We start from the raw sequence: 55,541 nt of genomic DNA, 5'->3' as shown, positions 1-55,541 counted from the left end.
CTCGCCTATATGCTTCTTGGCTGATGGGCTACATGACAGCGCGAAACCGGGTTGAAGAAAAACGTTTCGACGTCCTTCCTTATCCTGATGGACAGGTTTTTCTTGAAGCCGTTCAGGCAGTCTGTCGCGATCAAACTACGGTAACAATTGAGCAGGCTGCAAGTTCGGTGATAAGCGCTCTCGCTCCCATCCACCAAGTCAACGTGAGCCCAATAACTGTGGTCGAGAATAAAAATCGATCACTTCAAATCAGGCAAAGTGCACTTGCAGCGCTCCAGTCGAAGTTAATTGAAGATGGATTGTACTCCGGGCCAGTCAATGGCGAGTGGAGTGAGGCAATGGTAACTGCGGTTACTGAGTTTCAGCTGAGTTCAAAGATCGTAGCTTCGGGTTTGCCAGATCTTGCGACGCTTATTCATGCTTTGGTGTTAGATCGTCCTCATCGCGCCAATCCTTAAACGAGTGCAAGAGAATCAAATATGCTAATGGGAAGTAATTCAGAACAACTAACGCCCTTAGAGGTCTTCCTTGGTGCGGATTGGGTCGTCCAGTCTGTAATGTCCCTATTACTTGTTGCTTCAATATTTTCATGGGGCGTTATAATTTCGCGAACTATTGCAATAGTCATAGAGCGTCAGAAAATTCTGAAGGTCAAGAAAGCTCTCGATGAAGTAAAGAAATTCGATGAGCTTCGAGAGCTTGCCAATAACGGCAATGGCAAGGTTCATACTATCTTGCATGCTCTTGCTCGCGAGTGGAAATGGTCCAACGAGAATACTAGCCGTAGTTACACCGAAATGCGTCAGCGCCTAGTTACGGTGTCCGAGCTCGCGTTGGAACGGCAATATGTTCGGTTGTCGAATAATTCTGGCTGGCTTGCTACAATTGGTAATTCAGCACCCTTTGTTGGCCTATTTGGCACGGTATGGGGCATCATGAACAGCTTCATTGCGATTGGGCAGACACAGGATACTTCCCTAACCACGGTCGCTCCGGGAATGGCCGAAGCGTTGTTCGCGACTGCGATTGGGCTGTTTTGCGCGATACCGGCGTCAATGGGCTACAACCGGATTTTGCAGGCACTCGCGAGGACCGAACATGAGTGGCGCGCAATTGTAGCTCGCGTCGATGTCGCCATTTCTCGTCATTATGCCATCATTCGCCGCCCAGACCAAAAAGAAAGGATAGCGTAAGTGATTGGTAGTGGTGGAGCCGAAATGAGCCTTTGGAGCCGGAGGCGTCCAGAGCTTATTTCGGAAATAAATGTGACACCAATGGTAGACGTGATGCTTGTGCTGCTGATAATCTTTATTGTCACAGGACAAATGGTTCTCACTGGAACTGATGTTGAACTACCAGATTCTGAAGAGAGTAGAATTGTTGCATCGGTGGAGCCAATTGAGGTGACTATCGATTCGCAACAGACAGTATATCTCGGCAAGACGCCTATTGCTTCGGAGGATTTCGCGGATGTTATGCTGCAGCTTTCATTGAATTCGCCAGCACCTCATGAACAGCAAGTTATGGTACGAGCCGACCGAGATTTGCCCTACGGCTCAGTAATACAAGTCGTAGCACAAATTTCAAAGTCTGGTTTCACGAAGGTCGCGTTTCTTTCTAACCCATCATTGACTAGGCCAGCCGGCGAATTGCAGTGATTGATCGCTTTTCCAATTTGGCTTCAGTGTGTCTGCATTTCGGGCTCGTCGCGATGTTGGCTCAGATTACGTTTAATTTTGAGGAAATAGAGCCACCGGAATCTGGCATGGAATTCCAAGTTATCGATATAGAATACGCCATGCCCTCGACTAGTCCAATACTCGCGGGTAATCTACCATTGGCTTCTAAGTCGCCGCAGAAAACGATGGGTGAGCCGCGTGATATCGTGGCAATTCCGGATTCCGTGTTTAAGGGTCAACAAACTGCTGAGACTGCTACGTCAAGCCAGTCAAAAGCAGATGGGTCTAATTTCAGGTTTCTCTCTGATCCGGTTTCTTTACCGGGTCTAGAACTAGAGTTAACGGCGGATACTGGAGCATCGATTGAGGTGCCAACTTCATCTGTCGATCAGGTGCCTGCTCAAAGGTCTGAGCGCTTCCAATCACGGCTAGATGCGGCTGCACTTTCTCGTGCAAGCAGTATTTCAACTGCCTCGCAAGAACGCCCAAGTCGTTTGAATTCTGCGGCTCTTGGCGCGGCCATTGGCCGGGCGACACCCATCGGGTTGCCAAGTTTAACAGTACGCCAAAAGGTTGATCTTGCACAGAAAGTTCGAGAACAGGTCATGCCCTGCTGGAATCCTCCTCCAAGCAATAGCGGTGCGGCTTCAATTGTACGGCTACGTGTTCGTCTTGATCGGCAAGGAGGAATTGTCGGTCAACCAATTCAGAGCGCAGTCGTCGGACAGAATGATGAGAATGCGTCGTACGTAACGTTGCTAATCAATAGCGGCCGCCGTGCCATCATGCTGTGTGCTCCACTCGACCTTCCACCCGAGCTCTATGACGCATGGGCCGAAGTCGAAGTGGAATTTGATCCAAGGAACCTGCGATGAGACCCCTAGCATCCGTTATTTCGTTCTTCGCGATAGTCCTTTGCAGTTCGCCATCAGCGGTGGCGCAGGAGCGGCTTTTTGTAGACATCACCGAGGGAGAAATCAGTGCTCTTACGCTATCCGTGCCAGACACCACTAGCAATGTGGTCGTCGAGCAACAGGGTGCCGTCGACGCAGGCATTGCACTAGCCCGCATATTGAGAGCCGATCTTGCGACTGATCCCTTTTTTCAAATTCTGGCATTGCCCTCCATCCGAGGGGGCGACGATCGGACGCTTTTGCGTCAAGCTTCGATCCGCGGGACGCAGGCGTTAGTAGTGGGTCGGGCGCGGCGTGCCGGAGATGGTTCACTGCTATATGAGTGTGCTTATCATGATGTATTCAGCGGCGAGCGTGAGGTTGCGCGGGAATTCCGCGTGCCTCCGCACCAATGGCGGCGTTTAGCGCATAAGTGCGCCGATTTAGTGGTAGCTCACGCAACAGGGTATAGCGGGCATTTCGATACTCGCTTCGCTTTGATTTCATCGGGTCCTGATGATCCAGCATCGCCCCGCCGCGTAATCGGCATAGACTTTGACGGAGCGAACAAAACTATCTTATCTGATGAACGCGAACTGGTCTCGATGCCTCGACTCAGCCCCGATCATCGCTCGCTTCTTTTTCTGCGCTTTAACCCAGAGCTCCCAGAACTAACCCAGATCGACCTTCGGACTGGAGCAAAGCAAACTCTGAGGCTTCCAGCTGGGCTCCCATCTGCGCCGAGATTTTCGCCTGACGGTCGAAGCCTCCTGTTGGCACTGTCACAAGCTGGGTCTACAGATATCTATGAGTATGAGTTGGCAACCGGTGAAACAACTCGTCTTACTGCCACAACCGGGATCGATACCAGCCCGTCGTATTCACCGGACGGAACAAAAGTCGTGTTTGAATCTGACCGGTCGGGTCAGCCGCAATTATATGTGATGCAGAGGGATGGCCGAGGTCAAAACCGCATCAGTTTCGGGTCTGCTCATGGATCGCCGGCATGGAGTCCGGACGGCCGATTAATCGTATTTGTGAGTTACACGGCAGGATCCGCTCGGATTGGTGTGATGGCACCTGACGGAAGCGGGAGTCGGTTGATTAGCGAAGGGCCGTACGACGAGGATCCAGTTTGGGCGCCAAGTGGGCGAGCTATAGCTTTCCAACGCAGCCCCTCTGAAGGTGGAGCCCCCGCACTGTTCGTCGTCGATGTGAATGGTCGCCTGCTGACCTCTGTGCCACTTACCAGTCCTTCGTCTGAGCCTGACTGGTCCGAGATACTACCATGAAAAAAACCGAAAGTGGAAGTCACCCGCGTTTGTGTATGCCAACATTACGGGGTGCAGGGCTGCTGGCGCTAAGTGCCTGCTTAACGCTGGTGGGCTGCCAGCGTCCTACTCAGTCACTTCCTGCGGCTCCTATCTTTTCTATGCCTCCAAAAGTTTTGCCGATTACAACAGTCGCGGTGTCCGAGCCTTCTGCTGAGACCGAACCACCACTATTCCAGCCCTTTGCAGGATCCAAGATCATTTATTTTCAGAGAGGGAGCGCCCAACTCGACGCGCAGGCACGAATGATCCTTGACCGCCAAGCGGAATGGCTCCTTCTTCATCCTGCTGTCACCGCTACTTTGCGAGGCCATGCCGACCTCTTCGGAGGGCGGGCCCGTCAATTCGCTATAGGGGAAATGCGGGCAACCGCGATGCGTAGCTACCTTGTCGCACGCGGCGTATCGCCCGACCAACTTTCAGTTACATCTTTAGGCAAACAGATGCCGATTACCACTGTGCGCGATGAAGCAAGTCAGCGGCGCAATCGACGTGGTGAGACTATATTTTCCGAAATAAAGCAGAACAATGAAAGGTAGATTTCGATGCAAAGAGTTTTCTTCTTAGGTCTTGGTGCTCTTGCTATATTGGGTAGCGCGCCTGCCAAAGCAGATGCAGGGGATATTCTTATAAAAGCGCGTGGTTCTTACCATCAGCGATTGGATGGCTTCTCGATAAATCTACCCGGCGAAAATGTGCCGGTAGATGCAGACATTGAGAACACGACAGGTGCTGAAGCGGCGATTACGATGTTCTTGACCGATCACCTCGCGGCGGAAGTCTCCATGGGCGGGGCGGGTTATCAAATCAAAGACTCTACTGGTCGAAGGCTGGTTTCAGCGGATCTCCTTGTCTCTACTGTTAGCCTGCAGTATCATTTCACACCTGCCAGTCAAAAAATTAGGCCATACATTGGCCTAGGTATTAATCACCTCAATCTTTACAGTGAAGCCGTGGATCTGGAATTAAAAAATTCTGCGCCGGATCCTTTCGTATCATATAATTCTAAGTTGATCGGAGGTTTTGCACCAGTCGCTCAAGCTGGTTCAGATATTGCTCTGGGCGACCAATTATTCCTGAATTTTGATGTGAAGTACACCAGTCGCAAGACTGAAGTCCGTATTGAACGCGAAATACGTGCCACCGAAGCGCGGCGCCTTAGCTCGGTGATCGTCGGGCTTGGGCTTGGTTTCCGGTTCTGATTATGGAATATAGATTCATTGTTGCGAGGCTTTGGTTCGCATTTGGTGCAGCCGCGCTTTTGTCGCAACCGCTAGCTGCTCAAGACACCTTTCAGACCAATGTAAGGCCTCAAGATCCGGTCGCCGTTATGGAAAAGGGAGGGAACCCTGAGCTGGCACTCGGTAATGAACTGCTACGCCTCAATGACCGTATCGCTGCACTCGAACGGCTGATTGTGCAAATGGTAGCCTTGGGAGAGGAAAATGCGCGTACAATATCTCAACTGAGTAACGAACTCGAGCGTTTCCGGGCAGACGCAGAGCTCCGGCTTGAAGAACTTACAATGCGATCGGCTGATGCATTTGAAGTGAGCCAGACAATCGCGCCCTCGGTGACAACAGAGGTTGTGACGCAGTTTGATGCTAATCTTCCCGTCGATCGTTATGAGCAGGCGATGGGGTTTGTTGAAGCACAGGATTGGATAAGTGCAGAACTCGCACTGAGCACCTTCATTGCCAATAATTCGGAAGACACACGAGTCGCCGAGGCCCGCTATTACCTAGGGCTTTCTTATCTCGGACAGGGTCAGGCTGGGCAGGCCGCGTCAATCTTTCTCGAACTCTTTCAGTCAGGAGCTTCCGGGAATTTTGGTGCAAATAATCTCTTCGCGCTTGCACGCGCACTCCGCGCCCTTGATGACGTGGATGCTGAACAGATCTGTAGCGTTTATTCGGAAATCGAAGCTGTCTATGGAAACACTCTGTCTCCGGCGCGGCGGGAAGAACTACTTGATTTGCAGTTAAATGATTGTGTGCCCTTAAAGTGACTCGAATGGAACCTGCCTGGTCTTGAAAAAGTGATGTGGTCACAATGAGCGCTCCTTGAGTTGGCGCCATTGACGTAATAACGGGGTGAAATGTCATCCGCTGGCAAAGTGACACATATTTATGCGAAGAATACCGACTTACAGTGTTGAGTTGGTAAGTTTCTGCTCACCGTGGCTGCCAATTTGTGAATAGCGTCGGCCAAGCCAACTGCTGCAAGAGCTCTGGCGCGGGTTGAAGACGAGAGCTAATAGACGAGACCTTCCAGCTTCGGTGGCTGCATTTGCGAGGGCACGACCAGCTAAGCAGGTCGACACCTCCGCTGTATATGCTAGGGATCTGGCTCGCTCCTGAGGGTTTGAATCCACGCATCGCCGAGCACGCATCGCCGAGACGGCGAGGTGAACTTTCGCTGCGGCTCTCGCAGAGTATGATGCGGCGGACCGGCTTGCTTTTGAATATGAAAGCGTTGCCGGTGAATAGGTTGGGCCTGCCTGAAGTTTGCAGAAAGAAGCGCGGGGAGTGGGGCAACGCCGAGTGACGTGCTCCCCTGATTGTTACCAGTCAGAGGTAGAGTCTGGCTCCTTCATGATGGTTGTTTGATGGGATGGCAACGTGTCTGGGGGCATGCCCCCAGACACGTTGGCCGGCGATCTCGGCGGGGGTCTTCCCGCCCAGTTTCGAGTGTGGCCTGACCGTGTTGTAATCGTGTCGCCAGGCGGCCAGCACGAACCGGGCATGGGCCAGCGAGGTGAACAGCGTCTCGTTGAGGCATTCGTCGCGCAGGCGGCCATTGAAGCTCTCCACGAAGCCGTTCTGCATTGGCTTTCCCGGTGCGATGTAGTGCCACTCGACCCTGCGCTCCTGCGACCAGCGCAGGATGGCCGACGAGGTCAGTTCGGTGCCATTGTCGCTGACCACCGTATGCGGCTTTCCCCGGATGCCGATAAGGCTGGTCAGTTCCCGCGCTACCCGAGCACCCGACAGCGACGTATCGGCCACCAGCGCCAGGCACTCGCGCGTGTAGTCATCGACCACGCACAGGATACGGAAGCGCCGACCGCAGATCAGGCTGTCGGAGACGAAGTCGAGCGACCAACGCTGGTTCGGGCCGTCCGGCAGCACCATCGGCCTGCGCGTGCCCAAGGCCCTTTTCCGGCCGCCACGGCGACGCACGCGCAGCCCCTCCTCCCGGTAGATGCGCAGCAGCTTCTTGTGGTTGGGCCTGATGCCTTCCCGCGCCAGAAGGTAGCCCAGGCGGCGATAGCCGAACCGGCGGCGTTCCGCCGCCAGCTCGCGCAGCCGTTGCCGCAGCGCCCCGTCATCTGGCCTTGTAGGCTCGTAACGGATTACCCTGCGGCTCACACCAACCAGTGCACACGCCCGACGCTCGCTCACCCCGTGATGCTCCCGGGCATAGGCGACGGCTTCCCGCTTGGCGCCGGGCGTTACCATTTTTTTGATGCCAGATCCTTCAGCACCGCGTTGTCCAACATCGCCTCGGCCAGCAGCTTCTTCAGCCGCGAGTTCTCCTCCTCGAGCGATCGCAGCCGCCGGGCCTCGGACACCTCGAGCCCGCCGAACTTAGACTTCCACTTGTAGAACGTCGCCGAGCTGATCCCGTGGCGGCGGCAGACCTCAGTCGTCGCCATGCCCGCTTCCTGCTCCTTCAAGATCGCAATGATCTGCTCTTCGTTGAACCTGCTTCGCTTCATATCGTCCGACTCCTTGCGTCAGACTCTACCAAAAAGCGGTCACATTTCAGGGGAGCACGTCACGAGCTGCGAGGGAGCGATAAACTTACAGCAAGGCCGATCAAAGGTGCACACAAGAGACCATGAGTATGAGTAAGTGAGAGGCAGTCTTAGCCTACACCTGAATGCTAGACGATCTCTGGAGAGGCAACATGTCTCCAAAAAATTCACGATAGGCTTCCATGTCATAATGCACGGACGCAGCGCAAGATGGGACCTGTTTGCCCGTCCCAAACTCATGCGAGTAGATTTAGAGGTCATCAAAGAGCGCAAATGCCAGTTTAATGGCAATTGGAAGACAGTCTAGGGTACCTACCTTTGGCTTATGTTATGGATAATTTGAGCCGTAGAGCGGGCGTTGCCGCCGCATTGCGTCTACCGCGAGGGGCTCGGTGGAGCAGTCAAAAGAGCGTGGGCGCGCGAGAGAAAATCAACCATGCATTCAAACGCATCATTATCAAGCCTGACGAGTGACCGCCGCTTGTCGTCGGGGTCCTCCCATCGCCTAATGATCCCGTCGTCTGTGAGGTTCTTCACATAACGTAGAGCAGTCGTCAGCGGGACGCCTGCTGCTGCGCTAGTGCTAATTGCCGGTACGTCTCGACCTTCGAGACTCGCAGAGGTTAGGTCGAGCAAGATATCCCACGACGGATCTGAAAACTTTGTGGATTTGAATATATCATTCCGTCGGTGACGCATTTTAATGAGAGATCTGACGAAACCTATCAAATCGTCACGACTGAGAGTTCCGGCACCGAACGCCTTTTCGTCTGCGGTTACCGATCGAGATCCGATGTCAGCGGAGCCTTCGAGCAAGGCTAACATGCGGAAATGGCTATTCATCATCAACCATTTGTTTGAGGCTAGGCGCAAGGAGGTTAAGAGGTCTCTTGGCGCGACAGGCTTCGCTAAAAAGTCCATCGCGCCAGCGCGCATCGCTGCGATTACCGTTTCAACCTTTGGCGTGCCAGTAACTACGATTGGCACAAGCGGGCGGTGCGGCATAAATCTAATGCCAAGTTCAGTTAGCAGCGACATCCCATCAATCGTGGGCATGGCTACATCTATCAGCACGATCCCTATCGTCGGTCGGCGCGCTAGTGTTTGCAAAGCTTCCGCACCGTCGGTTGCTGTGAGGCAAAAATAACCGACTGATGACAGGAATTCGCAAAATTCCTCTCTAGTTTGTTGATCGTCATCTACGATCAGCACGTTGGGCGCGGTTTCACGACTAGACGTCAGAGATGCATGGAGGGAGGCAATCATATAATCAAGGATAAATAAAATACCAATAACAGGCTTTGCACGAATAAATAAAACGCAAAGCGTCTTTGCAGCCGAAAGACTTTATTTACTTTACGCTAAACACAAATGGCTTTGATTTCTTGCAATTTTATGTCTTTGGTTCCTGACGCAAATTCTTAGAGGACAATCATCCATTGAGCGTTGCAAATTGATGCCGATATATAACCAGTGTGGGGGGGGGGCGAATTTGGTCGGCTTGTCGAACAGCGCCAGTGGCTGCGATGGGAAATATGAAATGCTATTTCTCAGTAGGTTGCGTAATTATCGCGCCGCATCCGACAGAGTATCAAAATGGTGCTATTTTCTGTCACGGCCTATGTGCGACCGCCAAAGCGCACGCTTTGCGCCCGCTCTTAGTTGCAGACTTTTCACGATTGTCGTTACTATAATTGATAGGCGTTTTTTGCGGTTTTGCCCGAAAAGTCCCTCGGTAGCCGCGAGCCGCTTGAGGCGGTGGTCGCAACTGCCCGTTGGGCTTATCTAAAAACAATACCCATGAAATCCAGCGATGGTGAGGGTGAGGTTCAGTCTAGGATTTGCTAACAGCAGTTAAAATGGTGTGATCCTTATGATGGCCCACCAGCGAACTGACTTGCTTCGCGCGCTATTCAACCAGATTCAGACAGGAATCGCTACCTCTCAGCATGCTTGGACAGACCTCTTCGCTGCGCGCATTTACAAAAATCTACAATCTGTGAATGTCGCGCGCTGAGAGCCGCCGCCTTCGTTTTGAACGCGCTGAAGCTACTATAACCAAGCTTCACAAGTCAATTGCGTTAGCACGAGGTTCAAGCTTTCCTCGAACTGGAACACCAATTCGAGGCAAGCCCGTTTGAGACAAGATCAGGCCAAATGCCAGCCGCGCTCGTCGGCCCAATTGATCTGGCCGATCGGCCCAAACTCAAGCAGAGGCAGCAGTCCGCGCATCTTGTCAGGCTTCAGGCCATAGAAGCCGTCGAGGATACGGAACAGGCGTGCGTCACCATTCTTGAAGTTGCCGATCTTACCGTAGACCTCCGCTGCAACATCACCGGTGGGTGCGATGATATAGTAGCTGTCACCGTCAACCTCCTTGATCCGGTAGAAGTGAAGCTTGGGGGCCGGCACTGCATGTGTGAGCCATCCGAGAGCGTCGTTGTAGCTCGCCAGTCCAATGACACCACACGTCAAGAGCGTATCGAGACCCGTGCGCTTGCTGGCTGGCAATGACTCGTCGATACGCTCGATCCTAACATTCAGGGTTTCTCGATTGATCTCGATTTCGTTCTGGAGAACGATCTCCGAAGCGCGCTGCGCGTCCGAAGCGACGACAAAGCAGGTGACCAGCCGGTCAGGTCGGCTGATTTCACATTCAAACATTTGATTACGCATTTCTACACTACCTTTCTTGTTGGTGATGCAGTCTGCGTAGACGTGACCCGGTCGGGAGTCGGGTGGGCAATGCTTTGGCGGCGATGGGAAGTGAGTGGCTGCATTTTGTTGACTCAGCCAATCTTGTTTAAGGCTCAAATTTGCGGACAAACGATGAAATCGTGCGATTTATCGAACTCGCTGGTGAAGGGCACAATGCTCTAGAATCGGGAGCTTGCTTGTGGCGGTGATTAGCTTGCTTCTCGAAATCGCTCGATTCCGGTCAACAATTTGCCAACAAGATTTAACCACTCCGATAGAGCGGCGGCATCCAACTCCGAGGAGTATTGCGTGCTTGTATGAGGCCCTCCGCCAGGCACCCTGTCTCCTGACAGGGGCCTGCAAAAGAATTTTTAAATTATTAACATTTCGAGCGGACGCTATTTGTAGCCAGCAAACTCTCGGAGTTTCGCCATTTCTTCATCACTAGTTGCTGCCGAAGTGAGCTTCTGAGATGGGCGGGATGTAGGGGGCGGCACTCCGAGCGCTTCGTAAATAGCCTGCTCATGGTGTGTAGGGGGTAACGGCATCAAGTTCATTAAGTGCGACTGCCAGGTCAAAGCGCGGCCAGATCGGCTCTTTGAAGCCCTTCACGATATGCCGTTCAAGCGTGGCGACACGATCGAGGTCTGCGCCCGTTCGCTGCCGCAAAGTATTGAAACGCGCTTTTGGGTAAGAATTCGGCCAGCGCTCGATCAGGGCCCTAGCGACCGAAGAGGGATTGATTTTCTCACCGCGAATGCGTTTGCACTCGCGCACAAACCATACATCGGCAGTGATTTGGGCCGATTGCACCGGCATCCGATTCAGGTTCGGCGGCAAACCATCACACGATGTTGTCAACACCAGTTGGAACTCGCGTTGCACTCGCTCCCTTTCCAAGAGATCGAGAAACTCTGGAACGAAAATGCCTCGCTTGATAGCCTTGCGGCGCGCAAGTCGTTTTTTCTCCGCGTCTCGTCGCTTTCGTTCTGCTTCCCGGCGATCCAGTTCTGTGAGCGCAGCTACATCATTTATCGAAGTGAAGCCGCCGTGGCTGATCAGTGCTGCGACAAGGCCGTCAAACTCCCGTTGAGCAGTCGGACAAACCGATGGGTTCTTCAAGCCGAAGCTTCCGCCTGCCTGGCCAAAGCGAACGAATGCGCCTCTGATGTCCGATGTTGCTGTCAGCCGTGCTTTGGCGATCTGATCGCAAGCGTCTTTAGCTTGGCAACGCATGCAGCGGCTCTTAACTGTCCCGAATTTCGGATGAAAGATTGGTTGTTGCCCGCCGTGCCTCGCAAATGCCAATGGCTGTCCAAAGCATGGTTTCATAAACAGCGGCATGCGAATTATGTTGCAGTCGGCGTCACGCAACACCGCGTTCATTGAAATCTCGACTTTGTTATCGAGTCTCAGTCCATTCCACGGGTCGGGGCCGGCCCAGTGACGAATTTGCTGCGCTGGGGAAAGTCCGAACAGCTCTCGGAGACGCTTCTCGCTCAATGCAACGCCTCCTGCGCGCTGAACGCACGGTCCAGTTCCGACTTGCGGAAATAGAGGCGGCGCCCCTTACGGACGGCCGGGATGTGGCCTTCGTCCACCAGCCGGTAGACGGTGCGCCGGGAGAGTCCTGTGTAAAGGGCAGCGCCATCAGCGCCGACGATCAAATCTAAGTTCACCTAGGAATCCTTTCAAAATGACGGTTACTATGCCGTCATCCAATGGAGGACGCTTTTCCGCTTGTCAAGATATGACGGCAATGATAACGTCATTTTTATGATCCAGCTTTCCACACGAGAAGTCGAAAAAATCGCCGCGCATGTCTTCAACGTGCCTGACGCTGATAAGCTCGCGCTACGTGCGCGATTGGAGAATCTGCGCAAAAAGGGGTGTCCGCGTGGGTTGGCGACCGGGCGTGGCAAAGTCGCCAAGTTCGACTTCGAACAGCTCGCTGACGTGACGATCGCGCTTGCGCTAATCGATGCTGGCCTGTCGCCTGATTACGCAGTCTCGGCTGTTGAGGACACCGATGGTGTAGTGAGGGAGTGTTTCGGGTTCCTGGCCCATCACCATGTATCACTGGACGAACTGAGGGTGGCGGTGGATGAAGGAGAATGGCCTGTCGGGAGGACGGCCACGGCGTGGTGTTGCATGCACCGGCTCCTTTCGACTCCTCGCGATCTCGGCGTTCGAGTGGCTACTTGGATCGCCTCCGATTGCATCGGTGATCAGCAACCCACGGACCTGCCTTTTTCCGCTGTTCGCATCGACGTTGGAGTGCTGTTCGTAAGGCTCGTGAAGGCAATGTCCCATGTCGCGGGCTTTGATGTGGTTGAGCTTGCAGAGCGTCTTTTGGCCGAAGCGGGATAATATGGCGTCAATTCGTAAGCGTATCTGGTGGAAACCTGACGGCACGCAGGGGGTTGCCTGGCAGGTTGACTACCGGGATGCGGCAGGCAATCGCCGGTCTAAGCAGTTTAAGCGCAAGAAGGACGCTGATGCGTGGGCGGTGAAGGCGCTCGATGAAGTTCAGCGAGGCGTCCATACACCCGATAGCGTGTCGATCACCGTCGCAAAGGCCGCAGATTTGTGGCTTGATAGCGTGCGGGCGAATGGTCGCGAGCCCACCACTATCGCTGCATACGAGCAGCATATCCGTTTGCACATTGTGCCGAGGTGCGGCGCGCATAAGCTCTCCCAGCTCACAGCGCCCAAAGTGCGGACTTTGCTGGACGGTTGGCTAAGTGAACTTTCAAGAGCGATGGCGACTCGTGTCTTTCGGACCTTCAAGGCTATTCTGACTGATGCCCAGGCTCGTGGTTTGTTGGCGAAGAATGTGGCGCTGGCAGTACAAATCCCGAAGGCTCCGCGAGAGAGGGGGCGGGCCTCTCCTCCCACGAAGGCGGAGATCCGTGCGATCTTGAAGGCAGCCGCGGAGTCCGACAACCTCATGGGACGTGCGATCGTCGAACTGCTCATCTTTACCGGCATGCGTGCGTCGGAGCTGCGTGGCCTGGGGTGGCGTGCCGTGGATATGAAGAGGGGCATCGTGCGTGTTGAGCGGCGCGCTGATGCGGATGGCATCCTCGGCCCGCCAAAGTCGGTTTCGGGGTTCCGGATCATCCCACTCCTTGGCCGTGTCGTTGCGACACTGCGCGAGTGGAAGTTGGCTTGCCCTCCCCACGCCGATGGCTTGGTATTTCCAAGTCCGAAGGGGCGAGTGCTGTCGCATGGCGTATTGGCGAAGAACTACCTTAAGCCCATTCTGATCGCTGCGGGGGTTACAAAGCCTGGTGACGGCGAGGATGAAGCGGTCGCCAAATACACAGCGCATGGCTTTCGGCATGCCGCCGCATCGCTTTGGATCGACCAGGACCTCAACGCGAAGCGTGTGCAGACCCTTGTCGGACACGGCTCGATCCAGGTGACGTTCGACATCTATGGGCACCTGTTCGAGGAGCGAGACAAGGACCCATTGGAGGTGAATGCGATCGAAAGGGCGCTCTTCGGCCCTCCGGCGGGCGTGGAACGGCGATAGCGAAGTGTCTGCAAATCATCATTTGTGCCTATAAAAAATAGGCGTAATGCGGCTAGATCACGAAACGACGGGGATATTTGGGGCGATTTGCCTTATTATGCCTACTGATGTGATAGCAGATATGCATGACAGCTCTGGAAGGAGTTTGTTATGCACACCAACCCCGTCAATTTGAGACGTGCTCGCGAGGCCGCAGGGATGAGCCTCGACGATTTAGCGCATAAAGCGCAGGTCGATCGTCAAACGATCTACCGGATTGAAACCCAGCGGCAGAAGAAGCGGCGGATTCGCGTTGTAACGCAGTTGGCGAGCGCACTCGGTCTTAGCAGTGCAGACCTCTGCGGCCCGGACTTGGAATTGGAAATCAAAGAGCGCGCCGAGCCTCGAATAGAGGAGAAGGCGCAGATGAATGTCAGGGTGTCGGAAAGCACCCGCAACTCGTTTGCTCTGCTTGCTTTGCGATATGAGGCGACGCACTCCCAAGTGGTCGAAATCGCCCCGTTTCTTTTTATGTGGGCCGCTGAGCGGAGCTTGCAAATGCGGCAGGAGCGGGTGCAACAATTCCGAGAAGCGCAGCCGATGATGGCTGAGGCCGTGCCCGACTACCTCGGCTACGCCGCCTCCGTGGATGACCGCCTAATCGACGTCGAAGAGCACTCAATCGCGAACAACGACATCTTCGGTCTCGAATTCGAGGATGAGGTGATGGATTTCCAAAAGCACGAGCCGAACTTCTGGTCGGTTCCCTTCGCGATTGTTCTACGCAGCATGCTGTCGGATATGCCCGACGACACCAGATTTGAAGATTGGGAACTCGAAGAAAGTCCTCGCTTCGAGATATGCCGTTCGGATGCACTTGAGTGGCTTGATGGAGATTCCGAGGCAGCAGACGACTTCTTGGGAGGTCGAGTCCCCTTGCGCGACATCCCTAACGACATCCTCAAGGGCGACGGGGCTGCCCGTGCAGAGTGGATCAAGGAGGCAGCTGATCGCCGAAGAACCCGGCTGACGGCAGCAAGAGACGCTTACTTCGCGAGCTTGGACGACGAGACCAAGAAACGCCTCGCCACCATCATGGGGAAAGGAGAACACGCATGAGCCTGGAAGTTACCAAGCACGCGGCCGAACGGTTTGCCCAAAGAGCTTTCACGCTCGGCGACGCTGAGATCATCATGCAACTCGGCACAGAGGTCGAAGACGGGTTTCTTGTTTGCGACCGAGAGTGCCGAAAGGTGGAGGAGCAGTTGCGAGCAATGTTGCGGCGGCTTGATCGGCTGCGTGGAGCCCGGCTTGTGCTCGAAGGCTCGACCGTCATCACGGTTTACCGCACCGGGAAGCGCAAGCAAAAGCGGCTGCTGAAGGCGACTCGGTGATAATGATCGGGAGAGGAGCGGTGTCGCCATGCAGACTCCTCTCCCTCGACTTGCTGCAACACAGGTGCAACAAGACTCGCAAAACTCTAGTGAATTCAACGTCCCTCTACGGACTCTGACTCCGTCAATTGAGGTTCGAATCCTCACGGGGCATCCAGCTTTTTCCTGACAACTGTTGTCTTGCTCGCGACTTGCTGCGCGCCTACTTGCCGATGCATGACAGAAAAAGACCTTACAGACCGCAAGTTCTACCGCGCCGGTGAAGAAAGCCGGTTCGCCGACGAATCCCCCGAACGCACCCCGCAAACGATGCATCCAGCCTACAAGCTGGCGTTCCGCGATACAGAATTCCTGCTGCGCGACGAATTGCGCCCGGTCCGTTTCCAACTGGAATTGCTGAAGCCTGAAATGCTGCTCGACGAAGCGCGGGTTGGTTCGACCATGGTGATGTACGGCTCCGCCCGTATCCCGTCGCCCGAGCAGGCGCAGGCCAAGATCGACGCGGCCAAGGACGGCAGCGAATACGAACAGAAAGTCGCAGCCAATCTCGCTGCGAAGGCGAAGTACTATCACGAAGCCTACAAGCTTGCCCGGCTGGTTTCCGAAAAGGCGATAATCGAAAACGGCAAGCGCCAGTTCGTCGTCACCACCGGCGGTGGCCCTTCGATCATGGAAGCGGGCAACCGCGGTGCCAGCGACGCAGGGGGCGAATCTATCGGCCTCAACATCGTGCTGCCGCATGAGCAGGCTCCCAACGGATATGTGACGCCTTACCTTTCGCTCAATTTCCATTATTTCGCCCTGCGCAAGATGCATTTCCTGCTGCGCGCGCGGGCCGTGGCAGTGTTCCCCGGCGGCTTCGGCACATTTGACGAATTCTTCGAACTGTTGACCCTGATCCAGACCGGTAAGATGAAACCGATCCCGATCCTGCTGTTCGGCAAGGATTTCTGGACCCGCGTGGTCGATTTCGAAGCCATTGCCGAAGAAGGCACGATTGCGAAATCGGACCTCGACCTGTTCCAGTGGTGCGAAACCGCCGAAGAGGCATGGTGCCACATCGCGGATTTCTACCAATTGGAGTGCTAATCCAGACGCCGCACCGCGTGATGCCCCAGCGGACCGTTACCGGCGCCGAAGCCGGGGGCGTTCTCGATTGCGGCGCGGACGAAGTTCCGGCCTAGGCGCACGGCATGTTCAAGCGGCTGACCGTGGCCCAGCAGGGTCGCAATGGCGGCTGAAAGGGTGCAACCTGTGCCGTGGGTGTGCGGGGTATCGATCCGGTGATGATCGAACTGCACTGCGCTGGCGTCTTCGCCCGGCTGATACAGGATATCGATGATCCGCGCGTCGTTTGTATGGCCGCCTTTGGCCAGCACTGCCGCGCCGGTCATATGCGCGAGTTCCTCCGCCGCCTGAGCCATTTGCGATGAATCGGTCAGGTTGCGTTCGAGCAGGTGCGCAAGCTCGGGCAGGTTGGGGGTAACCAGTGTCGCAAGCGGGAACAGTCGCTCGCGCATGATCGCAATCGCTTGCGGATCGATCAGAGCCGCGCCGCTGGTTGCGATCATCACCGGGTCAAGCACGATCGGGGCCTTCACCCCGGTCAGCGCATCGGCGACATGAGTGATGATGTCGGCATCGTGCAGCATCCCGATCTTGATCGCATCGACCCCGATATCCTCGATGCACGAAGCGATCTGCTGCGCCACGACTTCGCCGGACATCGGCGCGATGGCCTGAACGCCGACGGTGTTTTGCGCTGTGACGGTGGTGATCGCCGTCATCGCATAGCCACCCAGCATGGCTATCGTCTTGATGTCGGCCTGAATTCCAGCACCGCCCGATGAATCCGATCCGGCGATGGAGAGGATGCGCGGGGGAGGTTTGGTCATCCCTTGAACTTCCGCTCCGTGCTGGGCGGGAACTTGGCGTGCAGACTTGCTGCGCGTGTCGGCCTGTCCATCAATTCGCCACCGCAATTGGGGCAAGCATCGTCGAGTTCCTCGGCGCATTCGGCGCAATAGGTGCACTCGAAAGAGCAGATGAACGCGCCGGGCGCTTGCGCGGGAAGATCGGTGCCGCAGCGTTCGCAATCGGGGCGCATTTCAAGCATGGTGTCTGTCCTTTCAGGTCGCGCTGCGCACGGCGTCGCAGATACGGTCGACCACTTGTTCCACCTGCTCCGCATCGTCACCTTCCGCCATGACACGGATTACCGGTTCGGTGCCCGAAGGACGGATGACCAAACGCCCATTGCCTTCAAGCTCGCCTTCGGCGTCGGCGATCACCGCGCGCACTGTGGCATCGTCCAGCGGAGCGCCGCCTTCGTAGCGGACATTCTTGAGCAATTGCGGCACGGGGTCGAACTGGTGCAGGATTTCGCTTGCCGGTCGCCCCGAACGCACGAGACTGGCCAGCACTCGCAGCGCCGCCACCGATCCGTCCCCGGTGGTCGCGTGATCAAGCAGAATCATGTGACCCGACTGTTCGCCGCCGACGTTGAAGCCGCCTTCCTTCATCCGTTCGAGCACATAGCGATCACCGACTTTGGTGCGCTCCAGCGTAAGCTCCATGCCGCCAAGATACCGCTCAAGGCCAAGGTTCGACATGACCGTGGCGACCACGCCGCCGCCTTTCAGTGCGCCCTTTTCGTGCATCCGGCTGGCGATCAGCGCCATGATCTGGTCGCCATCGACTTTCTTGCCCTTTTCGTCGACGACGATCAGCCGGTCGGCATCGCCATCGAGCGCGATCCCGATATCCGCACCTTCGGCCACCACCTTGGCCTGCAGTGCCTCGATCGCGGTGGAGCCGACCCCGTCGTTGATATTGGTGCCATTCGGCTCGACACCGAGCGTTATGACCTCCGCGCCAAGCTCCCAGATGGCGGAGGGCGCAACTTGATAGGCTGCCCCATTGGCGCAATCGACCACCACCTTCAGCCCGTCGAAGCTGACTTCGCTCGACACCGATTGCTTGATCGCATGGATATAGCGCCCGCGCGCATCCTCGATCCGGCGGGCGCGGCCGATCCCTTCAGGCATGGCAAGCTGCGGTTTCTGATCGAGCAAAGCCTCGATTTCGGCTTCGGCCTCGTCCGAAAGCTTGAACCCGTCCGGGCCGAACAGCTTGATGCCGTTGTCTGCATACAGGTTGTGGCTGGCCGAAATCATCACGCCGAGGTCCGCGCGCATTTCACGGGTCAGCAGCGCGATTGCAGGCGTGGGCAGCGGCCCTGTCATGATCACGTCCATGCCAACGCTGGTGAAGCCTGCAACCAGCGCGCTTTCCATCATGTAGCCGGAAAGCCGCGTGTCCTTGCCGATCACCACCCGGTGACGGTGGCCACCGCGCACGAAATAATTGCCCGCCGCCTGGCCAACGCGCATCGCGGTTTCGGCGGTTATCACCCCGGCATTGGTGCGACCCCTGATTCCATCCGTGCCGAAGAATTTGCGTGCCATGCCTGCTATTCAAACCCCATGATTGTCTGCGACCATTTGTCAGGCGCTTCTGACGCGGTTATCGCCGGAAGGGAAGGGTGAGAGCGCCCAAAGGGAACCGAATTGTTGGACAATCCATCTTCAGAAGCCGCTCCTGGCGCAAGCTCCGGGTCGATCGAAAGCCGGTTTGAACTGGTCACGATCCGTCTGCCTGTCGTCGCGACCTTCGCCGCGCTGGTGCTCGGACTTGGTGCAGGCGTCGTCCTTTCATCGGCTGATCTGGCTATGTGGTTGCAGGATTCGATCGCCTTGATCGGGACCTTGTGGCTGCGCGCTTTGCAGATGACGATCATTCCGCTGGTAGCGGCCTTGCTGGTGCTGGGCCTTTCACAAATGGTCGAAGCTGCCAGTGCCGGGCGGGCCGCACGGCGTTTCCTGCTGCTGGTGATCGGGGTGGCGATCACCGGGGGATTGTTCACTGCCGTAACCCTGCCCTGGCTGCTCGACGTGTTCCAGATCCCTGCCGATGCGGCGGGTTTCATCGCCGAAAGCGCGGGGGAAGGGCAGGAGGTGCCGGGGATACTGGACTTCCTTAAATCCCTGATTGCGCCCAATATCATCGCGGCTGCGGCGGAAACCAACATGCTGCCGCTGACGATTTTCTTCGCGCTGTTCGCGATTGCGATCACCCGTCTGCCCGAACGTCAGGGCGAAAGCCTACTCGGATTTTTCCATGCCATTGCCAATGCCATGCTGCTGATCATCGGCTGGGTGTTGTGGATCGCGCCGATTGGCGTGGCCGCGCTCGCATTCGGGGTGGGGCTGCGCAGCGGGGGAAGCGCTTTTGCCGTTCTGGGCCACTACATCCTCGTGGTGTCGGCAATGGGGGGCTTCATCTTCCTGCTCGCCTATGCAGTTGCGGTGGTGCTTGGCCGGGTCAGCCTAGCAAAGTTCGCGCGCGCGATCCTGCCCGCACAGGCGGTGGCGGTGTCGACCCAAAGCTCACTTGCCAGCCTCCCGGCCATGCTGGACAGCGCGTCGCGACTGGGCCTGCGTGCGAGCACTTCGGAATTTGTGCTGCCACTGGCCGTCGCAATCTTCCGCGCGACCAGCGTGGCAATGAACCTTGCGGTCGCGCTTTATGTCGCGGCACTGGCCGGGATCGAGGTGCCGTTTGCGCTGATGCTGGTGGGGATCGCCGTGGCGGTGGTGATCAGCATCGGATCGGTGTCGCTTCCCGGATCGATCAGCTTTGTCGTCTCGATCGGGCCGATTGCCTTGGCGATGGGCGTACCGATCGAGCCATTGGTGTTGCTGGTGGCGGTGGAAATGCTGCCCGACATCATGCGCACGCTGGGAAATGTGACGATGAACGTGGCAGTCGCCAGCGCGGTGGATCGCAGCCGGGATCAGGCCTGAGCGTCGCTCACGCCGCGTTCTAGCACCTCGCCCTTGAACAAGGGTTCGCCGAATATGAAACCGACCAGATTGGGCCGCCCGATGTGATCGAACAGCGCTGTCAGCGTCAGCAGGATCGGCACCGATAGCAGCGCGCCCGGCACACCCCATATCCAGGTGAAATAGGACAGCGCGATCAGGATCATTACCGGGCTCATGGTGAAGCGCGCGCCCAGGATCGATGGGGTGATTACATTCGCCTCTACCGTATGAAGCGCGATATAGGCGATGGCCGGGATCAGACCGAGCCATACCGTCTCTGCCGTGCCAAGCCCGAACAACGCCAGCAGCGCCGTCATCGCCAGCGGCCCGACATAGGGAATGAAATTGAGGATCGCGGCAAGCCCGCCCCACATGATTGGGGCATCGACCCCAAGTGCCCACGCACCCAGCGCAACGACCACTCCGACCCCTGCGTTTATGAAGCCGACGGTGATGATGTATGCGGCGACCTTGTCCTGAACCTCGCGCATGGCGCGCGCTGCCTTCACGCTGGAGCCGAAGCTGGCGCGATCGAACAACAGGTGCCGCCGCATCCGCACACGCGCCTCGATCATGAAGAACGCCATCAGGAACATGATCAGCACCTCCACCACCACGCTGGGGGTGGAATAGGCGATTTCTTCCAGCAGGCTCGGGGTTGCCAGCACCACTTCGACAGTGCCGCTGTTGCCCATCAGCTTGGCCATTTCCTCATTCGCCATGGCGAGCCACGCGAATTCCTCTCGCAGATCGGCAAATCGCTGGCCGACAGTGGCTGCAATGGCCGGGATTTCGTCAAACAGGTCCAGCGCAGGTTGCAGGATCAGGGCGAGCGCCAGAAGCAGAATGCCGAGAAAGACCGTCAGCGCGCCAAGCGAGGCAAGGACATTGGGCAGGCCCAGCTGCGCCAGCCGATCGGCCAAAGGAGAAAGCAGGATGGTCAACAGGATCGCGGTGACCAGCGGCAGGAAAACCACTGACCCGATCGACAGCACGAACGGGAGAGCAAGGAACAGTCCGAGGCCGATCAACAGCACCAGCGCCGACATCAGCCGCAATTCCTGCTCCGCCAGAATCAGCCTGCGCTGATTGCGTTGGCGCGCGCTGTCGCTGCGTGGCTGTTCTTCTGGCGCTTCGCTGTTCATGGCAGGATGTCACTCACGGTTTGCGCCTTTATCGCAAGCCTGAGCGGCTTCGCCAAGTGTTCTAGCTCTTGGCAGTCGCTACGCCTCTGCCCGCGGCAACATCGTCCAACTCTTCGAGAATAGCGCTGTGAGCGATGTCGTCATCGACGGAACGCTGCGGAATGGTGCCTTCGGCCAGCATGGTGTTGAGCGTGGCCCGGGCCCGTCCCACCCGGCTCTTGATCGTGCCGATCGCGCAGCCGCAGATTTCCGCCGCTTCCTCATAGGAAAACCCGCCTGCCCCCACGAGCAGCAGGGCCTCTCTGCGTTCCGGCGGCAAGGTCAAAAGGGCGCGGTGCATGTCGGACAGGTGGATCGGTTCTTCCTGTCCGGCGGGCGCTGTCAGGATACGTTCTGCGACCCCTTCGTCATATTCGCCGCGAAAACGGTTGCGGCGCATGTCGGTGAGATAGGCGTTGCGCAGGATGACAAAGGTCCACGCCCGCATCGAGGTGCCTGGTTCAAACCGGTCTTGGGCAGCCCATGCCTTGAGCATGGTTTCCTGCACCAGATCATCAGCCATGTCGGGCCTGCCGCACAAGCCGCGCGCAAAGGCGCGCAGATGGGGAATGACCTCTTCGAGTTCGCGCCTGAAATCAGCCTTCTGATCCGGAGTGCGCTTTGGCGGGTTGTCGGCTTGTCCCATCAGGCCTCACCCCCGCTTCCCGACGCGCCGCATTCGCCATCGGATGCGTCAAGTTGAGCGAGGAGATCCTTGAACGAATTTGGGATCGGTTCGTCGACGACCGTGTCGTAAAGCTGTTTCAGCCCGTCTGCCCACGCAGGCGATTGCGCAGCGTTCTTCGGCTTGCCTTGCCGGTCGCCGTCATCATCGGATTTGCCATTGGCTGCCATGCGCAGAAATTTCCCATCCCAATCGTCGCGCGATCATAGGCCGTTTGAGCAAGCTATGCCAAATCGGATCGCGCGGCGTTGTGATTTGGGAACGATGCGCGCCTTGTTTTGTTCCGTGCTCAGGCCTTACGAACACCATGGCAGCAAGCTTGGGAGAGAAGATCATCAGCGCATCGGGCAGGCCTACTATTGATCATGCAGGCCCTGAAGCAGTTGCCGAGGCCGGTGCGCTTGCGCGTGCGTGGCAGGCGAGATCCCTGCTGGTGCGCTATCCTAGAGCCATTCCCGCCGCGATTTTCCTCGCCATTGCTGCGATCACCGCCTTGAGTGTTTATGCGATCGAAACGAACGCCAAGCAAAGCAGCCGGGCCGATGTGCGCGATTACGCCCAGTCGATCGCTTCCGCCTTGGAACGGCGCGGCAACAATTTCTCCTCCTACCTTCGCGCGGGCGCCGCTCTTTTCGCCAGCATCGATGAAGTAAGCCCTCAGACTTTCAGCCAGTTCGTCGCCGAACTGCGGCTGGATCAGAATTACCGCGGTGCAGAGGGTATCGGCTGGATCGAAGTGATCGAGCCGGGGAGCAGCAACGCCTACCTCGCGCGCGTGAGGGCATCGCAACCCGAATTCCCGGATATTCGCCCGCAAGTAACACAAGCTGGAGAGGTCATCGCCCCCGTCACCTATTTTTCGCCTGACACTTCCCGCAATCGCCGGGCGCTCGGGTTTGACATGTATTCCGAGCCGGTGCGCGCTGCTGCAATGGAAGAAGCGAGGCGGACCGTGATGCCGACGGCGTCTGGTCGCATCGTGCTATCGCAGGAAGGCGCTGGCGAGGCTCCCGGATTTGTGATCTTCATGCCTGTCTACCGTTCTGTGCCTCAATCGCCGACGCAGGATCGAGCCTTGGCAGGATACATTTTCAGCTCGTTCAATGCAGGGCAGTTCCTTGACGAAGCGATCGAGCGTTCGCCGCCGACCGAACTGGGTGTGCGGCTTTACGATACCGAGACCGCCAACAGGCACTTGCTGGTATCGCGGTCGACAGGGGCAGCAGGCACCGACAGGTTCGAGCTGCCAGTGAACATCGCCAACCGCGATCTTGTGTTGGTGATCGACTCTGCAGACGTACGCGGTCTGGCGCCGCTTTCGATGGTTACGCTGATATTCGGGATTTCGCTGGCGAGCCTGCTGATGCTGATCCTGCGCCTGCTGGCCCGTCAGGCTCGCGAGGACGAGGAGCGGATTGCCTTTTTCGAAGAGCAGAATTCGATCCGAAATTCGCTGTCGCAGGAGCTCAATCACCGGGTCAAGAACACGCTTGCCAATGTGCTTTCGATCATGTCGCTCACGCGCCGCAGAGCCAGCGGGCTCGATGATTTCGCCGACAGTCTGGAAGGACGCGTCCGCGCGCTTTCGGCGACACACGACCTCCTGACCGGGACAGATTGGGGTACGACGCCGATCCGTTCGGTAATCGAGGCAGAACTGTCGCACATCGTTTCGGGCGATGCGGCGGAACTGGTGCTGGAAGGCCCCGCAGTGGAACTGGCACCCAATGATGCGCTGTCATTCGGTCTCGCGATCCATGAACTGGCCACGAATGCTGCAAAGTTCGGCGCGCTCAGCGTGGCAGGCGGGATGGTCAGCATCCGCTGGTCGCTTGAGAGTGATTGCCTTGCCAAGGTGGAGTGGAGCGAGAGTGGAGGGCCGCTTGTGCAGGCAGCGCGCCAGAGGGGCTTCGGCACCGATCTGATCGAGAAGATCGTCGCCCACGAACTGAAGCACAAGGTCGAACTGGATTTCAGACCCGAAGGCGTTCGTTGCGTGATCTGCGTACCGGTGCGCAGGCGAAGCGAGTTCCAGATGCGCAAGGTGCCCGCAAAGGGGCATGGGTTCTAGAGCGGTTTGCTCGATCCGAAGAAAAGCGCTTGGCTGATCGCGGCGCGCACCGTCTGTTCCTGAAACGGCTTCGTCACCAGATAAGTCGGCTCGGGCCGGTCCCCGGTGAGCAGGCGTTCTGGATAGGCGGTTATGAAGATCACCGGCACACTGTCGATCGCGAGAATATCATCCACCGCGTCCAGACCTGATGATCCGTCGGCAAGCTGGATGTCGGCAAGCACAAGGCCGGGACGCTTGGCTGCGACCACTTCGAGCGCCTGAGTGTGCGTTGCGGCGGTGCCGCAGATTTCATGGCCGACGGAAGTAACGAGGTCTTCCAGTTGCATGGAAATCAGCGGTTCGTCTTCGATGATCAGCACCGAAGTCGACTGTTCGCGATCAATTTCGCTGACCGCCTCGGCGACGAGCGATTCGACCTGAGCGGTTTCCAGCCCCATGATCTGCCCCGCTTGAGCTGGAGAGAAGTCTTCGAGTGTGGTCAGTAAAAGAGCCTGACGGTTGAGCGGGGTGATCGCTCCCAACCGGTTCTGCGCTCCGGCTTCGTGTTCGCCAGCCTGCGACGACACCGGCTCGATATTGACGTTCGCGCTCGACCATACCGCGTTGAACGCCCGGTAAAGCGGGATGCGGCCACCCTCGAGGGATGCCTTCAGAGCGGGATCGGCCAGCGCCGCTTCAAGCGTGGCGCGGACAAACGCATCACCGGTGCTTTGCGACCCGGTAAGAGCGCGCGCGTAACGCCGCAGGAAAGGAAGATTCGCCGCGATTTGCTGACCCAGTGACATTGTCTTCTCCTGCTTGATTGCGGCCGTGTGGCGTCGGCTTACCTGCATATGGAATATTTTTCAGAAAAATTTGATCCCGGCGGGAACGCCTTTCTCGTGTGCGCATTATCAGTTTGTCACCGCCGAGACCCCCCTCCCGTCCAAGCGGCTGGTGATACGATCCCGAAAGGCCTCCACATCATTGGTGTGGAGGCCTTTTTTATGCCCGTTTCAACAAGGCGAGCAGACCTGCACGTGGCTTTTCCGTCAGCGCGGCAACAAGTTCTGCCGGATCGTAAGGCTTTGCCAATACCGGGCCCAATTGCCGGATGTGTTCGGGAATATCGCCCGGCGATCCGGTCTGAAAGACTATCCTCGTTTGCGCATCTCCCAACGCCTTGACCAGTTCGGCGATTTCCCAGCCGTCATCACTGTCGGCAAGATGCACGTCGAGAACCATCGCATCGAAATTGCCTGCGCGAAGCTTTCCAAGGGTGCACGATGCGGAAGGACAGATGGAAACCTCGGCAAACCCGTGATCGAGCAGCGTTTGCTCGATTGTCAGCCCCAGCACGGCATCGTCTTCGACAACGATGACGCGCCGGGGGCGCTTTGAACGGAAGTGTGCGCCAATGGCCATCATTCAGCCATGCGGCGGGCATCGCATTTTGGCAAGAAAGCTATGGTTTCAGCCAATCGACTTTTCGTAGACTGCGTATTCCCGGTTGATCGTGCTTTCGATGGTGTCGGCAATCGCCACCATTCCCTGATTGTCTTCGAGGATCCAGCCGATCTCCCCGCGAGTTGAATCATACCGGGCAGCCGCATTGTCGCGGATGTAGCTGATCATCATGAAAGCCAGCTGGCTCGCCATGCGCGAGTTCTGGAATTCCTTGAGCACACCCATCAACGGTACGCGCATGTCCGAACCCGAAGGTTTCCTGAGCCAGCGGAGCAGATGGAACCAGCCGAACGGGAAGAGCTTTCCGCCCGTCTTCTTCAGGACGTGGTTGATATCCGGGAAGGTCAGCATGAAGGCAACCGGGCGGCCATCCACCTCGGCAATCATGTTCAGGTCCTCGTGGATGATCGGTTTTAGCTTCACCCCGGTATAAGCCACCTCTGCCGGGGTCAGCGGCACAAAGCCCCAATTGTCCGACCAAGCATCGTTGAGAATGGCGAGGATCTTTGCTGCTTCCTCGTCCCAGTCCTTCTTTCTGACGGGCCGAACATTGATCCGCTTGTTGCGTTCGCCCGATTGCACGATCCGCTGCACCAGCGGCGGGAAGCCCTTCGTAATGTCGAGATCGTAGGTGTAGAGCGTCTTGGCGCGCGTATATCCCGCCGCCTCGATCCAGCCCGCATAGTGTGCAGGGTGATGGCCCATCATGATGACCGGCGAATGGTCATGCCCCTTCACCAGCAGACCCGGCTCCTCCCAGATCGACATCGAGATCGGGCCGACGACGCGGTTCATCCCCTGATCGCGCAGCCAGTTCTCGGCAGTCTCGAGCAATTGGCTGGCAGCAGTATCATCCTGCGCGTCGAAATAGCCGAACATTCCTACGCCGGGGCCAAACCCCTGCTCAGGCGGCATCTGCAAGGCAAGTTCATCAATATGCGCTGAGATACGGCCGACAGGCTTTCCGTCACGATGGGCGATGAACAATTGCGCGCGTGCATGGCCGAAGAACGGGTTCTTTGCCGGATCGACAAGCTCCAATTGCTCGCTGCGCAATTGCGGCACCGAATGCTCCAGCTGAGCCGCGAAGGCTCGCCCCAGATCGACAAACCGTTCGCGCCCGTTCTTGTCGGTGATGGCCTCAATGCTTATCTGTGCGTCTGCCAAGGGATTTGTCCCGTATTGCTTTATGTCAAAGCGTCCTTGCGGCTTGCTGGCCTAAGGCGCAAGCCAGTCGATCACACTTATGAGCAAAGCGGGTTTGCCGTAACCGCTGCAAATGCGGTATTGGCCCTTTGTCGAAACAACCAACATGACCATGCACCAGCCACTTTCCACTTCCCCATCCGCCACGAAGCCGCGCGCGACCCGCGCTGATTTCCAGACTGCGGACGACAAGGACATGCTGCGCGCTGCCCGTGATCTGACCAAGGATCTGGGTGAAGCGCGCGGTGCGATCTACTGGCCGGACATGCTGATATCGGCTGCGTTGGGCTATGGCGGTATTGCTGCCGCGATCCTGACTGAAAATCTGGCGATTGCTATCGCCGCCGGTCTGGTTGCATCGCTCGCGCTGTATCGCGCGCTCATGTTCATTCACGAATTGACGCACATCCACCGCGACGCGTTGCCTGGATTTCGCGCCGGCTGGAACCTGCTGGTCGGCATTCCCATGCTCACGCCTAGCTTCATGTACGAAGGTGTGCACGTGATCCATCACAAGCGCACCCAGTACGGCACGGTGGAAGATCCGGAATACCTGCCGCTGGCACTGATGAAGCCTTGGAGCCTGCCGGTATTCGTCATCATTGCATTGCTGGCCCCTATCGCATTGCTGATCCGGTTTGGTGTGCTGGTTCCGCTTGGCGCGATCATTCCGCCCCTGCGCAAGTTCACGTGGGAGCGATTTTCGGCGCTTTCGATCAACCCCGATTTCCGTCGGAAGCCTCCAACCGGCGACTTTGCCCGCATGGTGTTCTGGCAGGAAGCCGGAGCCAGCGTCTGGGCGATTGCCCTGATCGCCAGCACCTTTGCGCTCGGCTGGCGCCCCTTGCTGATCGCGCTCGCGATCGTGTCCTTCACCGCCCTGCTCAACCAGCTGCGGACACTTGTTGCGCATCTTTGGGAGAACGAGGGCGAGCCGATGACGGTGACCGCGCAATTCCTCGATAGCGTCAACGTGCCGCCGCCGGGCATCGCTGCCGAGATCTGGGCTCCGGTTGGGCTGCGCTATCACGCCTTGCATCACTTGATGCCCTCGATGCCCTATCACGACCTGCCCGAGGCGCACCGCCGGCTGGCGAAGGAACTGGGCGATGGTTCGACCTATGAAGGCGCGAACCACCCGGGCATGTTGACGCTGGTTGCCCGGATTGCCCGCAGCACCATGGTGCCCCGGTAGGCTTCAGTCGGCTGGAAGCAGCTTGTTGCGTTCGGGATCGATCGCCCGCCCGCCGTCTTCATTGCTGCCGCTTTCCATCGTCGCAGGCGCCGATGGTTCGATGCCTGCATCATCGCCGGTTTCGGCCTCGGCGCCTTCAGCCGCTGCGTCTGTCCCTTCGTCTGCTGGGATGACCTCGGTGATGTCGGGAGCCTCGTCCGGCTCGTTCTGACAGGCTACGAGCGCGAGCGAGAACGCGATTGTTGCGAGGGCGGGCGCGACTTTCATGAGCTTGATCCTCTTTTGTGATGCGCCAGCATAGACCGACGCGATCAATCGAGGAAACAGATCATCGCGCAGCGGCGATCCGCCGGCAGGCCGTTGTCCGCCTCCAGCGCCAGTTCGGCAGCGAGGCGGGGGTGCGCATCAAGCGCCGTGACTTCTTCGAAACCGATCCGCGCATAGAAAGGTGCGTTCCACGACACGTCGCGAAATGTCGTGAGCGTCAGCGCCCGGAATCCAGAATTGCGCGCATCTATGATGCTGGCCCGCAGCAGGCCCGCGCCGATCCCGCGCTTCTGAAAGGCGGGATCGACCGACATTTCCCAGATATGCAGTTCCCGCCTGAATGGCTCCGTCGCAATGAAGCCTACGCACTGGTCGTCATGAAGTGCGGTCAGGCAATGGCCTTTGCGGATCAGCCTCGAATGGCGTTCCATCGGGATGACATCACCGTTCGCAAGATAAGCGAGTTCGGGAATAGTCTCAAAAAGGCGCGCTGCCGCCTTTTCGATAGCCGGGAAATGCTCGGCATCCTCGGGCCGCGCAAGGCGGAGCGACCATCCGCTCACTCTTCGGTCCTGATCAGAACCGTCTCACCGACCAGCAAAAACAGGAAGAAAGGTGCCCATGCCGCGAGGAAGGGCGGATATCCGCCAAAGCTGCCCATCGCCAGGGCGGCATTGTCCACCACGAAATAGGCGAACCCCAGTGCCATCCCGATGATCGCACGCACGAACAATTGCCCCGATCGCGCAAGGCCGAAGGCGGCAACCGAACCCAGCAATGGCATGAGCAAGGCCGACAGGGGGCCTGAAATCCGGTGCCACCACTTGGCCCGCATCTCCGAGGTTCTCCGCCCCACCGACTCCAGCGCAGTTATCGTTGCGCCCAGTTCCCAGAAGCTTTGTCCGTCAACGTCGACTGATTGCAAATCGATCTGGTCTGGTGTCAGCCCTTCGCCGACAATCACGGTGTCGAGCGTCTCAACCTCGGTGGCTCCGACATCGAAGCGGCGCGGGTTCTCCAGCTTCCAACCCGGCGCGGCATAGGTGGCGCGGGTTGCCCGGATTTGCTCCGTCACGATGCCGCCCGGCCCGCGAGCGTCCCAAGTGACATTCGTCAGCACGATTCCTTCGCCAGAGCCGGTAAGCGATGACGCTGACAGGATGTTGCGACCGTCCGTCAGGTTGATGTTGGCGCGCACCCCCGAATCTGCTGGAATCGCCCCATATTCCACTGCCTCCCACGCCTTCAGCGTCGCGTTCGCGCGGGTCACGATCCTTTCGTTAAAGCCAAAACTGATGACGGAAATGACTGCCGCCGTCAGCAGCAGCGGTGACAGCACCTGATGGGCGGACAGCCCTGCTGCCTTCATCGCCACCACTTCGCTATTCTGGTTCAGCGTCACTAGCGTGATTAGCGTTGCGAGCAGCACCGAATACGGCAGGAACCGCGATATCAACTGCGGGACACGCAGGCTGGCGTATTTCAGGATCTCAGCCTGTCCATTGCCCTGCGGTTCGAGGATCTTGCCCGTCGAACCGAGCAGGTCGAGCGCGAGAAGCACCAGAACCAGCATCACGAGGACCGCGATGATCCGCACCACGAACATCTTCGCGAGATAGAATGTCAGCGAGCGGGAAGGAAAAAAGTCGAGCTGCACCGTGTGTGCGCCTTTCGTCTATTCGGCAGGAGCCAGCCGAGAGTCTTTTTCGGCTGCCTGATCAGCGGAATGATCGGCCAGAAGCGATGGTGGCTTGCGACGCGCGAACAGCTTGCTCACTTGTTTGGAGAGCTTGGCAAACAGCGTTTCCAGCGCACCAAGCGCCTGGCCACCGGGGACGTGTGCCGTCCGGTAATACATCCATAGAATAAGAGCGGCGAAGAGGAAGAAAGGCCCCCAAAGCGCCACGATCGGATCGATCCGGCCTAACGTGGCGACGTCTTCTCCGTATTGATTGACCTTGTGATAGGCGACCACGAGGATGATCGAGACGAACACCCCCAGCGCGCTGGTGGATCGTTTCGGCGGTATCGCCAGCGCCACCGCGAGCAGTGGCATAAGCAGCATCATGACAACTTCGACCAGGCGATAGTTGAAAGTCGCCTGACTGGCATCGCGCTCCGACTTGGTCGAGCTTTTGTCAGCCCAGCCGATGCTGAGCAATTCCGGGAGGATATATTCCCGGCTGGCGTCCCCGCGAGCGCGAAACTCCTCGATCTTGGGAAGGTCGATCGGCAAGTCATGCCGGCTGAATGACAGCACGCGCGGCGTCTCGCTGCCGGTATCCTGAATGATCGTGCCTTCGGTCAGGCCCAGGATGATCGTGTCGGGATCGTCAGAAGTTGCGAGGAACGCGCCTTCCTGCGCGCTGATGGTGAGTGTCTGTTCGCGATCATTCGACACGCGGGCATAAATCCCGATCAGCCGCCGCCCTTCATCCTCGCTCTGTTCGATGCGCAGGGCCATGCGGTCCGCCAGCGTGGTGAATTCGCCAACCTTGATCGACGCACCAAGCGCGCCCGATCGAAGCTCGTATTCCATCTGTTCGTAGTAATAACGGCTCAGCGGCTGGACGTAGAAGACCAGGGCGACGTTGACCGCGACCAGCACAAGCGTGATCGCATAGGGAACCCTGAGCAGCCGCCAGTATGACAGCCCGACTGCGCGCATGGTGTCGAGTTCGCTGGTGGTCGCGAGCTTGCGAAAGGCGAGCAGCACCCCGAGCAGCAGGCCAAGCGGGATCGCTAGGCTGGCGTATTCGGGGATCAGAGCGCCCAGCATCTTGAAGACGACCCCGATCGGACCGCCCTCGATCGCCACAAAATCGAACAGGCGCAGCATCTTGTCGAGCAGGAGCAGCGATGCCGCGAGCGCGAACACGCCCAGCATTGGCACGATCACCAAGCGGAAGATATAACGGTCAATGCTGGGAATGAAGTTGAACACGTTACGTCAGAAGCCTCTTGATCCCAGCCCCTAGCGCGAATTGTCGGCTGCGTCATGCCCCAACGCGTTATCAGCGCATCTACAGGCCTGTTTTACCAGAACCGACTGCCCGGCCCACCCTTGAAAGGCCCGGCTTCGTATTGGCTGATCCAGCCACCATAGAACCCGCCGGGCTGGGGAGTGATCTGTTCGCCATCGACAAGGCATTGATCGAGCGGATCGGGATAGAAAGCCAGATGATCGCGGATCGGGGCAAAGGAAGGCGTGGGTGACGGGTAACTCCACGCACCTGCAACAATCACCTGATCACCGACAACAATATCGAAATATCGTGCCTGCCCCTTCCATTCGCACAGTGTGCGGCGCGGATTGGCGACCAGATACTCCATCGCGACGTCGGATTGCGGTATGTAATAAGTCGGCGGGTGGCTCGTTTCGAGTGTGCGCCAGGCCTTTCGGGTGTCTGCCAGATCCACCCCCTGGTGTATGACCCGGATGTGCCTTTCGGTCGGTTCGCAGATCGCGGGGCGTGGATAGTCCCAGACGCTTTCCTGTCCGGGTTTGACCGGATCGGGCTGCGGATGGGCGCCGAACAGGCTCAACGGCAGATTATGCCTTTTCGAGAGTGCATTGCAGCGGGTGCTGGTTTTGCCGCGCAAAATCCATCACCTGGTTCACCTTGGTCTCGGCCACTTCGTACGGAAAGATGCCGCAAACGCCGACGCCCTTTTGGTGGACATGCAGCATAACACGGGTCGCCTGTTCGAGATCCATGTTGAAGAACCGTTTGAGCACCATGACGACGAACTCCATCGGCGTGTAGTCGTCGTTCAGCATCAGAACCTTGTACTGGCTCGGCTTCTTTGGCTTTGCGCGAGTCTTGGTCGCGATCCCGACTTCGCCATCGGTGCCCGGCGTCTTGTTGTCATCAGCCGCACGAACGACGGCGATCCCGCAAACGGGGATGTCAACAACACGGGAGGGCAAAGGCGTGGCCATGGGCTTTCCATTATGGGATTCATATGCGGGTTCGCAAGTCGTCTCTCGCGCCCAATGCCTGCAAAGTCGATGCAAAACGTAAAGGGCCGGACAGACCATATTCGGTCTGTCCGGCCCATGCGCTTTCGCGCGCTTTCGTGAACCGGGATTGGGAGAGAGAGGAGAGGCCCGGTCCAGAAACTTGTATCGGCGCTTAGGCGGCCTTCGAGATCTTCTCGGCAGCGACGCTGACGCGGTTCGAAATCGGGGCGAAAGCATCGTTGTAGAGCTTCACCCAAGCTTCGGTGCGCTGCGAGCCGAACGAAACGACGGCGTCGAAGTTGCGACGAGCGATTTCGCCCTGCAGCTGCATGAGTTCAGTCGGCGACTTGACCGAAGCGACCTTCTTGACGTCTTCGGTGACGGTCTCGACGACGGTCTTGCCGGTTTCGACGTTCTCACGGACGAGCTGCTGCGCGCCGGCGAAGAAGATCTTGCCGCTTTCTACGACTGCGTCGAGGTTGGCCTTGTTGAATTCGCCAGCTTCCGAAGCGAATTCGCCAGCCTTGGCGTAGGCGCCCTTCACGCGCTCTTGCACGTCAGCAGCCATTTCCTTGGCCTGGGCAGTGAAATCGGTCTTTTGAGCAGTTGCCATGATGGTGTCCTTGAGTTTGGTAACGGGGCTGTTGTTCGGGGTCGGTGCAGTTGCCTTGGGCGCTGCCTTCTTTGCTGCCACCGGAGCCTTCTTGGGGGCCGGCTTCTTTGCAGCGGGGGTCTTCTTGGCGGCGACCTTCTTGGCCGGTGCCTTCTTTTCGGCTGCGGCAGGCTTCTTTGCCGGAGCGGCAACCGCCTTCTTCACAGCTTTGGCCTTGGCTGCCGGCTTGGGCGCGTCTGCCTCGACCGCTTTGGCGACCTTGGCCGGGCTTGCCGTGGTTTTCTTCACAGCTGCCTCTTCGTAAGCTTTCTCGGCCGCGGCATCGATTTTTGCCACGGTCTTTTCCGATGATGTCTTGGCGTCAGCCATAGGAACCTCGCTTTGTGTTGCACTGCACAAAATAGTGATTGCAACTGCGAAGTCAAGTTTTTTGTGCAGTGCACAAAAATATGCCTAAGGCATTGGTTTATCGGTAAAAGGTGGCGTTTCGGGAAACTCGGAAGGCAATTTTATCGCCTAACGGGTCTTTACATAGCTCCCCGGCGCATCGCCCAGAACGGTGTCTCCTTTGCCGCCCGGCTTGCGCTTGCCACTTGCCGGGACGCGGGTGTCAGACTGGCGCTCAAGCCAGGCCAGCCAATGGGGCCACCAACTGCCGGGGTGCTCTTCTGCTCCGGCGATGTATTCCTTGAGCGATGCGGCTTTACTGTCGCCGACCCAGTATTGGTACTTGTTCGCTGCTGGCGGGTTGACCACACCGGCAATGTGTCCGGAGCCGGCAAGCAGGAAGTCCACCGGCCCTGCAAAATGATCGGTAATGCGCCAGACGCTTTCCGCAGGAGCAATGTGATCCTCGCGCCCGGCCTGAACATAGCTGGGCGTTGTAACCCTTGTCAGATCGATCGGCGTACCGTCCGCCGACAGCGCATCGGGGACGACCAGTTTGTTGTCCCGGTAAAGGTCGCGCAGATAATCATTGTGCCATTTTGCCGGCAGATTGGTGACGTCGCCATTCCAGTGAAGCAGGTCGAACGCGGGATAGTCCTCGCCCAGAAGGTAGTTGTTGACGACATAGTTCCAGATCAGGTCCTTGCCTCGCAGCGCATTGAACGTCGCGGCTAGGTACCTTCCGTCCAGATACCCTTCGGGCGACAACTGACTGATAAGCTCCAGTTGGCCGTCATCGATAAAATGCTTGAGATCGCCGCTGCGTTCGAAGTCCACCTGAGCCGTGAAGAAGGTCGCGCTTTTGACCTTGTGATCTTCGCCGCGCCGGGCGAGCACTGCCAGCGTCGCAGCCAGCGTTGTCCCCGCGACGCAATATCCGATGGTGTGGACCTGCGGGACTTTGAGCCGTGCGCGAACGCAATCGATCGCCTCGATCTGAGCCCGGATGTAATCGTCCCAGACCACATCCTTCATGCTTTCGTCCGCCGATTTCCAGCTGACCACGAACACGGTGATGCCCTGGTCGACAGCCCATTTGATGAAGCTCTTCTTGGGCGTCAGGTCGAGGATATAGAAACGGTTGATCCACGGCGGGAAGATCACCAGTGGCACTTCGTAAACATCGCTGGTCGACGGGCTGTATTGCAACAGCTGGAACAGCGGTGTCTCGTGAACCACCTTGCCGGGCGACGCCGCCAGATTCTCGCCCAGCTTGAAGGCATCAGGATCCGTGTGGGTCAATTGACCGCGCTTCAGATCGTTGATCAGGTGGCGCATGCCCCGCACGAGGTTTTGCCCGCGCGTTTCGACAGTGCGTTTCATCACGACCGGGTTGGTCAGCAGAAAATTGTCCGGGCTCATGGCCTCCGACAATGCGCTGATCGCGAATTGAAGCTGCTTCTTCTTTTCGCTGTCGAGACCGTCCATCGAAGCGGCCGCTTCGCGGAAATACTCCGCCAGCATCAGGTAATTCTGGTGGAGAAGGGCAAATGCGGGATGCTCGCGCCAGGCCGGGTCGGCAAAGCGCCGATCCGAGCGTGGCAGCGCCGGTGCATCTGCGTCTGACGCAGTTTGGCCAGTGACAAAGCGGTCGAATACGCCCTTCCACAGAGCCATCGATTCCTGAGCCAGCCGGGTTTGCGCTTCGATCGGCCCGGTCGGCAATTGCTTCATCATGCTTTGCGAGATCACCAGCCATTGCGCCGGATCGATCAGGCTTTTCCCCTTGGTCGAGTTCTCGGCGGCCTTTTGCGCCTGTCCCGTCACGAATTCGAGCCACATTTGCTGGAGTTCGCCGCTCGCTTTAGCCCAATCGGCGATCTCGCCTGCATCCATGCCCTTTGGAAACGAGCCCGACTGGATAGACGCGCCGCTTGCATCTGAACTTGCAAACGCCTGCCCAAGGAAATCCTGCATGGCCTTGCCCTGCATTCCGAGGAAGTCGGTTATCGGGGCCAGGGTCTCGAAGATGTTATCAGCGCCAGCACCCGGTTTGTCCTTGTCAGCCATTGTAGCGCCTATTCCCTCGTTCGTTGCCTGTCCGACTCATTTAGCAAGCCTGGATCTAACGCAAACGGCTTTTCACATCGACCGTTTATGCCCTACAATACCGCCTCTGTCCGCTACTACATCGGTCGCGAACAAATGGTCAGGGAACCCAATGGACGAACAATTCTACCGCATGAAGCGGCTGCCGCCTTACGTTATCGCAGAAGTGAATGCGATGCGGCACGCGGCGCGCCTGGCGGGCAGGGACATTATCGATCTGGGGATGGGCAACCCCGATCAGCCGCCGCCTCAGCATGTGATCGACAAGCTGTGTGAAGTTGCGGCGAAACCCGATGCGCATGGGTATTCGCAATCGAAGGGTATTCCCGGCCTGCGGCGGGCTCAGGCCAATTATTACGCACGGCGCTTTGGGGTGGAGCTTGATCCGGAATCCGAAGTTGTCGTCACCATGGGCTCGAAAGAGGGGCTGGGCAGTCTGGCCACCGCGATCACAGCGCCCGGAGACGTGGTGCTCGCTCCCAACCCGTCGTACCCGATCCACACGTTTGGGTTCATCATCGCCGGGGCGACAATTCGATCAGTCCCCACGACACCGGACGAGGAATATTGGCGCTCGCTCGAAAGCGCGATGAATTTCACCGTGCCGCGGCCGAGCGTGCTGGTGGTGAGCTATCCGTCCAATCCAACCGCTGAAACCGTCGATCTGGCGTTCTACGAACGGCTGGTCGCATGGGCACGCGAAAACAAGGTTTGGGTCTTGTCCGACCTTGCTTATTCCGAACTGTATTATGACGGCAATCCGACCCCATCGATCATGCAGGTCAAGGGTGCAAAGGATGTCGCCATCGAATTCACCAGCATGAGCAAGACCTATTCCATGGCGGGATGGCGCATGGGATTTGCAGTCGGCAACAAGCAGCTTATCGCGGCGCTCACTAGGGTGAAGTCCTACCTTGATTACGGGGCATTCACCCCTATTCAGGCTGCTGCGTGTGCGGCTCTGAACGGGCCGCAGGACATCGTCGAAACTAACCGCCAATTGTATCGCAAACGGCGCGACGTCATGGTTGAGGCATTCGGGCGTGCCGGTTGGGATATCCCATCGCCGGCAGCTTCCATGTTCGCATGGGCGCCGCTGCCGCCTGCGCTCAAGGACATGGGCAGCCTCGAGTTTTCGAAGCAATTGCTTACCGAAGCACAAGTCGCAGTGGCTCCTGGTGTGGGCTATGGCGAGAAGGGCGAAGGATTTGTTCGGATCGCCATGGTCGAGAATGAACAGCGGCTTCGGCAGGCGGCGCGAAACATCAAGCGGTATCTTTCGTCGCTGGGTGTGAACAGTTCGGCAGCGTAAGAGTGTTTTGAATGCATGGTTGTGCGGGTTCCATTTGCTGGAGAAAAATCGCCCAACTTGCGTTAGTTGATGTGGTTCTTGTTTGAATGGAGGATTCAATGTCTTCCATAGGGTCTCGGCCCCTGACTCAGCGACAACGCTCCGTGATGGAGCGGATCGATCGGCGTGTCCCGATCAAGGTGATCGCGCAGGAGCTTGGTGTTTCCGAGACGCGCATCAACCAGCATATTCGTGCGCTCAAGGACATTTACGAAGCCGATAATCTCGGTGATCTGGTCGAGTGCTATCGCGCTGATATCCGCGCGAAAAAGCAAGCGAGCCCGGAGCCTGAAGCTGAAGCGAATGGCAATTCCGAAGCCGACCTGAAGGGGTTGAGCGAACCTGCATACAGCAAAAGTCAGGTGCCATCTGATCGCGCAAATGCCGATGAAGGCTTCGGAAACGATCCGGGGCAACTCGTCATAAGCGATTCGATGCCCCTGGAATATCAGGCGCCTTGGCTGAATTCTGGCGAGCCACGGGTCGTTCCCCGGGCACTCGATGGTGAAAACGCCGTCTGGTATCGCCTCGCTGCCAATGTCGGGATTGCGTTCGGAGTTTTGGCCGCCGTCGTCCTTACCGTGACAGCCGCTGTCACGATCAGCGAGGCACTGGATGGGCGTGCAGCGATCTCGGTTGACGAACAGGGCTTTTCCTGACGAGTGGGGAAGGGCCTTTGCATAAAGGGTCCCTACCATGTCTGAACGTATGCTCAACGACGCTCACAACCTCAAAAAGCTGATGCGGGAGGCAGAAGCGCTTGCCGACGAATCCATGATCGCATTTGCCCGGCTCAAACAAGCGATGCTGACCGCCCGCCAGAACCCGCTGGTGGATGTGCACACCGGACAGCGTGCGCTGATGCGGCTGAATCAGGCAGAGGCGCAGGCGCTGGCGATGTCCACCAACCTTCTCCGCGTCCATGACGAATTGAGCAAAGTCGCGCGTGAGAAAATGGCTGAAGATGTAAGCCCGACGAATATTCCGGCCGCATCGATAAGCGAGTCGCCAGAGTCATTGCCCGTAGAGACGCTGGTAGCCTGATCGGACGAGTCCATGCTGCAACTGCTCGCTTCTGAATACCGCATGATCGCGCAGGATATTTTCTCGATCATGCTGCTGGCTGCCGCATTCATCTGGGGCGGCGGGCCGGAGCGGGCAGTTGCCGCATCATGGTTCATCATTTTCAAGGTTTCGGCTTTCGTCAGGGAAACCTTTTTCACGCAAACTCTCCAATTGATGGAAGTCGACGTGTTCCTTGCCTCGACCGACATCGCAGCTTGCATCGCGTTTGTCTGGATCGCTCTTTACGCAAACCGGAATTACCCCTTGTGGATCGCTGGCCTGCAGGTTCTCGCCGTTTCGGCCCATCTCGCGCGGGGGCTGGTGGAATCCATTTCGCCGGTTGGTTATGTCGTGATGATTGTCGCACCGGGATGGTTCCAGCTTTTTGCACTCGCTTTCGGACTGGCACGACACGCCTCCCGCAAACGCAAGTACGGCCCGTATCGCGACTGGCGCAAGTCCCAGCCTCCGCCAGGCCTGGCGCCGCCCACCGCTGGTTCCCCGGGGGAACGGATGGTGCTGAAGAGTGCGCAAACCAGCTGGCGGGACAATCTTAAATGATCGAACTTCTCAGCAAGCGCCATGCTCGCAGCGTCGATGCCGGAGCACGCCAGCGTGCCATGATCGACTATCTCAAGGCGATGGTGATCTGCAATCCGCTGTCGATCGAGCGCATTCACGCGGTCTTCTTTGACCGGGACCGATCATTTCTGGGTGATGCCCCTTTGGGCCAGGGTGGCGTCGGAAGCCTCACGCTGCGCATGCGCGAGGTCTTCGGCAAGGCGCTGGCGATGGATGCGCACGGTTTCATCATCGCTCACAATCACCCGTCTGGTAATTGCCGGCCAAGCCAGCATGATATCGATGCAACCGCGCGGCTCAATTCGATTGCCAGATCGCTGGATATCGAATTGTTTGATCATCTGATTTTCACACAACACGCGGTTTATTCGATGCGTGCGGGAGGGCAGTTGTGAACTCTTCGGCCGCATCCGACTTTTCACCCCGGGACGACACGATGATCCCGCGCTTTCGCGAGGCTGGCGACGTCACTCTCGACCTGTTTCACCGCGATGGCCGGGTGGATGATCGCTGGATCGGGTTCCATCCTCGCGAATTCGAGCTGCTGTGGCGGCTGGCCGAACAGCCCGGGGTGCCCGTAACGCGCAAGCAGTTGCTGCGTGACGTCTGGCGTATCGATTTTGAGCCCGACACCAACAGCGTCGCCGTTCACGTCGCGCGCATTCGCAGCAAGCTCGAACCATTCGGCCTTGCGCCAATCCTCGCTACCCATCCCGAAGCGGGGTATTACCTCAACGCTCCTGTCCAGACCGACAGTTTCAAACTGACTGGCAAGTCCTAGTCGCAGCTTGGCAGGAAAGGCTGGCAGAAACGCGGCTGGACAGCTTTGGCGGGTTCGGCCAGTTTCGCACCATCAAGACAGGGAATTGAAGGAACAGCATGTCGCACACCCAGCTTATGCCGGCCAATGATCGCGTTTCAATCGAGCTTGGCGAAGACGGCGTCGCCCAGGTTCGGCTTGTTCGCGCTGACAAGATGAATGCGCTCGATCCGGAAATGTCCGCCGCGATCATCGAGGCGGGCACGATCCTCCAGCGGGCCAAGGGTGTCAGGGTGGTGGTGCTTTCAGGCGAGGGGCGAGCCTTTTGTGCTGGCCTCGACACCGCGAGTTTTTCGCGCGCCCCGGGCGAAGGCGAGCCGACTCTGCCCGAACGCACCCACGGCAACACCAACCGGGCGCAGGAAGCCGCAATGATCTGGCGCAAGCTTCAAGTCCCGGTGATTGCGGCCTTGCACGGCGTGTGCTTTGGTGGCGGATTGCAGATTGCCAGCGGAGCTGACATCCGCGTCGCGCACCCGGAAACGCGCATGGCGATCATGGAGCTGAAATGGGGTCTTGTGCCGGACATGGGCGGCTATGCCCTGTGGCGCGGCCTCGTGCGCGATGATGTGCTGCGCGAACTGGTTTACACCAATCGCGAATTCACCGGCGCCGAGGCGCAATCGCTGGGCCTTGCGACCTTTGTCGACAATGATCCGCTGACCCGCGCGACGGCAATCGCAACCGAAATCGCCAATCGCAATCCGCACGCCATTCGCGCTGCCAAACGGCTGCACGCCGCCATGCAGGAACTGGATACCGATGCGATCCTGCTTGAAGAGAGCGTTGAACAGCACGCGATCATGCGCAGCCCCAACCAGATGGAAGCGGTGATGGCGGGCATGCAGAAACGCGCGCCCAAATTCGAGGATGCGGACTAACGCCCCGCTTGCCGGGTCAGCCGAACACCGCGACACATTGCAGGCCGTCCAGAACCTGACGGCCATTCGTGTCCCACATCCGCAGCCGCTCCGACGAATAGCCAGCATCCGCGTGCTGGCTGGCGTTTTCCGCCAGATACCATCCACCGTCGGATTGGGTGTGCGGATCGAGCACATTGAACGACCAGTTGATCGAACTGATCGGCCCCATCCGCTGCATGATGCGCATGGCACCCGGTGGCATGACATCACCCATCAGCACCAGCTTGCTGACAGGATCGAGATCGTGTTCCTCGGTCAGACGCGCCCAGCGCCGGATCGTGGCTCCATGATCTGCGTCCTTTGACTGTCCGAAACGCAGTTCGAAATTGTTCTGGATGAAGCTGGGTCCTTGCCCTTGCATCGCAGGCGCATTGTCCGACGGTGCGCCCGGCCAGTTCTCCGGGGGATCCGCAGGACGCAGCGCGTTCGCCTCCCGCTCGGCTGCGAACAACCAGAACGCCGTTAGCGCCACGCCTTTCTCGTTCCGGATTTCGCTGCGGATCTGGGTCACATTGCGCCCTTCGCGGACGATTTCGGCGGAAAGCTCGATTTCCTCCCCGATCGGGGCGACAAAGCCGATTTGCGCGGCGCGCAGTGGCGGAAGGTCGGGAAAGGCCCGCTGGGCCATGGTGAAGGCGACAAGCGCCGAAGCCCCGCCATAGAGTGTGCGCCCTTGCATCCAGTCGCTCGCATTGTCGAGGCGGGCGGGACCGGGCTTTCCGGTTACAGGTTCCAACAGGCTGGCAATGGTCATGCCAGCGCATCTGCCCAATCGGATGCGCGCGGTCCAGAGTGACGTTGCGTAAGGTTGTCAGCAGGCGGGCATTTGTGCCCCGCGACCGGCTTGATGCGTTCCAGACGCAAAAGCCACATTGCCTTTCTGTCGCCGAATCGGTAGTGCGCCGCTTCCGCTCTGTTTCAGGGCGGCTCGGCCCGATGGCGGAGTGGTGACGCAGCGGACTGCAAATCCGTACACGCCGGTTCGATTCCGGCTCGGGCCTCCACCTTCCCTTTTCTGGGAAGGCGCCAAAAGATAGAGTGCCGCTTTAGCTCAGTTGGTAGAGCACATCATTCGTAATGATGGGGTCACGTGTTCGAGTCACGTAAGCGGCACCAGCTTCTTTTCCATTGCACCTTGCATCTCGAAATCGCGTTAGTCCTACGGGTAGACTGCCGGGCGCTTGGCCAGTTTGGCGGCGACGCTTTCCATGAATTCCGGCGATCGCAATTGCGCGGCGAAGATCGCGCTTTCGGTGGCCATCACTTCGCTCACCTGCGCGTTTTGGGTGCGCAGCAGCGCCTTGGTGTGGCGCATCGCCTGCGGGGCGGCGCGAGCGATGGTGAGGGCGAGCGCGCGGGCTTCCGCGGCAAAGCCCTCGTCGGCGAAGATGCGCGAGATCAGCCGCATGGCGAGCGATTCCTCCGCTGTCAGCACGCGCCCGGTCATGAACACGTCGCTCGCCGCGGCCATGCCGATGGCCTGCGGCAGCAGCAGCGAGGATGCGGCTTCGGGCACAAGGCCGAGCGAGACGAACGGCGCGGCGAAGGTGGCGGATTGCGCGGCGCAGACCAGATCGCAATGCAGCGTCAGCGTCAGCCCGACGCCGATGGCCGGGCCGTTGACCGCCGCCACCAGCGGCTTCTCGCAATCGCGGATCGCGTGGAGGAACTGGATCACCGGGGGCAGATCGTGATCGGCCGCGCCGCCACCTGCCGCCGCCATCGAGAAGTCCTGAAGATCGTTGCCGCTGGTGAAGTAGTCACCTTCGCCGATGAACATCAGCGCGCGCGCTTCGTCGTCTTCGCGATAGGCGTTCACCGCGTCCGCCATCGCCTGATACATGGCCTGTGTGATGGCGTTCTTCTTCTCCGGGCGCGTGAGGGTGACGGTGGTGACGCGCTCGGAATGGTCGATGCGGATATGGTCGGACATGGGGACGGTGGACTCGTGCTGGTTGACGTTTACGCAAACGTTAGCTTGCGCAAGGGCCGCTTGGCAAGGCTTCCCCAACGGCACCCCGTCATTTGGGTGGCATGCGGATTGCCCCGTCAAGTCGGAACTGGTGCCCGTTGATGTAGGAATTGCGCGCGATTTCCAGGATCAGCGATGCGAACTCCTCCGGCTTGCCGAGGCGTTTGGGGAAGGGGACGCTGGCGTTCAGCTGGTCCCACATCTGCGGATTGCGGTCCTTCATCCCGAGCATCAGCGGCGTTGCGAAAATGCCGGGCATGACCGAATTGACGCGGATGCCCAGGTCCATCAGATCGCGCGCCATCGGCAGGACAAGGCCGTTCACCCCCGACTTGCAGCTGCCATAGATGACCTGTCCGATCTGCCCGTCCTGCGCCGCGACGCTGGCGGTAAGGGTGATTGATCCGCGTTCTCCGTCTTCGTTCAGGGGATCGCTGTTCGCCATACCCAGTGCGGAGATACTCGCGACGCGATAACTCGCGACCAGAATCCCCTGCGCGCCAAATTCGTAATCCTCGGTCGAAAGGCGCTTGTATCCGCCGCTCGCCTTGTCCCAGCCCAGCGTCTTGCCGCGGCGCGAGGCCATGGCGCAGTGGACGGTCACGCGCTCCTGTCCGTTGGCGGCGCGCGCGGCGGCAAAGCCGGCTTCGACGCTGGCTTCGTCCATGATGTCGACATGGTGGAAAGTCCCGCCGATGGCGGCGGCGTGTTCCTCGCCAGCCTCGTCGTTGATGTCGAAGATCGCGACTTTCAGCCCGGCCTCGGCCAGAGCGGTCGCGCTAGCCCGTCCCAGTCCCGATGCGCCGCCGGTAACGACAGCGGCCATACCTTGTTCGAGTTTCATTGCCTCTCCTCAGATCACTTTGAGACCCTGCCTAGGGCCTGTCGCGTGGCATTTCCACCTGTTCGATTTGTGGGCGAAATGCTGGCGGTGCTGGCGCGGCGTGACGGGGATGCTAGGGCAGGGCATGGACTCTTTCCTGTTCTGCCTGATCCTCACCTTCGCCATCGCGCTTGGCGGGAAGGACCAGTTGATCCTCGCGCAGTTCGCCGATGCGATCGGGCGGACATACGCCTTGCTGGCGGCAGCCGCGCTGTGTGCGCTGATCAGCGCGGCGGTGATGGTCTATTCGTCCGGCCTGATCGCCGGGGTGATGCCGCCGCGTGCCGCGCATATGCTCGTCGCCTTCGCGCTGGCGATTGCCGCGTTCGAGCTGTTCTGGCCCAAGCAGGTCAAGCCGATGAAGGAGCCGACCCGTTCGATCATCGCCATCGGCGCAGTGGTGCTGGCGCGCCAGATCGGCGATGCCGCGCGCTTCGTGGTCTTCGCCTTCGCGGTAGAGGCCAATTATCCCGTCACCGCCCTGATCGGGGGGACATTGGGAGGCATCGCGGCGGTAGCGTTGGGGTGGGCTCTGGGACTCGCACGGCTAGAGAAATTGCCGCTGCGCCCGATCCGCATCGCGATGGGACTGTGTTTGATTCTTGCGGCTTTAATGATCGGTTTGAATGCTCGTTACACGTTCCTGTAATCGCTTTGTACGATCACTGCGTATTGGATTTTCTCGGATCAATCCTCCTTCCCATCCATTGGTCTAATGAACATATCAAGGGCGCTGGTTCCGCAGTTTTCGGCGCTCAACCAATTGAAATGGAGGACAAACATGCTTGACCCCAACAACAATTCGACGACCCAGATGGTTGTAGAAATCAACACTCTTCTGGCCGATCACTTCGCGCTGTACGTAAAGACCAAGAATTTTCACTGGCACGTGAAGGGCCCGCGTTTCCGCGACCTGCACCTGTTGTTTGACGAACAGGCGCTGCAAATCCAGGGGCAGATCGACGCGATCGGCGAACGTGCCCGGAAACTGGGCGGGGACACGATCACTTCGGTGGGCATGATTTCGCAGCACACTCAGGTGAAGGATCAGGACAATGCCGCGCTTTCGGCGGAAGACATGATCCGCGAGTTGCGCGATGACAATGCCGCAATGGTCGCCCGACTGAAGAAGATGAAGGATGTCGCAGAAACCGCAGGAGACAACGCCACCGACGGTCTGATCGACGACTGGACCGATATGGCCGAGGAGCGCGTGTGGTTCCTCAATTCCTTGCTCGGATAACCGCATCATACGAAACGCGAAAAAACGCGTTCGCAGGAGAAAGGGCCGTTTCCGCTTTGCGGGAGCGGCCCTTTTGCTATGCGTGCCGGTATGCAGAACGTCACGATCATTCACGGCGGCGACAAGGCCGCAATCGTCCAATGGCTGGCCGGGTGCCTGAAGAAAGCAAGCGCCATCACCATTCCGGGCGGTTCCACCCCGTTTCCGATCCTCGAGGCGCTGATCGCAAGCGATGCCGTCAACTGGGCGGGGCTGCAGGTGTGGCCCAATGATGACCGGATCGTGCCCGAAGATCACGAGGCATCGAACACGGGCAAGATTCGCGCCCTGCTGGAGCCGTTGGGGGCTGATATCATTGCCCTTGCCGAAGACAGTGAGCCTCCGAAGTTCGACCTGACTTGGCTGGGCATGGGGCCGGACGGGCACACCGCTTCGCTGTTTCCCAACACCGATCCGCAAATCGACGATCCGCAGGCGATGCGTCGCCTCACACCCGATCCTTTGCCCGCTCACGCGCCCTTCGACCGGATCACACTGACGCTGCCCGCATTGCTCGAAACACAGGCAATCCTGTTTACGCTGGGCGGTTCGGGCGAAAAGCAGGAAGTGTTCGAGGGGGCGATGCGTGGCGAACACGATCTGCCGGTCGCGCGGTTGCTCAAGGCGGCAGAGGCACGTGGCATTCCGGTGGCATGCTTCGCCTGATCGAACGCCTGCTGCCGCGGGCTCTCCACCGCGCGCTGATGCCGGTTGCGCACCGGGTGCGTCATCGCTGGCGCACATGGCGCGGTGTCCCGATTGCCGGGGTCAGCGTGGTGATCACCAATATTTCCGGCGATGTGCTGTTGCTCCGGCACTCCTATGGCCCTGATGTCTGGGCGCTGCCGGGCGGCGGGTTGAAACCGGGTGAAGATCCTGCAGACTGCGCCCGGCGCGAGATTGCGGAAGAACTTGGCGTGGAGCTGGCCAATCTCCAGCCGCTGAAGGTGTTGGAAGAAGAACTTTCGGGTTCGCCGCACAAGGCGCATCTCTTCACTGGCGTCTGCGACACCCGCCCGGTGCCTGATCAGCGCGAAGTGGTGGAAGCGCGGTTCTTCCCTTCGCACTCGCTTCCCGAACCTCTGGGGGAGGTAACCCGCCGCCGGATTTCTGCATGGAGAATGCGGGGTATAGCCGATCAAAGCAGCGACAGTTGAGCATCATCGCGCGGCGGTTCATCCTCATCGCCGCGCTCCAGATTTGAAAGCGTCAGCCCCATCAGCCGGATCGGCATGGGCAGCGGCAAAGCCTCTTCGAGCAATTCGCGGCTGAGGCGGGCGAAATCCGCCTTGTCCTCGACCCAGTGTGAAACCGATTTCGCACGGGTCATGTTCTGGAAATCGGTGAACTTGACCTTCAGCGTCACCGTACGGCCCCGTGCGCCCGCACTTTCGATCCGCTCCCACACGATCTCGATGATGTTCTCCAGCGTCTCACGCAGGGCCGAACCGCTGGAGATATCCTCGCTGAAGGTGCGTTCCCCGCCAACCGATTTGCGCACACGATGGGCGCGCACGGGCCTGAGGTCGATCCCGCGTGCGGCGCGATAGAGATAGTCCGCAAACGATCCGAAGTTCGCACGCAGAAAAGCGATGTCCTTCGTCGCCAGATCCGCGCCGGTTTCGATCCCCAGCCGCTTCATCTTCTCCTCCGCTTTCGGCCCGACGCCGTGAAATCGCCGGATCGGCAGCCCCGCCACAAATTGCGCGCCTTCGCCCGGGCGGATCACGCACAGGCCATCGGGCTTGTTCTGATCCGAGGCGAGCTTGGCGAGGAACTTGTTGTAGGAAACCCCCGCGCTTGCCGTCAGCTGCGTCTTGGCCTTGATCTCCTGCCGGATCAGCTCGGCAATCCGCGTGGCGCTGCCGATCCCCAGACGATCCTCGGTCACGTCGAGATAGGCTTCGTCGAGGCTCAGCGGCTCGACATGCGGCGTGTGGTGTTCGAACACGCGGCGGATCTGGCGGCTTACCTCCTTGTAGGCGTCAAACCGCGAGCGGACGAAGATCAGGTCCGGGCACAGCCGTTTGGCGGTGACGGACGGCATGGCGCTACGCACGCCGAATTTCCGGGCCTCGTAACTTGCCGCCGCCACGACGCCGCGCCCGCCCGATCCGCCGACGGCCACCGGCTTGCCCCGCAATTCGGGATTGTCGCGCTGTTCGACGCTGGCAAAGAAGGCATCCATATCGACATGGATGATCTTCCTGAGGCCCATCGCGGCCTCTTCCATGTCATCCGAAGGCATGTCCTTTGCCATGCCACCCGAATAGTCCTTTGCGCGCGCCGAAGGAACTGTTGCCGGAACCAACCGCCGCTCCCGCCATTTTGTGCACATGCGAAAAGAACAGTGGTCATCGGGTGAGGCGATTGGCAAAGGGGCCACCATGGCAGCCGCTAACCCCGTCTCCGCGCCCGCCAGACAGCTCGGCGAAACCGAGCTGATCTGGATGATGGCCTTGCTGATGGCACTTCAAGCCTTTGGTATCGATGCGATTCTCCCCGCGCTGGACGAGCTTGCGGTGTCGCTGGCGGTGGAAGGGAACGATCGGCAATTCGTGATCGGCGTCTACCTTCTGACCGCAGGCGTCGGTGCGCTCGTGCCCGGCGCTCTGGCTGACCGGTTCGGGCGCAGGCCGATCCTGCTTGGTTCCATCGCGGTCTACATCGTCCTCTCGCTCGCCAGCGCGCTGGCACCGACATATGACGCACTGATCGCCATCCGTGCCGCGCAGGGCTTTTTCGGAGCGGGCATTGTCGCGCTACCCCCGGCGATCATTCGCGACCGTGTGGGCGGCGACAAGATGGCCCGGATGATGAGCCTGATCTTCGTGATCTTCCTGATGGTGCCGGCCATCGCCCCCAGCATCGGCGAATTGATCCTGATGGTGGCGGATTGGCGCGCGATCTTTGCCGCCATGGCGCTGCAGGGCATTCTGGTGGGCTGTTGGGTCTATTACCGCCTGCCTGAAAGCCTGACCCCGGAAAACCGCCAGGCGATCCTACCGGGCGTGATCGCGCGCAACATGGGCCACGCGCTCAGCAATCCGCGCGTCATCGGCTATGTCATGGGCAGTTCGCTGGTGTTCGGCGCACTGTTCGGCTTCATCAATTCATCGCAGCAATTGATCACCGAGACGTTCGGCGCCGGCGATATTTTCCCCATCGTCTTTGCGATTTGCGCCGGGTCGATGGCGTTTGCGAGCTGGTCCAATTCGCGCATCGTCGAACGGTTTGGCGCGCGCCGGGTCAGCCACACGGCGCTGTTCGCCTTTATCATCGTCGCCAGCCTGCAGGTCTGGTTTGCCTTCGACCCGAAAGAGACGCTGTGGCATTTCGTGCCGTTGATGGCGATCAACATGATGCTGCTCGGCTTCATCGGCAGCAACTTCGGTGCGATCGCCATGAACCCGTTTTTCTCCATCGCCGGTGCGGCCAGCTCGGCGCACGGCTTCGTCCGGATGACGACGGCGGCCTTGCTGGGCGGGGCGATCGGATACGCCTATGACGGAACCGCGCAGCCGCTGGCGCTGGCTCTGCTGGCGAGCGGGCTGATCTGCCTTGCGCTGGTGCTGTTCAGCGAAAAGGGCAGGCTGTTCGGCCCGCCCGACGCGGCGCTGGGCGTGACCAGAATGAAGAATATCTGAGGCTGATCACCGGCCGCGAAGCGACCGAAAGGCCGACCGGCCGCCCGCAGCGACGCGACCTTCAGGTCGCATGAGCGAGGAAATCGCACCCCGGATGGGGTGCGCAAAATCAGCCCTCTTCCAGCCTCCGCCATGCCAGTCCTGCAAATTCGCACAGCAGGGGCCGTGTGTCGCGCGGATCGATGATGTCCTCGACATTGAAGCGTTCGGCACTGCGGAAGGGCGATGTGACCTTGGCCAGCCGCTCGCGGATTTCCTCAAGCAAGGCCGCCGGATCGTCCGAGGCTTCGAGTTCGGATTTGTAGGCTACCTCCAGCCCGCCCGCGATGGGCAGGCTGCCCCAGTCGCCGGAGGGCCAGCAATAGCGGTACTGGTACGCCTCCGCATTGCTCATCGCGCTGCCCGCAATGCCATAGGCGCGGCGCAGGACGATGGAGGCGAGCGGCACGGTGGCGCGGTAGATCGCGTTCATTGCATTGACGCCGTAACGGATCGTCCCCGCCATCTCCGCCTCGCGCCCGATCATGAAGCCGGGGTTGTCGACGAGATGCACGATGGGCAGGCGGAACTGGTCGGCCAGTTTGACGAAGCGTTCGACCTTTTCGCTGGTCTTGGCCTCCCACGATCCGCCCAGATAGCTCGGATCGCTGGCAATGACGCAGACTGGCCAGCCATCGAGCCTGGCGAGGGCGGTAATCGCGGCGCGGCCCCAATGCTTGCCGATCTCGAACACGGTCCCCTGATCGAACACCATCTCCATGCAGCGCCGCATCGAATAGACCTGCTTCGGATCACGCGGGACGAGGGAGAGCAGCGCGTCTTCCTTGCGGGTGGCGGGATCGGTGCAGAGCGAGCGGCGGGCGGGTTGCCCGACATATTCGGGCATGAAGCTGAGGAAATGCCGCGCGCGGGCGAAGGCTTCGGCCTCGCTCGCCACCTCGTCATCGACCACCCCGTTGCGGGTGTGGATTTCCGACCCGCCGAGCCGCTCCTTGGCTTCTTCATGGCTGGCGGCATCGCCCTTGTAGGCATCGCCCAGGCCATCGACCACGGCGGGGCCGGCGGCGAAGATCTGGCTGAGGCCCTTGACCATGATCGAGTAATGGCTGGCGACGGTGCGCGCCGCGCCGAGGCCCGCCGTCGGGCCAAGCGCCAGCGCCACCACCGGCACGGTGTCGAGATTGGTCACCACATCGCCCCAGCCGGGTACGGCGGGGATATAAGTTGCGCCGATCTGTTCGAGCGTTTTCACGCTGCCGCCGCCGCCCGTCCCGTCGATCATGCGGATGATGGGGAGCTTCAGCTCATGCGCCATCCGTTCGGCCTGCACCATCTTGCGCGCAATGCCCGCATCCGCCGCGCCGCCGCGAATGGTGAAATCGTCCGCCGTGGCAACCACCGGGCGACCGTTGATCAGCGCCCTGCCGAAAAGAAAGGGGGCCGGGGTGACGCTTTGAAGGTCGCCATTGGCGTCATACTTGGCGCTGCCCGCGATCTTGCCGATCTCGCGGAAGGAGCCTTCATCGCACAGCGCCGCAAGCCGCGCGCGCGCGTCCATCTTGCCGCGCCCATGCTGCCGCGCCACCTTGTCCGCGCCACCCATCTGCTCGGCCAGCGCTTCGCGGCGGCGCAGTTCTTCGAGTTCCTTGGCCCAGGTCATCCCCATCCCATAAGCAAACCGTCATCCCAGCGAAAGCTGGGATCTAGGGCGATGAAGCACCCAGCGGCCCGAGACCCCAGCTTTCGCTGGGGTGACGAGTTATGCTTCGGAAGCAGGCTCCACCACACAAAGCACCGCCTCAACCTGCACTTGACCGCCAACGCTAGCTTTCAGCCCGGTGACGGTCCCGTCGAAGGGCGCAGTGAGCGCGTGTTCCATCTTCATCGCCTCGAGCACCATCAGCCGCTGGCCCGCGGCAACTGTATCACCCTCGGCCACATCGACCGCGATGACCTTGCCCGGCATGGGGGCGAGGATCGCTCCGTCGGCGGCGGAGGCGTGGCCGGTGCCGTCGTAACGAGGGAGCGATACCTTGAGCATATGCCCACGGATGCTGACGAATTGAGCCTCTGGCTCAAGGCTCTCGCGAAAGCCATGTTCAAAAGACTGGCCCTCGGGCGTCGGATCATATGTGAAGGGCTGTACTTCCCCGTCCACGGCCAAGCGAAATTCACGCTTGTGCGGGCTGTTCATGCGGAAGCCTAGCAAGGGTTCGGCCTTGCGGTCGAAGTTTGTGCTATCTCGAACGAACCAATTGAGCGCATCGCTTAACGAGCGATCGCTGACTACCGGTATCGAGGTGAGTGCTTCCTGCTTACGTGCTATGAGGCCGGTGTCGAGATGCCCTTGCTGAACATCCTCGTCCCGAAGCAAACTGACCAGGAAGGCTAGGTTGGTTTTGACAGGCCAGACCTTTGTCTCAGCCAGATGGTCCGCTAATTGATCGAGTGCAACGCGGCGGCCGCTTTCATGACAGATAATTTTGGCGAGCATCGGATCGTAATGAGGAGAAACCTCGCTGCCATGCTCTGCTCCCGTATCGATACGCGTATCCCAACCGTCCCAGTAAGTCAGATCGAAGTGCTCCAAGCGCCCCGTGCTCGGCAAAAACCCCTTCGCCGGGTCCTCCGCATAGAGCCGCGCTTCGATGGCGTGGCCGTTGATCGAGAGCTCTTCCTGCTTCAGCGGGATCGGTTCTCCGCTCGCTACGCGCAGCTGCCACTCCACCAGATCCACCCCGGTGATCTCCTCGGTCACGGGGTGTTCGACCTGAAGGCGGGTGTTCATCTCCATGAAGAAGATGCGGTCGGCGCGCAGGCCCTCGGACGCATCGGCGATGAATTCGATCGTGCCTGCGCCCTTGTAATCGACCGCCTTGGCCGCGCGCACGGCGGCGGCGCAGATCGCCTCGCGGGTGGCTTCGTCCATGCCGGGTGCGGGGGCTTCCTCGATCACCTTCTGGTGGCGGCGCTGGAGCGAGCAGTCGCGCTCGAACAGGTGGACGACGTTGCCGTGGGCATCGCCGAACACCTGCACCTCGATATGGCGGGGGGAGGTGATCCACTTTTCGAGCAGCACCTCGTCATTGCCGAAGCTCGCCTTGGCCTCGCGGCGGCAGCTCTCCAGCGCGGCGGCGAAGTCGGCGGGGGCATCGACCTTGCGCATCCCCTTGCCGCCGCCACCTGCGACCGCCTTGATCAGCACGGGATAACCGATGGCCTCGGCCTCCTTGGTGAGCCGCTCGACCGATTGGTCCGACCCGTCATAGCCCGGCGTCACCGGCACGCCGGCGGAGCGCATCAACTGCTTGGCGGCGTCCTTGAGGCCCATCGCGCGGATGCTTTCGGGATTCGGCCCGACCCAGATCAGCCCTGCATCAATCACGGCCTGCGCGAAGTCGGCGTTCTCCGACAGGAACCCGTAGCCCGGATGCACCGCATCCGCTCCCGTCTGCTTGGCCGCCGCAATGATCTTCGCGCCGACCAGATAGGACTCAGCCGCAGGCGAAGGGCCGATATGCACTGCCTCGTCAGCCGAGCGCACATGCAGCGCCTTGGCATCGGCATCGGAATAGACCGCGACCGTCGCGATCCCCATGGTGCGCGCGGTGCGCATGATGCGGCAGGCGATCTCGCCGCGATTGGCGATCAGCAGCTTGGCAATCATTGTTCGATTTCCCAATGCGCGTTCACCTGTGCGACAATCGCGTCGCAAGCGGCAGGCGGCTCCATTGTGAAGCTGGTGTTGGCGACTTTCCAGCCGTCATCGGTCTTGATCATGCTGAGTGAATTGATGCCGCAATGGCTCAGCTTTTCCTCGACGGTGAAGTAATACGGCCCCCACACCTGCGCCATGTCGCCATCGACCAGCACCGTTTCGATATGCATGAATTCGTCGACTTTGCGCGTCTGCGTGGCCCAGCGCGCGAGGTGATCGGCGGCCGGCACCACGTCTATGCGTGGGGCCTCGGGGTTCATCCGGCTGTGCACGAATATCATGCCTTCGGGCAGCAAGGTGTTCGCGAGCGCAGTCTTGTCGTCGCTGCGCAGAGCCTCGAAAAAGGCTTCGACGCCGTCCATCACCGCGATCTGGTCGCTGGTGGGAGAATTGGCGAACACGGGCGCGGCGGCAAGGCCGAGCAGCGCGACGGCGGATTTCAGGAGTCCTCTCATGGCCCGTGGATTAGCCACACGCCGTGCGCCTGTCGAGCGCAGTCAGGAGGGGCGGAAATCCTTGATCCCCCATGTGATCGGCCCGTCGGGGTGTTTTTCGCGGTTGATGATCGCCGAAAGGAAGGCCCGCGCGCCATACAGCGCCTTTTCCCAGCGCGGGACATAGGTGCGGCTGTTCCATGCTTCGGTGCCGCGAGCGCGAACCTTGCGCCCGATCGCGCCATAGATCCGCGCGGCGGACAGCACCGCCCAGCGGCTGCGGAACGGCAGGCGTTCGGCCCCGACCCGTGCGGCGGCTTCGTGCTTTTCCACCAGCGCCACCAATCGCGCGGCCATTTCAGCCAGCTCCTTGCGGTGGTGCGGCTTGGTATGCTGGCCGGGCTCGATATCCTGTTCGACCAGCCATTCCATCGGCAGGTAACACCGCCCCGCCGCGTCATCCTCCACGATGTCGCGCGCGATGTTGGACAGCTGGAACGCAAGGCCCAGATCGTTCGCGCGGTCGAGCGTGTCCTGATCCTCTGGATCGACCCCCATCACCACCGCCATCATCACTCCGACGGCCCCCGCGACGTGATAGCAATAGCGCATCATGTCCGCTTCGGTGCGGGGGCGCCAATCTTCGGCGTCAAGCTGGAAGCCCGCGATCACATCCTCCGCCATCGCCGGGGTAAGGCCGCATTCGGATGCCACCACGCCCAACGCGTCGAAAGCGGGATCGCCGGTCGGCTCCCCGGCAAAGGCTTTGGCTGTCAGCTTGCGGATCAACGCCAGCCGCGCGTCGAGATCGGACTGGTCGCCCAGAACACCGCCCAGTTCCTGATTGTCGGCAATATCGTCGCAGCGGCGGCACCAGGCATACAGCAGCCAAGCGCGCTCACGCGTTTCGCTGTCGAACAGTTGCGAGGCGGCGGAAAAGCTCTGCGATCCGTATTTGATCGCCTGATGCGCGTGGTTTACCAGCGCCGCCCGTGTTTCCGCATCTACCGCCATGGTGCGAAGCCTTACAGGTCCTCTGCCTTCATCCGGAAGATCGGAGTGTGCGGTTCATAGGCTTCCATCTGCTCCAGCAGATCGGGCAGGTTGTCCGCCGCGATCAATATGTTCTGGTGCGCCGGGCGGACAAAGCCGACTTCGGCCATCTTGCGGTTGAAGGCGAGCAGGTGATCGTAAAAGCCGAAAGCGTTGAGCACGCCCACGGGATCGGAATGATAGCCCAGCTGCGACCAGCTCATCGCTTCCCATAGCTCGTCCATGGTCCCGACCCCGCCGGGAAGGGTGATGAACCCGTCCGACAGATCGGTGAACTTCTGCTTGCGTTCGTGCATGCCGGACACGGCGACCAGTTCGTCACAGTCGTAATTGGCGACTTCGGACTTGATCAACGCATCGGGAATGATGCCGATGACTTCGCCGCCGGCTTCCTTGGCCCCGCGCGCCACCGCGCCCATCAGTCCCAGCCTGCCGCCGCCATAAACGACGCCGATCCCGCGCGTGGCCAGCTCGCGGCCCACGTCATAGGCAAGCTCGACATAGCGCGGGTCTTCGGGCGTGGCGGAGCCGCAATAGACGGCGATGCGTTTCATCGTACCGGTTCGTGCATTCATGCGGTCGCCTTAGCCGCCAAATCCTCCAGCACAATACCCGCCGTTGCCTTGGCGCTGCCGACCACGCCGGGGATGCCCGCGCCCGGATGGGTGCCCGCGCCGACGAGATAGAAATTCTCGATCACGTCGTCGCGGTTGTGGCCGCGCAGATATGCGCTTTGCCACAGCACCGGTTCGAGACTGAAGGCGCTGCCCATGTGGGCGGAGAGGTCTTGGGCGAAATCCTTGGGCGCGTAGCTGAACTTGGTGACGATCCGATCGTGGATGTCGGGGATCAGCCGCCGCCCGATTTCGTCGAGGATCATCTTTTCCAGCTTCGGCCCGGCTTCGTCCCAGTCGACCGGCATCTTGCCCATATGGGCGACCGGCACCAGCGCGTAGAAGGTGCTTTTGCCCGGAGGTGCCATTGACGGGTCGGTGACGGTGGGGTGGTGCAGATAGATCGCGAAATCCTGAGGGATGACGCCGTTCTTGTAGATGTCGTCGAGCAGTCCCTTGTAGCGGTTGGCGAACAGGATCATGTGATGCGCGATCCCCGGCCAGGTGCCCTCCAGCCCGAAGTGCACGACGAACAGCGACGGGGAAAAGCTCTTGCGCTTCAGACTCTTCGCCATCTTCTGCCCGCGCTGCGAATTCGACAGCAGATCCTTGTAGGTGTGCATGATGTCGCCGTTGGATGCGACCGCGTCAAACGCCTGCTTCCAGCCCGATTTCGTTTCCACCTCGGTCGCGCGGGTGCCCATGGTGTGCACCTGCACCACCGGATCGCCGACGCGCATCGTGCCGCCGATCCGCTCGAAATGGCGCACCATCCCGGCGATCAGGCGATTGGTGCCGCCGCGCGCCCACCAGACGCCGCCGTCCTTTTCCAGCTTGTGGATCAGCGCGTAGATCGACGAGGTGTTCATCGGATTGCCGCCGACCAGCAGCGTGTGGAAGCTCAACGCCTCGCGCAGCTTCTCGCTTTGGACATAGCTCGACACCATCGAATAGACGCTGCGCCACGCCTGTTCCTTGATCAGGGCAGGGGCGGCTTTCAGCATCGATTTGAAATCAAGGAACGGGACGGTCCCCAGCTTCAGATAGCCTTCCTCATAAACCCGTGCCGAATATTCGAGGAAGCGCTGGTAGCCGACCACGTCATCGGGATTGAGCTTGGCGATTTCCGCGTTCAGCTGCGCTTCGTCGTTCGAGTAATCGAAATTGGTGCCGTCGGGCCAGTTGAGGCGATAGAACGGCATGACCTTCATCAGCTCGACATCTTCGGCGATGTCGTGCCCGGTCAGCGCCCACAGCTCCTCAAGGCAAGGCGGATCGGTGATGACGGTGGGGCCGGCGTCGAAAGTGAAGCCGTCCTTTTCCCAAAAATAGGCGCGGCCGCCGGGTTTGTCGCGCGCTTCGACCACGGTGGTCGCGATGCCGTGCGATTGCAGGCGGATCGCCAGCGCCATGCCGCCAAACCCCGCGCCGATGACGCAGGCGCTTTTGCCGGCGTATTTCTCTGCCATCACGGGGTCGATCCCGCGGTCCGTCGGAACTTTCGGGGCAAGGTCAAGCGTGGGATCGGCGGTCATGCCTCATTCTCCGTTTGCAAATCGATGGGCGCATTGGCTTTGAGCGGCGGTCCGCGGTTGAACATCGCGAGGATCGCAGCCGGAATAGATACGGGCGGTTCTCCCCACAGGACGCGGGCCTTGTCCAAAGGGCTGGATCGCGCGGCGTAGAACCTTTCAACCAGACCTTCGCGCAATCTGTAGAACCTTTGGAAAACCTTCACGCGCTTGTGTGGTTCCGCGGCGAAGAACAGGAAACGGCCCAGCAGGCGATAATAGCCGGTCTTGCGCCAGTGGTGGCGGGCACGGGTTTCCATCAGCGCGGCCAGTTGCGGCCCCGTCAGATCGGCTTCGCGTGCGATCAGCAAGGCATTTTCCACCGCGACGCACATGGTG

Annotated in this window: 60 protein-coding genes and 2 tRNA genes (2 of these 62 only partly in view); 29 read left to right on the top strand and 33 right to left on the bottom strand. The window is 59.4% G+C overall.

From position 1 onward, the window contains the following. The 7 genes from L1K66_RS16050 to L1K66_RS16020 all read left to right on the top strand — a co-directional run. Positions 1-458, top strand: partial view of a peptidoglycan-binding domain-containing protein gene (locus L1K66_RS16050; RefSeq protein ID WP_252258816.1) — the 3' portion only. It extends 166 nt beyond the left edge of the window; the window shows 458 of its 624 coding nt (coding positions 167-624); its start codon lies beyond the left edge, outside the window; its stop codon occupies positions 456-458. Positions 459-485: 27 nt separating this feature from the next. Further along, on the top strand, positions 486-1,193 hold the full coding sequence (locus tag L1K66_RS16510) for a MotA/TolQ/ExbB proton channel family protein (protein ID WP_330221240.1): 708 nt from the start codon (positions 486-488) through the stop codon (positions 1,191-1,193). Continuing rightward, positions 1,194-1,658, top strand: coding sequence for an ExbD/TolR family protein (locus tag L1K66_RS16040; protein WP_252258815.1), 465 nt, complete (start codon positions 1,194-1,196; stop codon positions 1,656-1,658). It begins immediately after the preceding gene. Next, complete coding sequence (locus L1K66_RS16035; protein ID WP_252258814.1) at positions 1,655-2,554, top strand: TonB C-terminal domain-containing protein; 900 nt, start codon at positions 1,655-1,657, stop codon at positions 2,552-2,554. The genes L1K66_RS16040 and L1K66_RS16035 overlap by 4 nt, the downstream gene beginning before the upstream one ends. Before the next feature lie 1,306 nt (positions 2,555-3,860). Then, complete coding sequence (locus tag L1K66_RS16030) at positions 3,861-4,442, top strand: OmpA family protein (RefSeq protein ID WP_252258812.1); 582 nt, start codon at positions 3,861-3,863, stop codon at positions 4,440-4,442. A 6-nt stretch (positions 4,443-4,448) separates the two neighbouring features. Continuing rightward, complete coding sequence (locus tag L1K66_RS16025) at positions 4,449-5,105, top strand: OmpW/AlkL family protein (RefSeq protein ID WP_252258810.1); 657 nt, start codon at positions 4,449-4,451, stop codon at positions 5,103-5,105. A gap of 2 nt (positions 5,106-5,107) precedes the next feature. Beyond that, positions 5,108-5,911 carry a tetratricopeptide repeat protein gene (locus tag L1K66_RS16020; RefSeq protein ID WP_252258808.1) on the top strand — a complete coding sequence of 268 codons (804 nt, stop codon included), beginning with the start codon at positions 5,108-5,110 and terminating at the stop codon, positions 5,909-5,911. Between the two features lie 562 nt (positions 5,912-6,473). Here the strand turns inward: L1K66_RS16020 and L1K66_RS16015 are convergent. The 5 genes from L1K66_RS16015 to L1K66_RS15995 all read right to left on the bottom strand — a co-directional run bounded on the left by L1K66_RS16015 (position 6,474) and on the right by L1K66_RS15995 (position 12,039). Continuing rightward, positions 6,474-7,624 (bottom strand): IS3 family transposase gene (locus L1K66_RS16015; RefSeq protein WP_252258086.1). Its coding sequence is split into 2 segments (ribosomal slippage): positions 6,474-7,372 and positions 7,372-7,624, totalling 1,152 coding nucleotides; the frame shifts between segments, so codons are not numbered across the junction. A 414-nt stretch (positions 7,625-8,038) separates the two neighbouring features. After that, complete coding sequence (locus L1K66_RS16010; RefSeq protein ID WP_252258807.1) at positions 8,039-8,875, bottom strand: response regulator; 837 nt, start codon at positions 8,873-8,875, stop codon at positions 8,039-8,041. 936 nt (positions 8,876-9,811) lie between these two features. After that, entirely contained in the window at positions 9,812-10,339 is a 528-nt protein-coding gene (locus tag L1K66_RS16005) for a hypothetical protein (RefSeq protein ID WP_252258805.1), read from the bottom strand. Positions 10,340-10,882: 543 nt separating this feature from the next. Beyond that, positions 10,883-11,863 (bottom strand): hypothetical protein, encoded by a 981-nt coding sequence (locus L1K66_RS16000; RefSeq protein ID WP_252258803.1) that lies wholly within the window; start codon positions 11,861-11,863, stop codon positions 10,883-10,885. Further along, positions 11,860-12,039, bottom strand: coding sequence for a helix-turn-helix domain-containing protein (locus tag L1K66_RS15995; protein ID WP_252258801.1), 180 nt, complete (start codon positions 12,037-12,039; stop codon positions 11,860-11,862). Before L1K66_RS15995 ends, L1K66_RS16000 begins: the two co-directional genes overlap by 4 nt. Before the next feature lie 97 nt (positions 12,040-12,136). Between L1K66_RS15995 and L1K66_RS15990 the strand changes: the two genes are divergently transcribed. The 5 genes from L1K66_RS15990 to L1K66_RS15970 all read left to right on the top strand — a co-directional run bounded on the left by L1K66_RS15990 (position 12,137) and on the right by L1K66_RS15970 (position 16,360). Beyond that, the gene (locus L1K66_RS15990; protein WP_252258800.1) at positions 12,137-12,730 is read left to right on the top strand and encodes a hypothetical protein; all 594 of its coding nucleotides are present in this window, start codon (positions 12,137-12,139) and stop codon (positions 12,728-12,730) included. Position 12,731: 1 nt separating this feature from the next. Next, positions 12,732-13,898: a tyrosine-type recombinase/integrase gene (locus L1K66_RS15985; RefSeq protein WP_252258798.1), complete on the top strand. Its 1,167-nt coding sequence runs from the start codon at positions 12,732-12,734 to the stop codon at positions 13,896-13,898. 150 nt (positions 13,899-14,048) lie between these two features. Next, positions 14,049-14,996, top strand: coding sequence for a helix-turn-helix domain-containing protein (locus tag L1K66_RS15980; RefSeq protein WP_252258796.1), 948 nt, complete (start codon positions 14,049-14,051; stop codon positions 14,994-14,996). Continuing rightward, positions 14,993-15,271, top strand: coding sequence for a hypothetical protein (locus L1K66_RS15975; protein WP_252258795.1), 279 nt, complete (start codon positions 14,993-14,995; stop codon positions 15,269-15,271). Before L1K66_RS15980 ends, L1K66_RS15975 begins: the two co-directional genes overlap by 4 nt. 216 nt (positions 15,272-15,487) lie before the next feature. Beyond that, on the top strand, positions 15,488-16,360 hold the full coding sequence (locus tag L1K66_RS15970; protein ID WP_034955410.1) for an LOG family protein: 873 nt from the start codon (positions 15,488-15,490) through the stop codon (positions 16,358-16,360). Here L1K66_RS15970 and thiD read toward each other — a convergent pair. From thiD to glmM, 3 genes are read right to left on the bottom strand one after another with little or no spacing between them, the layout of a single operon-like run. Then, entirely contained in the window at positions 16,357-17,166 is an 810-nt protein-coding gene (gene thiD / locus L1K66_RS15965; RefSeq protein ID WP_252258794.1) for a bifunctional hydroxymethylpyrimidine kinase/phosphomethylpyrimidine kinase, read from the bottom strand. The genes L1K66_RS15970 and thiD overlap by 4 nt on opposite strands. Next, the gene (locus tag L1K66_RS15960) at positions 17,163-17,387 is read right to left on the bottom strand and encodes a DUF1272 domain-containing protein (protein WP_034955408.1); all 225 of its coding nucleotides are present in this window, start codon (positions 17,385-17,387) and stop codon (positions 17,163-17,165) included. The genes thiD and L1K66_RS15960 overlap by 4 nt, the downstream gene beginning before the upstream one ends. 13 nt (positions 17,388-17,400) lie before the next feature. After that, positions 17,401-18,738, bottom strand: coding sequence for a phosphoglucosamine mutase (glmM, locus tag L1K66_RS15955; protein WP_252258792.1), 1,338 nt, complete (start codon positions 18,736-18,738; stop codon positions 17,401-17,403). A gap of 105 nt (positions 18,739-18,843) precedes the next feature. On the opposite strand from glmM, the gene L1K66_RS15950 reads away from it, so the two are divergent. Then, complete coding sequence (locus L1K66_RS15950) at positions 18,844-20,136, top strand: dicarboxylate/amino acid:cation symporter (RefSeq protein ID WP_252258790.1); 1,293 nt, start codon at positions 18,844-18,846, stop codon at positions 20,134-20,136. Here L1K66_RS15950 and L1K66_RS15945 read toward each other — a convergent pair. From L1K66_RS15945 to L1K66_RS15935, 3 genes are all read right to left on the bottom strand, one after another. Further along, positions 20,127-21,302 carry an AI-2E family transporter gene (locus L1K66_RS15945; RefSeq protein ID WP_252258788.1) on the bottom strand — a complete coding sequence of 392 codons (1,176 nt, stop codon included), beginning with the start codon at positions 21,300-21,302 and terminating at the stop codon, positions 20,127-20,129. The two genes, L1K66_RS15950 and L1K66_RS15945, sit on opposite strands and share 10 nt — an antisense overlap. A gap of 61 nt (positions 21,303-21,363) precedes the next feature. Then, positions 21,364-21,987 carry a sigma-70 family RNA polymerase sigma factor gene (locus tag L1K66_RS15940; protein ID WP_252258787.1) on the bottom strand — a complete coding sequence of 208 codons (624 nt, stop codon included), beginning with the start codon at positions 21,985-21,987 and terminating at the stop codon, positions 21,364-21,366. Further along, positions 21,987-22,196, bottom strand: coding sequence for a NepR family anti-sigma factor (locus L1K66_RS15935; RefSeq protein WP_034955403.1), 210 nt, complete (start codon positions 22,194-22,196; stop codon positions 21,987-21,989). Before L1K66_RS15935 ends, L1K66_RS15940 begins: the two co-directional genes overlap by 1 nt. A gap of 137 nt (positions 22,197-22,333) precedes the next feature. On the opposite strand from L1K66_RS15935, the gene L1K66_RS15930 reads away from it, so the two are divergent. Continuing rightward, positions 22,334-24,097 (top strand): CHASE domain-containing protein, encoded by a 1,764-nt coding sequence (locus L1K66_RS15930; RefSeq protein ID WP_330221239.1) that lies wholly within the window; start codon positions 22,334-22,336, stop codon positions 24,095-24,097. Here L1K66_RS15930 and L1K66_RS15925 read toward each other — a convergent pair. The 3 genes from L1K66_RS15925 to L1K66_RS15915 form a co-directional block, all read right to left on the bottom strand. Further along, positions 24,094-24,885, bottom strand: coding sequence for a response regulator (locus L1K66_RS15925; RefSeq protein WP_252258785.1), 792 nt, complete (start codon positions 24,883-24,885; stop codon positions 24,094-24,096). The genes L1K66_RS15930 and L1K66_RS15925 overlap by 4 nt on opposite strands. Positions 24,886-25,084: 199 nt before the next feature. Further along, complete coding sequence (locus L1K66_RS15920; RefSeq protein ID WP_252258784.1) at positions 25,085-25,507, bottom strand: response regulator; 423 nt, start codon at positions 25,505-25,507, stop codon at positions 25,085-25,087. 45 nt (positions 25,508-25,552) lie between these two features. Then, positions 25,553-26,713, bottom strand: a complete 1,161-nt coding sequence (locus L1K66_RS15915) for an N-acetyltransferase (RefSeq protein ID WP_252258783.1) — start codon at positions 26,711-26,713, stop codon at positions 25,553-25,555. A gap of 145 nt (positions 26,714-26,858) precedes the next feature. On the opposite strand from L1K66_RS15915, the gene L1K66_RS15910 reads away from it, so the two are divergent. Further along, positions 26,859-27,947 (top strand): fatty acid desaturase family protein, encoded by a 1,089-nt coding sequence (locus tag L1K66_RS15910; RefSeq protein ID WP_252260534.1) that lies wholly within the window; start codon positions 26,859-26,861, stop codon positions 27,945-27,947. 3 nt (positions 27,948-27,950) lie between these two features. Here L1K66_RS15910 and L1K66_RS15905 read toward each other — a convergent pair whose 3' ends face one another. The 8 genes from L1K66_RS15905 to L1K66_RS15870 form a co-directional block, all read right to left on the bottom strand. Then, positions 27,951-28,214: a hypothetical protein gene (locus L1K66_RS15905; protein WP_252258782.1), complete on the bottom strand. Its 264-nt coding sequence runs from the start codon at positions 28,212-28,214 to the stop codon at positions 27,951-27,953. Positions 28,215-28,258: 44 nt separating this feature from the next. Then, positions 28,259-28,777, bottom strand: a complete 519-nt coding sequence (locus L1K66_RS15900) for a GNAT family N-acetyltransferase (RefSeq protein WP_252258781.1) — start codon at positions 28,775-28,777, stop codon at positions 28,259-28,261. Next, on the bottom strand, positions 28,774-29,871 hold the full coding sequence (gene lptG / locus L1K66_RS15895) for an LPS export ABC transporter permease LptG (RefSeq protein ID WP_034955397.1): 1,098 nt from the start codon (positions 29,869-29,871) through the stop codon (positions 28,774-28,776). Before lptG ends, L1K66_RS15900 begins: the two co-directional genes overlap by 4 nt. A gap of 18 nt (positions 29,872-29,889) precedes the next feature. After that, the gene (locus L1K66_RS15890) at positions 29,890-31,158 is read right to left on the bottom strand and encodes an LptF/LptG family permease (RefSeq protein WP_252258780.1); all 1,269 of its coding nucleotides are present in this window, start codon (positions 31,156-31,158) and stop codon (positions 29,890-29,892) included. A 92-nt stretch (positions 31,159-31,250) separates the two neighbouring features. Further along, a complete protein-coding gene (locus L1K66_RS15885) occupies positions 31,251-31,760 on the bottom strand; it encodes a DUF427 domain-containing protein (protein WP_252258779.1) in 510 nt (169 codons plus the stop codon). A 7-nt stretch (positions 31,761-31,767) separates the two neighbouring features. Continuing rightward, positions 31,768-32,157, bottom strand: a complete 390-nt coding sequence (gene clpS, locus L1K66_RS15880) for an ATP-dependent Clp protease adapter ClpS (RefSeq protein WP_252258777.1) — start codon at positions 32,155-32,157, stop codon at positions 31,768-31,770. A 193-nt stretch (positions 32,158-32,350) separates the two neighbouring features. Next, entirely contained in the window at positions 32,351-33,160 is an 810-nt protein-coding gene (locus L1K66_RS15875; protein ID WP_252258776.1) for a phasin family protein, read from the bottom strand. A gap of 147 nt (positions 33,161-33,307) precedes the next feature. Further along, a complete protein-coding gene (locus L1K66_RS15870; protein ID WP_252258774.1) occupies positions 33,308-35,248 on the bottom strand; it encodes a PHA/PHB synthase family protein in 1,941 nt (646 codons plus the stop codon). 151 nt (positions 35,249-35,399) lie between these two features. Here L1K66_RS15870 and L1K66_RS15865 point away from each other — a divergent pair, with 151 nt between their 5' ends. The 7 genes from L1K66_RS15865 (at position 35,400) to L1K66_RS15835 (ending at position 39,986) form a co-directional block, all read left to right on the top strand. After that, positions 35,400-36,599, top strand: a complete 1,200-nt coding sequence (locus L1K66_RS15865; RefSeq protein ID WP_034955393.1) for an LL-diaminopimelate aminotransferase — start codon at positions 35,400-35,402, stop codon at positions 36,597-36,599. Positions 36,600-36,745: 146 nt separating this feature from the next. Then, entirely contained in the window at positions 36,746-37,297 is a 552-nt protein-coding gene (locus tag L1K66_RS15860; protein WP_252258772.1) for a hypothetical protein, read from the top strand. Positions 37,298-37,334: 37 nt separating this feature from the next. Beyond that, positions 37,335-37,682 carry a hypothetical protein gene (locus L1K66_RS15855; protein ID WP_252258770.1) on the top strand — a complete coding sequence of 116 codons (348 nt, stop codon included), beginning with the start codon at positions 37,335-37,337 and terminating at the stop codon, positions 37,680-37,682. A gap of 12 nt (positions 37,683-37,694) precedes the next feature. Beyond that, complete coding sequence (locus L1K66_RS15850; RefSeq protein WP_252258769.1) at positions 37,695-38,264, top strand: hypothetical protein; 570 nt, start codon at positions 37,695-37,697, stop codon at positions 38,262-38,264. Next, on the top strand, positions 38,261-38,680 hold the full coding sequence (locus tag L1K66_RS15845; RefSeq protein WP_252258767.1) for a JAB domain-containing protein: 420 nt from the start codon (positions 38,261-38,263) through the stop codon (positions 38,678-38,680). The genes L1K66_RS15850 and L1K66_RS15845 overlap by 4 nt, the downstream gene beginning before the upstream one ends. Beyond that, positions 38,677-39,066: a winged helix-turn-helix domain-containing protein gene (locus tag L1K66_RS15840; protein WP_252258766.1), complete on the top strand. Its 390-nt coding sequence runs from the start codon at positions 38,677-38,679 to the stop codon at positions 39,064-39,066. The genes L1K66_RS15845 and L1K66_RS15840 overlap by 4 nt, the downstream gene beginning before the upstream one ends. A 98-nt stretch (positions 39,067-39,164) precedes the next feature. Continuing rightward, the gene (locus L1K66_RS15835) at positions 39,165-39,986 is read left to right on the top strand and encodes a crotonase/enoyl-CoA hydratase family protein (protein ID WP_252258765.1); all 822 of its coding nucleotides are present in this window, start codon (positions 39,165-39,167) and stop codon (positions 39,984-39,986) included. A gap of 16 nt (positions 39,987-40,002) precedes the next feature. On the opposite strand, the gene L1K66_RS15830 is transcribed toward L1K66_RS15835, so the two are convergent. After that, a complete protein-coding gene (locus L1K66_RS15830) occupies positions 40,003-40,782 on the bottom strand; it encodes an acyl-CoA thioesterase (RefSeq protein WP_252258764.1) in 780 nt (259 codons plus the stop codon). A 176-nt stretch (positions 40,783-40,958) separates the two neighbouring features. On the opposite strand from L1K66_RS15830, the gene L1K66_RS15825 reads away from it, so the two are divergent. Together L1K66_RS15825 and L1K66_RS15820 are read left to right on the top strand one after the other, a co-directional pair. Continuing rightward, a tRNA-Cys gene (locus L1K66_RS15825) sits at positions 40,959-41,032 on the top strand. A 36-nt stretch (positions 41,033-41,068) separates the two neighbouring features. Next, positions 41,069-41,144 (top strand) — tRNA-Thr (locus tag L1K66_RS15820). Positions 41,145-41,187: 43 nt separating this feature from the next. Here the strand turns inward: L1K66_RS15820 and L1K66_RS15815 are convergent. Both L1K66_RS15815 and L1K66_RS15810 read right to left on the bottom strand, forming a co-directional pair. After that, complete coding sequence (locus L1K66_RS15815; RefSeq protein ID WP_252258762.1) at positions 41,188-41,961, bottom strand: enoyl-CoA hydratase-related protein; 774 nt, start codon at positions 41,959-41,961, stop codon at positions 41,188-41,190. Positions 41,962-42,049: 88 nt separating this feature from the next. Further along, positions 42,050-42,844: an SDR family oxidoreductase gene (locus L1K66_RS15810; protein ID WP_034955386.1), complete on the bottom strand. Its 795-nt coding sequence runs from the start codon at positions 42,842-42,844 to the stop codon at positions 42,050-42,052. Positions 42,845-42,968: 124 nt separating this feature from the next. Between L1K66_RS15810 and L1K66_RS15805 the strand changes: the two genes are divergently transcribed. The 4 genes from L1K66_RS15805 to L1K66_RS15790 all read left to right on the top strand — a co-directional run bounded on the left by L1K66_RS15805 (position 42,969) and on the right by L1K66_RS15790 (position 45,322). After that, positions 42,969-43,532, top strand: coding sequence for a TMEM165/GDT1 family protein (locus tag L1K66_RS15805; protein ID WP_252258760.1), 564 nt, complete (start codon positions 42,969-42,971; stop codon positions 43,530-43,532). Positions 43,533-43,664: 132 nt separating this feature from the next. Next, the gene (locus L1K66_RS15800; protein ID WP_252258759.1) at positions 43,665-44,126 is read left to right on the top strand and encodes a Dps family protein; all 462 of its coding nucleotides are present in this window, start codon (positions 43,665-43,667) and stop codon (positions 44,124-44,126) included. Between the two features lie 90 nt (positions 44,127-44,216). Beyond that, positions 44,217-44,831: a 6-phosphogluconolactonase gene (locus L1K66_RS15795; protein WP_252258758.1), complete on the top strand. Its 615-nt coding sequence runs from the start codon at positions 44,217-44,219 to the stop codon at positions 44,829-44,831. Continuing rightward, positions 44,819-45,322 (top strand): NUDIX hydrolase, encoded by a 504-nt coding sequence (locus L1K66_RS15790; protein ID WP_252258756.1) that lies wholly within the window; start codon positions 44,819-44,821, stop codon positions 45,320-45,322. The genes L1K66_RS15795 and L1K66_RS15790 overlap by 13 nt, the downstream gene beginning before the upstream one ends. Here L1K66_RS15790 and dinB read toward each other — a convergent pair. Then, positions 45,304-46,425, bottom strand: a complete 1,122-nt coding sequence (gene dinB / locus L1K66_RS15785; protein WP_252258755.1) for a DNA polymerase IV — start codon at positions 46,423-46,425, stop codon at positions 45,304-45,306. The genes L1K66_RS15790 and dinB overlap by 19 nt on opposite strands. Positions 46,426-46,552: 127 nt before the next feature. Between dinB and L1K66_RS15780 the strand changes: the two genes are divergently transcribed. Then, entirely contained in the window at positions 46,553-47,812 is a 1,260-nt protein-coding gene (locus L1K66_RS15780) for a multidrug effflux MFS transporter (protein WP_252258753.1), read from the top strand. Between the two features lie 109 nt (positions 47,813-47,921). On the opposite strand, the gene L1K66_RS15775 is transcribed toward L1K66_RS15780, so the two are convergent. From L1K66_RS15775 to crtY, 7 genes are all read right to left on the bottom strand, one after another. Next, positions 47,922-49,472, bottom strand: coding sequence for an acyl-CoA carboxylase subunit beta (locus L1K66_RS15775; protein ID WP_252258751.1), 1,551 nt, complete (start codon positions 49,470-49,472; stop codon positions 47,922-47,924). A 99-nt stretch (positions 49,473-49,571) separates the two neighbouring features. Continuing rightward, positions 49,572-51,479 carry an acetyl/propionyl/methylcrotonyl-CoA carboxylase subunit alpha gene (locus L1K66_RS15770; RefSeq protein WP_252258750.1) on the bottom strand — a complete coding sequence of 636 codons (1,908 nt, stop codon included), beginning with the start codon at positions 51,477-51,479 and terminating at the stop codon, positions 49,572-49,574. Next, on the bottom strand, positions 51,476-51,985 hold the full coding sequence (locus L1K66_RS15765; RefSeq protein ID WP_252258749.1) for a nuclear transport factor 2 family protein: 510 nt from the start codon (positions 51,983-51,985) through the stop codon (positions 51,476-51,478). Before L1K66_RS15765 ends, L1K66_RS15770 begins: the two co-directional genes overlap by 4 nt. A 42-nt stretch (positions 51,986-52,027) precedes the next feature. Further along, on the bottom strand, positions 52,028-52,978 hold the full coding sequence (locus tag L1K66_RS15760) for a phytoene/squalene synthase family protein (RefSeq protein ID WP_252258747.1): 951 nt from the start codon (positions 52,976-52,978) through the stop codon (positions 52,028-52,030). Positions 52,979-52,989: 11 nt separating this feature from the next. After that, positions 52,990-53,571: an LOG family protein gene (locus L1K66_RS15755; protein WP_252260533.1), complete on the bottom strand. Its 582-nt coding sequence runs from the start codon at positions 53,569-53,571 to the stop codon at positions 52,990-52,992. A 17-nt stretch (positions 53,572-53,588) separates the two neighbouring features. Next, the gene (locus L1K66_RS15750; RefSeq protein WP_252260532.1) at positions 53,589-55,100 is read right to left on the bottom strand and encodes a phytoene desaturase; all 1,512 of its coding nucleotides are present in this window, start codon (positions 55,098-55,100) and stop codon (positions 53,589-53,591) included. A 62-nt stretch (positions 55,101-55,162) separates the two neighbouring features. After that, positions 55,163-55,541: the final stretch of a lycopene beta-cyclase CrtY gene (gene crtY, locus L1K66_RS15745; RefSeq protein ID WP_252258745.1), read on the bottom strand. The gene runs 854 nt beyond the window's last position; the window shows 379 of its 1,233 coding nt (coding positions 855-1,233); its start codon lies beyond the right edge, outside the window; it ends in the stop codon at positions 55,163-55,165.

The organism is Erythrobacter aurantius (assembly GCF_023823125.1).
GTDB lineage: Bacteria > Pseudomonadota > Alphaproteobacteria > Sphingomonadales > Sphingomonadaceae > Erythrobacter > Erythrobacter aurantius.
The sequence above is the reverse complement of the archived record's forward strand: the minus strand, read 5'-3'. Positions and strand labels throughout refer to the sequence as shown.

Coding starts and splice junctions, on each gene's coding strand:
- L1K66_RS15795 (WP_252258758.1), top strand. CDS start 44,217: ATGCAGAACGTCACGATCATTCACGGCGGCGACAAGGCCGCAATCGTC.
- L1K66_RS15990 (WP_252258800.1), top strand. CDS start 12,137: ATGATCCAGCTTTCCACACGAGAAGTCGAAAAAATCGCCGCGCATGTC.
- L1K66_RS15860 (WP_252258772.1), top strand. CDS start 36,746: ATGGAGCGGATCGATCGGCGTGTCCCGATCAAGGTGATCGCGCAGGAG.
- thiD (WP_252258794.1), bottom strand. CDS start 17,166: ATGACCAAACCTCCCCCGCGCATCCTCTCCATCGCCGGATCGGATTCA.
- L1K66_RS16005 (WP_252258805.1), bottom strand. CDS start 10,339: ATGCGTAATCAAATGTTTGAATGTGAAATCAGCCGACCTGACCGGCTG.
- L1K66_RS15945 (WP_252258788.1), bottom strand. CDS start 21,302: ATGAACAGCGAAGCGCCAGAAGAACAGCCACGCAGCGACAGCGCGCGC.
- L1K66_RS15815 (WP_252258762.1), bottom strand. CDS start 41,961: ATGTCCGACCATATCCGCATCGACCATTCCGAGCGCGTCACCACCGTC.
- L1K66_RS15920 (WP_252258784.1), bottom strand. CDS start 25,507: ATGATGGCCATTGGCGCACACTTCCGTTCAAAGCGCCCCCGGCGCGTC.
- L1K66_RS16025 (WP_252258810.1), top strand. CDS start 4,449: ATGCAAAGAGTTTTCTTCTTAGGTCTTGGTGCTCTTGCTATATTGGGT.
- L1K66_RS15850 (WP_252258769.1), top strand. CDS start 37,695: ATGCTGCAACTGCTCGCTTCTGAATACCGCATGATCGCGCAGGATATT.
- L1K66_RS15940 (WP_252258787.1), bottom strand. CDS start 21,987: ATGGGACAAGCCGACAACCCGCCAAAGCGCACTCCGGATCAGAAGGCT.
- L1K66_RS15930 (WP_330221239.1), top strand. CDS start 22,334: ATGGCAGCAAGCTTGGGAGAGAAGATCATCAGCGCATCGGGCAGGCCT.
- L1K66_RS15855 (WP_252258770.1), top strand. CDS start 37,335: ATGTCTGAACGTATGCTCAACGACGCTCACAACCTCAAAAAGCTGATG.
- L1K66_RS15970 (WP_034955410.1), top strand. CDS start 15,488: ATGACAGAAAAAGACCTTACAGACCGCAAGTTCTACCGCGCCGGTGAA.
- clpS (WP_252258777.1), bottom strand. CDS start 32,157: ATGGCCACGCCTTTGCCCTCCCGTGTTGTTGACATCCCCGTTTGCGGG.
- L1K66_RS16510 (WP_330221240.1), top strand. CDS start 486: ATGGGAAGTAATTCAGAACAACTAACGCCCTTAGAGGTCTTCCTTGGT.
- L1K66_RS15870 (WP_252258774.1), bottom strand. CDS start 35,248: ATGGCTGACAAGGACAAACCGGGTGCTGGCGCTGATAACATCTTCGAG.
- L1K66_RS15835 (WP_252258765.1), top strand. CDS start 39,165: ATGTCGCACACCCAGCTTATGCCGGCCAATGATCGCGTTTCAATCGAG.
- L1K66_RS15845 (WP_252258767.1), top strand. CDS start 38,261: ATGATCGAACTTCTCAGCAAGCGCCATGCTCGCAGCGTCGATGCCGGA.
- L1K66_RS15865 (WP_034955393.1), top strand. CDS start 35,400: ATGGACGAACAATTCTACCGCATGAAGCGGCTGCCGCCTTACGTTATC.
- L1K66_RS16020 (WP_252258808.1), top strand. CDS start 5,108: ATGGAATATAGATTCATTGTTGCGAGGCTTTGGTTCGCATTTGGTGCA.
- L1K66_RS16030 (WP_252258812.1), top strand. CDS start 3,861: ATGAAAAAAACCGAAAGTGGAAGTCACCCGCGTTTGTGTATGCCAACA.
- L1K66_RS15800 (WP_252258759.1), top strand. CDS start 43,665: ATGCTTGACCCCAACAACAATTCGACGACCCAGATGGTTGTAGAAATC.
- L1K66_RS15805 (WP_252258760.1), top strand. CDS start 42,969: ATGGACTCTTTCCTGTTCTGCCTGATCCTCACCTTCGCCATCGCGCTT.
- L1K66_RS15765 (WP_252258749.1), bottom strand. CDS start 51,985: ATGAGAGGACTCCTGAAATCCGCCGTCGCGCTGCTCGGCCTTGCCGCC.
- L1K66_RS15790 (WP_252258756.1), top strand. CDS start 44,819: ATGCTTCGCCTGATCGAACGCCTGCTGCCGCGGGCTCTCCACCGCGCG.
- L1K66_RS15775 (WP_252258751.1), bottom strand. CDS start 49,472: ATGACCTGGGCCAAGGAACTCGAAGAACTGCGCCGCCGCGAAGCGCTG.
- L1K66_RS15985 (WP_252258798.1), top strand. CDS start 12,732: ATGGCGTCAATTCGTAAGCGTATCTGGTGGAAACCTGACGGCACGCAG.
- L1K66_RS15750 (WP_252260532.1), bottom strand. CDS start 55,100: ATGGCAGAGAAATACGCCGGCAAAAGCGCCTGCGTCATCGGCGCGGGG.
- L1K66_RS15925 (WP_252258785.1), bottom strand. CDS start 24,885: ATGTCACTGGGTCAGCAAATCGCGGCGAATCTTCCTTTCCTGCGGCGT.
- L1K66_RS15755 (WP_252260533.1), bottom strand. CDS start 53,571: ATGAAACGCATCGCCGTCTATTGCGGCTCCGCCACGCCCGAAGACCCG.
- L1K66_RS15960 (WP_034955408.1), bottom strand. CDS start 17,387: ATGCTTGAAATGCGCCCCGATTGCGAACGCTGCGGCACCGATCTTCCC.
- L1K66_RS15910 (WP_252260534.1), top strand. CDS start 26,859: ATGACCATGCACCAGCCACTTTCCACTTCCCCATCCGCCACGAAGCCG.
- L1K66_RS15875 (WP_252258776.1), bottom strand. CDS start 33,160: ATGGCTGACGCCAAGACATCATCGGAAAAGACCGTGGCAAAAATCGAT.
- L1K66_RS15810 (WP_034955386.1), bottom strand. CDS start 42,844: ATGAAACTCGAACAAGGTATGGCCGCTGTCGTTACCGGCGGCGCATCG.
- L1K66_RS15980 (WP_252258796.1), top strand. CDS start 14,049: ATGCACACCAACCCCGTCAATTTGAGACGTGCTCGCGAGGCCGCAGGG.
- L1K66_RS15780 (WP_252258753.1), top strand. CDS start 46,553: ATGGCAGCCGCTAACCCCGTCTCCGCGCCCGCCAGACAGCTCGGCGAA.
- L1K66_RS15935 (WP_034955403.1), bottom strand. CDS start 22,196: ATGGCAGCCAATGGCAAATCCGATGATGACGGCGACCGGCAAGGCAAG.
- L1K66_RS15760 (WP_252258747.1), bottom strand. CDS start 52,978: ATGGCGGTAGATGCGGAAACACGGGCGGCGCTGGTAAACCACGCGCAT.
- L1K66_RS15905 (WP_252258782.1), bottom strand. CDS start 28,214: ATGAAAGTCGCGCCCGCCCTCGCAACAATCGCGTTCTCGCTCGCGCTC.
- L1K66_RS15975 (WP_252258795.1), top strand. CDS start 14,993: ATGAGCCTGGAAGTTACCAAGCACGCGGCCGAACGGTTTGCCCAAAGA.
- L1K66_RS15770 (WP_252258750.1), bottom strand. CDS start 51,479: ATGATTGCCAAGCTGCTGATCGCCAATCGCGGCGAGATCGCCTGCCGC.
- glmM (WP_252258792.1), bottom strand. CDS start 18,738: ATGGCACGCAAATTCTTCGGCACGGATGGAATCAGGGGTCGCACCAAT.
- L1K66_RS15830 (WP_252258764.1), bottom strand. CDS start 40,782: ATGACCATTGCCAGCCTGTTGGAACCTGTAACCGGAAAGCCCGGTCCC.
- dinB (WP_252258755.1), bottom strand. CDS start 46,425: ATGGCAAAGGACATGCCTTCGGATGACATGGAAGAGGCCGCGATGGGC.